The 43,365-nt window shown below is 69.1% G+C and carries 40 protein-coding genes, 1 rRNA gene and 1 riboswitch (1 of these 42 running past the window's edge); of the genes, 21 read left to right on the forward strand and 20 right to left on the reverse strand.

Features of this window, described 5'->3' with window-relative positions; translation table 11 throughout:
* A protein-coding gene (locus tag AW270_RS30515; protein WP_061299579.1) for an HAD family hydrolase crosses the window boundary here: on the reverse strand, nt 1-44 show its start. Its footprint begins 571 nt before the window's first position; 44 of the gene's 615 nt are visible here — the first part of the coding sequence; the start codon lies at nt 42-44; its stop codon lies off the left edge, out of view.
* Nucleotides 45-126: 82 nt separating this feature from the next.
* Between AW270_RS30515 and AW270_RS30520 the strand changes: the two genes are divergently transcribed.
* Nucleotides 127-804, forward strand: coding sequence for a TetR/AcrR family transcriptional regulator (locus AW270_RS30520; RefSeq protein ID WP_063819395.1), 678 nt, complete (start codon nt 127-129; stop codon nt 802-804).
* Here AW270_RS30520 and AW270_RS39175 read toward each other — a convergent pair.
* Complete coding sequence (locus AW270_RS39175) at nt 688-1,176, reverse strand: hypothetical protein (protein ID WP_157522840.1); 489 nt, start codon at nt 1,174-1,176, stop codon at nt 688-690. The two genes, AW270_RS30520 and AW270_RS39175, sit on opposite strands and share 117 nt — an antisense overlap.
* A gap of 689 nt (nt 1,177-1,865) precedes the next feature.
* On the opposite strand from AW270_RS39175, the gene AW270_RS30530 reads away from it, so the two are divergent.
* Both AW270_RS30530 and AW270_RS30535 read left to right on the forward strand, forming a co-directional pair.
* Nucleotides 1,866-4,127 carry a helicase C-terminal domain-containing protein gene (locus AW270_RS30530; RefSeq protein ID WP_061299581.1) on the forward strand — a complete coding sequence of 754 codons (2,262 nt, stop codon included), beginning with the start codon at nt 1,866-1,868 and terminating at the stop codon, nt 4,125-4,127.
* 16 nt (nt 4,128-4,143) lie between these two features.
* Nucleotides 4,144-5,784: a DNA repair helicase XPB gene (locus tag AW270_RS30535; protein WP_061299582.1), complete on the forward strand. Its 1,641-nt coding sequence runs from the start codon at nt 4,144-4,146 to the stop codon at nt 5,782-5,784.
* Between the two features lie 249 nt (nt 5,785-6,033).
* On the opposite strand, the gene AW270_RS30540 is transcribed toward AW270_RS30535, so the two are convergent.
* Nucleotides 6,034-6,345 carry a hypothetical protein gene (locus AW270_RS30540; RefSeq protein ID WP_061299583.1) on the reverse strand — a complete coding sequence of 104 codons (312 nt, stop codon included), beginning with the start codon at nt 6,343-6,345 and terminating at the stop codon, nt 6,034-6,036.
* Nucleotides 6,346-6,460: 115 nt separating this feature from the next.
* Between AW270_RS30540 and AW270_RS30545 the strand changes: the two genes are divergently transcribed.
* On the forward strand, nt 6,461-8,452 hold the full coding sequence (locus AW270_RS30545) for a HelD family protein (RefSeq protein ID WP_061299584.1): 1,992 nt from the start codon (nt 6,461-6,463) through the stop codon (nt 8,450-8,452).
* A gap of 72 nt (nt 8,453-8,524) precedes the next feature.
* Nucleotides 8,525-8,932: a GNAT family N-acetyltransferase gene (locus AW270_RS30550; protein ID WP_061299585.1), complete on the forward strand. Its 408-nt coding sequence runs from the start codon at nt 8,525-8,527 to the stop codon at nt 8,930-8,932.
* Between the two features lie 75 nt (nt 8,933-9,007).
* On the opposite strand, the gene groL is transcribed toward AW270_RS30550, so the two are convergent.
* From groL to AW270_RS30575, 5 genes are all read right to left on the reverse strand, one after another.
* Nucleotides 9,008-10,639, reverse strand: a complete 1,632-nt coding sequence (gene groL, locus AW270_RS30555; protein WP_061299586.1) for a chaperonin GroEL — start codon at nt 10,637-10,639, stop codon at nt 9,008-9,010.
* A 291-nt stretch (nt 10,640-10,930) separates the two neighbouring features.
* Nucleotides 10,931-11,131: a cold-shock protein gene (locus tag AW270_RS30560; protein ID WP_030452168.1), complete on the reverse strand. Its 201-nt coding sequence runs from the start codon at nt 11,129-11,131 to the stop codon at nt 10,931-10,933.
* A gap of 335 nt (nt 11,132-11,466) precedes the next feature.
* Nucleotides 11,467-11,742 (reverse strand): MoaD/ThiS family protein, encoded by a 276-nt coding sequence (locus AW270_RS30565; RefSeq protein WP_061299587.1) that lies wholly within the window; start codon nt 11,740-11,742, stop codon nt 11,467-11,469.
* A gap of 23 nt (nt 11,743-11,765) precedes the next feature.
* Entirely contained in the window at nt 11,766-13,010 is a 1,245-nt protein-coding gene (gene thrC / locus AW270_RS30570) for a threonine synthase (protein ID WP_245674927.1), read from the reverse strand.
* Between the two features lie 14 nt (nt 13,011-13,024).
* Nucleotides 13,025-13,163: riboswitch (SAM riboswitch) on the reverse strand.
* Between the two features lie 56 nt (nt 13,164-13,219).
* Nucleotides 13,220-13,780 carry an RNA polymerase sigma factor gene (locus AW270_RS30575; RefSeq protein WP_061299589.1) on the reverse strand — a complete coding sequence of 187 codons (561 nt, stop codon included), beginning with the start codon at nt 13,778-13,780 and terminating at the stop codon, nt 13,220-13,222.
* A gap of 96 nt (nt 13,781-13,876) precedes the next feature.
* Here AW270_RS30575 and AW270_RS30580 point away from each other — a divergent pair, with 96 nt between their 5' ends.
* The gene (locus AW270_RS30580) at nt 13,877-15,301 is read left to right on the forward strand and encodes an alpha,alpha-trehalose-phosphate synthase (UDP-forming) (protein WP_082801946.1); all 1,425 of its coding nucleotides are present in this window, start codon (nt 13,877-13,879) and stop codon (nt 15,299-15,301) included.
* A gap of 47 nt (nt 15,302-15,348) precedes the next feature.
* On the forward strand, nt 15,349-16,503 hold the full coding sequence (locus tag AW270_RS30585) for an MFS transporter (protein ID WP_061299591.1): 1,155 nt from the start codon (nt 15,349-15,351) through the stop codon (nt 16,501-16,503).
* Here the strand turns inward: AW270_RS30585 and AW270_RS30590 are convergent.
* Nucleotides 16,481-17,074: a hypothetical protein gene (locus tag AW270_RS30590; protein WP_157522843.1), complete on the reverse strand. Its 594-nt coding sequence runs from the start codon at nt 17,072-17,074 to the stop codon at nt 16,481-16,483. The two genes, AW270_RS30585 and AW270_RS30590, sit on opposite strands and share 23 nt — an antisense overlap.
* Before the next feature lie 168 nt (nt 17,075-17,242).
* On the opposite strand from AW270_RS30590, the gene AW270_RS30595 reads away from it, so the two are divergent.
* Nucleotides 17,243-18,487 (forward strand): RNA-guided endonuclease InsQ/TnpB family protein, encoded by a 1,245-nt coding sequence (locus AW270_RS30595; RefSeq protein WP_063819396.1) that lies wholly within the window; start codon nt 17,243-17,245, stop codon nt 18,485-18,487.
* On the opposite strand, the gene otsB is transcribed toward AW270_RS30595, so the two are convergent.
* Both otsB and AW270_RS30605 read right to left on the reverse strand, forming a co-directional pair.
* A complete protein-coding gene (gene otsB / locus AW270_RS30600) occupies nt 18,459-19,280 on the reverse strand; it encodes a trehalose-phosphatase (RefSeq protein ID WP_061299593.1) in 822 nt (273 codons plus the stop codon). The two genes, AW270_RS30595 and otsB, sit on opposite strands and share 29 nt — an antisense overlap.
* Nucleotides 19,281-19,351: 71 nt before the next feature.
* A complete protein-coding gene (locus AW270_RS30605) occupies nt 19,352-19,600 on the reverse strand; it encodes a DUF3263 domain-containing protein (RefSeq protein WP_439649088.1) in 249 nt (82 codons plus the stop codon).
* A gap of 46 nt (nt 19,601-19,646) precedes the next feature.
* On the opposite strand from AW270_RS30605, the gene AW270_RS30610 reads away from it, so the two are divergent.
* The 3 genes from AW270_RS30610 to AW270_RS30620 all read left to right on the forward strand — a co-directional run bounded on the left by AW270_RS30610 (nt 19,647) and on the right by AW270_RS30620 (nt 22,111).
* The gene (locus tag AW270_RS30610; RefSeq protein WP_245674928.1) at nt 19,647-20,459 is read left to right on the forward strand and encodes an SAM hydrolase/SAM-dependent halogenase family protein; all 813 of its coding nucleotides are present in this window, start codon (nt 19,647-19,649) and stop codon (nt 20,457-20,459) included.
* Between the two features lie 67 nt (nt 20,460-20,526).
* Complete coding sequence (locus AW270_RS30615; protein ID WP_157522846.1) at nt 20,527-21,648, forward strand: S8 family serine peptidase; 1,122 nt, start codon at nt 20,527-20,529, stop codon at nt 21,646-21,648.
* A 139-nt stretch (nt 21,649-21,787) separates the two neighbouring features.
* On the forward strand, nt 21,788-22,111 hold the full coding sequence (locus tag AW270_RS30620; protein WP_061299596.1) for a hypothetical protein: 324 nt from the start codon (nt 21,788-21,790) through the stop codon (nt 22,109-22,111).
* A 77-nt stretch (nt 22,112-22,188) separates the two neighbouring features.
* On the opposite strand, the gene AW270_RS30625 is transcribed toward AW270_RS30620, so the two are convergent.
* The 5 genes from AW270_RS30625 to AW270_RS30645 form a co-directional block, all read right to left on the reverse strand.
* Nucleotides 22,189-23,205, reverse strand: a complete 1,017-nt coding sequence (locus AW270_RS30625; protein ID WP_061299597.1) for an ABC transporter ATP-binding protein — start codon at nt 23,203-23,205, stop codon at nt 22,189-22,191.
* Nucleotides 23,189-24,235 (reverse strand): ABC transporter ATP-binding protein, encoded by a 1,047-nt coding sequence (locus AW270_RS30630; protein WP_061299598.1) that lies wholly within the window; start codon nt 24,233-24,235, stop codon nt 23,189-23,191. Before AW270_RS30630 ends, AW270_RS30625 begins: the two co-directional genes overlap by 17 nt.
* 12 nt (nt 24,236-24,247) lie before the next feature.
* Nucleotides 24,248-25,165, reverse strand: a complete 918-nt coding sequence (locus AW270_RS30635) for an ABC transporter permease (RefSeq protein ID WP_061299599.1) — start codon at nt 25,163-25,165, stop codon at nt 24,248-24,250.
* Entirely contained in the window at nt 25,158-26,099 is a 942-nt protein-coding gene (locus AW270_RS30640) for an ABC transporter permease (protein ID WP_061299600.1), read from the reverse strand. Before AW270_RS30640 ends, AW270_RS30635 begins: the two co-directional genes overlap by 8 nt.
* Nucleotides 26,100-26,214: 115 nt before the next feature.
* Nucleotides 26,215-27,882 carry a peptide ABC transporter substrate-binding protein gene (locus tag AW270_RS30645; protein ID WP_061299601.1) on the reverse strand — a complete coding sequence of 556 codons (1,668 nt, stop codon included), beginning with the start codon at nt 27,880-27,882 and terminating at the stop codon, nt 26,215-26,217.
* A 475-nt stretch (nt 27,883-28,357) separates the two neighbouring features.
* Between AW270_RS30645 and AW270_RS30650 the strand changes: the two genes are divergently transcribed.
* The 4 genes from AW270_RS30650 to AW270_RS30665 all read left to right on the forward strand — a co-directional run bounded on the left by AW270_RS30650 (nt 28,358) and on the right by AW270_RS30665 (nt 30,930).
* Nucleotides 28,358-29,269 carry an ABC transporter permease gene (locus AW270_RS30650; RefSeq protein WP_061299602.1) on the forward strand — a complete coding sequence of 304 codons (912 nt, stop codon included), beginning with the start codon at nt 28,358-28,360 and terminating at the stop codon, nt 29,267-29,269.
* A 16-nt stretch (nt 29,270-29,285) separates the two neighbouring features.
* Nucleotides 29,286-30,092, forward strand: coding sequence for an ABC transporter ATP-binding protein (locus AW270_RS30655; RefSeq protein ID WP_082801947.1), 807 nt, complete (start codon nt 29,286-29,288; stop codon nt 30,090-30,092).
* 56 nt (nt 30,093-30,148) lie between these two features.
* A complete protein-coding gene (locus AW270_RS30660) occupies nt 30,149-30,685 on the forward strand; it encodes a YbhB/YbcL family Raf kinase inhibitor-like protein (protein WP_061299603.1) in 537 nt (178 codons plus the stop codon).
* Between the two features lie 77 nt (nt 30,686-30,762).
* Nucleotides 30,763-30,930 carry a hypothetical protein gene (locus AW270_RS30665; protein WP_245674930.1) on the forward strand — a complete coding sequence of 56 codons (168 nt, stop codon included), beginning with the start codon at nt 30,763-30,765 and terminating at the stop codon, nt 30,928-30,930.
* A gap of 92 nt (nt 30,931-31,022) precedes the next feature.
* On the opposite strand, the gene AW270_RS30670 is transcribed toward AW270_RS30665, so the two are convergent.
* Entirely contained in the window at nt 31,023-31,457 is a 435-nt protein-coding gene (locus tag AW270_RS30670; protein ID WP_157522849.1) for a hypothetical protein, read from the reverse strand.
* Between the two features lie 268 nt (nt 31,458-31,725).
* Complete coding sequence (locus tag AW270_RS30675; protein WP_061299606.1) at nt 31,726-33,039, reverse strand: KamA family radical SAM protein; 1,314 nt, start codon at nt 33,037-33,039, stop codon at nt 31,726-31,728.
* Nucleotides 33,040-33,221: 182 nt separating this feature from the next.
* Here AW270_RS30675 and AW270_RS30680 point away from each other — a divergent pair, with 182 nt between their 5' ends.
* The 5 genes from AW270_RS30680 (at nt 33,222) to AW270_RS30705 (ending at nt 39,010) form a co-directional block, all read left to right on the forward strand.
* Entirely contained in the window at nt 33,222-33,785 is a 564-nt protein-coding gene (locus AW270_RS30680) for a DUF1707 SHOCT-like domain-containing protein (protein ID WP_245674931.1), read from the forward strand.
* A gap of 76 nt (nt 33,786-33,861) precedes the next feature.
* Entirely contained in the window at nt 33,862-34,896 is a 1,035-nt protein-coding gene (gene plsX / locus AW270_RS30685; RefSeq protein ID WP_082801942.1) for a phosphate acyltransferase PlsX, read from the forward strand.
* Between the two features lie 41 nt (nt 34,897-34,937).
* Complete coding sequence (gene argS / locus AW270_RS30690) at nt 34,938-36,662, forward strand: arginine--tRNA ligase (protein ID WP_061299607.1); 1,725 nt, start codon at nt 34,938-34,940, stop codon at nt 36,660-36,662.
* 126 nt (nt 36,663-36,788) lie between these two features.
* Nucleotides 36,789-38,099, forward strand: coding sequence for a hypothetical protein (locus AW270_RS30695; protein WP_245674932.1), 1,311 nt, complete (start codon nt 36,789-36,791; stop codon nt 38,097-38,099).
* A 710-nt stretch (nt 38,100-38,809) separates the two neighbouring features.
* On the forward strand, nt 38,810-39,010 hold the full coding sequence (locus AW270_RS30705; protein WP_061299609.1) for a hypothetical protein: 201 nt from the start codon (nt 38,810-38,812) through the stop codon (nt 39,008-39,010).
* A gap of 622 nt (nt 39,011-39,632) precedes the next feature.
* Here AW270_RS30705 and AW270_RS30710 read toward each other — a convergent pair.
* Nucleotides 39,633-40,016 carry a cell division protein SepF gene (locus tag AW270_RS30710; RefSeq protein ID WP_061299610.1) on the reverse strand — a complete coding sequence of 128 codons (384 nt, stop codon included), beginning with the start codon at nt 40,014-40,016 and terminating at the stop codon, nt 39,633-39,635.
* A gap of 537 nt (nt 40,017-40,553) precedes the next feature.
* Between AW270_RS30710 and AW270_RS30715 the strand changes: the two genes are divergently transcribed.
* A complete protein-coding gene (locus AW270_RS30715; protein ID WP_061299611.1) occupies nt 40,554-41,762 on the forward strand; it encodes a glycosyltransferase in 1,209 nt (402 codons plus the stop codon).
* Between the two features lie 1,492 nt (nt 41,763-43,254).
* Here the strand turns inward: AW270_RS30715 and rrf are convergent.
* Nucleotides 43,255-43,365, reverse strand: a 5S ribosomal RNA gene (rrf, locus tag AW270_RS30725); the annotation flags it as partial.

Genomic DNA, 43,365 nt, shown 5'->3' on the forward strand with positions numbered 1-43,365 from the left:
TCCGCGAGCGTCAGGTCGAGGTCGAAACCGACGGAAGTCCCCATGCTCTGCACGGTCCAAGAATGCCAAAATGCGCGATCCCCCGCGAACCTGGGCGGTCTACGCTGTCCCTCGCGGGAGGTTCAGATGAGCACACGGGGTCGCATCATCGAGGAGGCGCTACGGCTGTTCGCCGAGCGCGGCTACAACGCGACCTCGGTGGCCGAGATCGAGGCCGCGGCCGGGCTGTCCCCCGGCGCCGGGGGTCTCTACCGGCACTTCAAGTCCAAGTACGAGGTCCTCGCCGCCGCCGTCGCCGACCGGGCGTCCCGGAACGAGATCACGCTCGACGTCGCCCCGACCGACCCGATCGAGGTCCGGCTGGCCGCGATGTGCCACGCGGGGCTGGACAAGATGCGCGAGGAGCGGCAGCTCGCCCAGGTCTTCTTCCGGGACCTGTCGCAGTTCCCCGACCTGGTCGCGGTGGTCACGGCGGGCCTGCTGCAGCCCATGTTCGACGCGCTCACCGAGTGGTTCGCCTGCCAGCCCGAGTATCTCGACGCCCAGGTCGACTGGGCCGGGATGGGCTCGGTGCTGGGCGGCGCGATCATCCATTACCGGCTGATCGAGTACACCGCCGGCGAGACGCCCGGCCGGGTGGCCACCGACCGGTTCGTGTCGGCCTGGATCAGGCTGGCGCTCGGCCTGCTACCGCCGGGCGTGAGTGGAGACGGGTGGATCGAAGAGGCGGTAGAGCAGCCACAGCAGGCCGGCGGCGGTGCCGATGATGAACGCGACGCCGGCGACCTCGTTGAAGCGCGCTAGCAGCCCCTCGACCGAGGAACGCTCCGGCCCGGTGAGCGCGAGGATCCCGCCGCCGAAGATCCACGCCAGCGCGGGCAGCCCCAGACCGGCCAGCCGGTCGGGCATCCCCCACCCCTGACACGCGAGCGTGACCACCGCCGCGACCGCCCAGACGATGCCCGGCACCGGAAAGATGATCACCGGCGGGAAACTGATCGGCACCAGCAGGGCGGCCAGCGCCAGCAACCCCATCGCGACGGTCTCCCGGCGATGCCCGTGGAGGATGGACCAGGCGTCAGGAGTGGGCCGCCGCCGCCACCGCGGAATACGCCGCCCCGCCTGACCACCGGCCCACACCCTCCGCCGCGAACTGGACGAGATCGGCGTCGGCAACGCCGGCAGAGGCCGCGTCAGGCCGTCAACCCGCCCAGAGCCACCCGACCGGACCCCACTCCCCCGTGCCGGTCCACCCTGCTGCCCGGATCCGCCCGGCTGGCCCGATCCGCTTGGCCGCACCGATCCACCTGGCTGGCCGCTTCCGCTCGGCTGCCCTAACCCGCCGGCATGCTCTGACCCACCGGGCGGAGCTGACCCACCGGGCGGAGCTGACCCACTCGGCCGCGCCGATCCGCCAGGCTGCCCTTGACCGCCCAGCCGCCCTGATCCTCCCCACTGGCCCGATCCGCCCTGTCCGGCTTGGCCGCCGAGGCGGCGAAGTTCACTCAACCCTCTCAGGCCGCCGGGACCTGCCAGGCCGCCTCCTGGACGCGCTTGTCTTCCGGGGGGTTCCAGGGGTGGTTCCCCGCGTAAGCGGCGGACCTCTCGTTCGACCATGTCCTGGGGGGTGCCGAACCGGGTCAGGAGGCGGGCGACCGATTTGGGGTTCTCGTCGCCTTTGCGCTCCTGGTCGATGCGTTCGCGGACCCGCCTGACGTAGTCGAGGCGTTCTTCTGGGCGCATACGGCCGTGGGCGGCGTCGGCCACCCGGCTCACGAAATCCAGCACGAGCTGGTCGGCTCGCTCGATCACTCCGTCATAGTGCCCCAGCGTCGCAGTCCATGCATGCTCCTACGATGGAAAGGATGAGCGAGGGGTTCACCGAGTGGCTGCGCAGCCGGAGCGACGAGCAACTGCGCCTGCTCGCCATGTCCCGACCTGAGCTGATCACCCCCGTTCCGGCGAATGTTCCGGGTTTGGCGGCAAGAGCCGGAACCCCATCCGCCATCGGCCGCGCCCTCGACCGGCTCGACGGGTTCACCCTCGCCGTGGCCGAGACCCTGGTCGTCTTCCCGCCCGGTGAACTGAAGGCGGCCATCCGCCGGGCCACGGGCGCCGCCCCGGGCACCGACGCGGCCCTCACCAGAGCTCTGGCCGTGCTGACCGAGATGGCGCTCGTCGACGACGACCGCCATCTGGCCCCCGGCGTGAGAGAGGCGCTCGACCCGCCCGCCGGGCTCGGCCAACCGGCCGCCCACGTGTTCCGCCACGACCAGCCGGTGGCCGTGAAGCTGGCCGACCCCGGTGCGGTGCGGAAGCTGATCGGCCAGGTGGGGCCGCAGGCCAGGGCCGCGCTCGACGAGCTGGCCTGGGGGCCGCCGTCGGGGCGGGTGCCCAACGCCCGGCGGGAGGTCTCGGTCGAGACCGCCCAGTCGCCGATCGAGCAGCTGCTGGCCCGGGGCCTGATCGGCGCGATCGGCGACGACACCGTCACGCTGCCGCGCGAGGTCGGGCTCGTGCTCCGCGACGACCGTCTCCACCGCGACCTGTCGCCGGTCCCGCCGCCGCTGGAGGGTTCGGCCCGCCGCGCCGATTTGGCCGCCCGCACCGCCGCCGGGCAGGCCTTCGGTTTCGTAAGGGCCGTCGAGGAACTCTGCGAGATCTGGAGCGTCGACCCGCCGGGCGTGCTCCGCACGGGTGGCCTGGCGGTCCGCGACCTGCGCCGCGCGGCCCAGCAACTCGACGTGCCCGAATGGACGGCCGCGCTGGTCATCGAGGTCGCCCACGCCGCCGGGCTGGTCGCGACCGGCGGCCCGGCCGACGCCGAGTGGCTGCCGACCCCCGCCTACGACGCCTGGCGGGCCCGGCACACCGAAGACCGCTGGGAGACCGTCGCCAGGGCGTGGCTGACCCTCGACCGGGTCCCCGGCCTGGCGGGTGGCCGCGACGACCGCGACCGGCTGCTCAACGTGCTCCATCCCGACCTGCGCCGAGGAGCCGCCGCCGAGATCCGCCGCCGGGTGCTGTCGGTCGTCGCCGCCACCGACCTCGCACCGTCGCGGGAGTCGGTGCTGGCCCGGCTGACCTGGGAACGACCCCGCCGCAGAGGCGCCCACCTGGCCACGATGACCGAGTTCGCGCTGCGCGAGGCCGAGGTCGTCGGCCTGACCGGGCTCGGCGTCATGTCGCCCCACGGCCGGGCGCTGCTCGCGGGCCAGAAGGCGGCCGACCCGCTGGCGCCGCTGCTGCCCGAACCGGTCGACCACGTCGTCCTGCAGGCCGACCTGACCGCCGTCGCCCCCGGGCCGCTGACCGGCGAGCTCGACCGCTGGCTGGGCCTGGCCGCCGACATCGAGTCGAAGGGCGGCGCGACCGTCTACCGGTTCGCCGAGAGCTCGATCCGGCGGGTGCTCGACGCCGGGCAGAGCGCCGAGGAGATCCTCGCGATGCTGGCCCGCCACTCGACCACGCCGGTGCCGCAGCCGCTGGCCTACCTGGTGTCCGACGTGGCCCGGCGGCACGGCCGGCTGCGGGTCGGGACCGCCTCGTCCTACCTGCGCTGCGACGACCCGGCGGTGCTCGACGAGCTGCTGGCCGACCGGCGGGCCGGGGCGCTGCGGATGCGGCGGCTGGCGCCGACCGTGCTGGTGTCGAAGGCGTCGCGGGCGACCATGCTCGACTCGCTGCGCGCGATGGGCTACGCCCCGGTGGCCGAGTCGCTCGAAGGCGACGTGCTGATCACCCGGGCCGACGCGCGGCGGGCCGAGGCCCAGCCGATCAGGCAGGTCAACGGGGTGTTCGCGCCCGAGGCCGAGGTGGTCACGGCGGCGATCCGGGCGCTGCGGGCGGGCGACGCGGCGCTGCTGTCCCGTCCCGCGCCGGTGGGCGAACCGGGCGGCGCCGTCCCCCGGACTCCGGCGACCGCGACCATCTCGGCGCTCCAGGAGGCCATCCGGCAGGGCTCCCGCGTTTGGATCGGTTACCTAGACTCACAAGGTCAGGCAACCAGCCGGATTCTCGAACCGGCGAGGATAGAGGGTGGCTACCTGACCGCGTACGACGAGACGAGGGCGGCCATCCACCGCTTCGTCCTCCACCGGATCACCGGCGTCGCGGACGTCAACTGATTAGGGGGCTCCACCCGTGAACGACGGGCCGCTCATCGTCCAGTCCGACAAGACCCTGCTGCTGGAAGTCGACCACGAGCGCGCCGACGAGTGCCGTCGGGCCATCGCGCCGTTCGCCGAGCTCGAGCGCGCGCCCGAACACGTCCACACCTACCGCATCACCCCGCTCGCCCTCTGGAACGCGCGCGCCGCCGGACACGACGCCGAGCAGGTCATCGACGCCCTCATCGGGTTCAGCCGCTACCCCGTGCCCCACGCGCTGCTGGTCGACGTCGCCGAGACGATGGCCCGCTACGGGCGGCTGCGGCTGGAGAAGCACCCCGTCCACGGGCTCGTGCTGACCAGCACCGACCGGGCCGTGCTCGAAGAGGTGCTGCGCGCCAAGAAGGTGCAGCCGATGATCGGCGAGCGCCTCGACGGCGACTCGGTGGCCGTCCACCCGAGTGAGCGCGGCAACATCAAGCAGATGCTCCTGAAGCTCGGCTGGCCGGCCGAGGACATGGCCGGCTACGTCGACGGCGAGGCCCACCCGATCGCCCTCACGGAGGAGGGCTGGTCGCTGCGGCCCTACCAGAAGGAGGCCGCCGACGCGTTCTGGCACGGCGGCTCCGGCGTGGTCGTGCTGCCCTGCGGCGCCGGGAAGACGATCGTCGGCGCGGCGGCGATGGCCCACGCCCAGGCGACCACGCTGATCCTGGTCACCAACACGGTCAGCGTCCACCAGTGGAAGACCGAGCTCCTCAAGCGCACGTCGCTGACCGAGGACGAGATCGGCGAGTACACCGGGACCAAGAAGGAGATCCGCCCGGTCACCATCGCGACCTACCAGGTGATGACCGCCAAGCGCGGCGGCGTCTACCGCCACCTGGAGCTGTTCGACGCCCGCGACTGGGGTCTGGTCGTGTACGACGAGGTCCACCTCCTGCCCGCCCCCATCTTCCGGATGACGGCCGACCTCCAGGCCCGCCGCCGGGTGGGCCTGACGGCCACGCTCGTGCGCGAAGACGGCCGCGAGGGCGACGTGTTCTCCCTCATCGGCCCGAAGCGCTACGACGCGCCCTGGAAGGAGATGGAGAACCAGGGCTACATCGCCCCGGCCGACTGCGTCGAGGTCCGGGTGACGCTGCGTGACGACGAACGGCTCGCCTACGCGATGGCCGACACCGACGAGCGTTACCGCTTCGCCGCCACCACCCCGTCAAAGGTGCGCGTCACCGAGGCATTGGTGAAAAAGCACGCGGGCGAACAGGTCCTGGTCATCGGGCAGTACATCGACCAGCTCGACGAACTCGGCGAACATCTCGACGCGCCGGTCATCAAGGGCGAAACCAAAGTGAAGGAGCGCGAACGGCTGTTCCAGGCGTTCCGCGACAAAGAACTCCAGGTCCTCGTCGTGTCGAAGGTGGCGAACTTCTCCATCGACCTTCCCGAGGCCGCGGTGGCCATCCAGGTGTCCGGCACGTTCGGGTCGCGCCAGGAAGAGGCGCAGCGCCTCGGACGGGTGCTGCGGCCCAAAGCCGACGGCGGTGGCGCCCGGTTCTACTCCATCGTCAGCCGCGACACCGTCGACCAGGACTTCGCCGCCCACCGCCAGCGCTTCCTGGCCGAGCAGGGCTACGCCTACCAGATCATCGACGCCGACGACGTGCTCACCTGACACAAATAAAAGACCCGGCGGGACAACTCCCGCCGGGCCTACTTAGAAAACATACTTAAGTCCACGAAATTCCGTAGGCCCGAGACAACCTCATCACCCCCTCGCGCCTTGGCCCCCACAGCCAAAGAGTGGCATCAATGCCCAGGTTCGGGCATACCCCCATTGTCCTGGGCAATCACCTGATTTGCCGCGCTTTTCTTAGGCTTTTCCCATACCGATTGATTAAGACTTCGGAGGGTATTCGCGAGATTACTGCGCGACCAGACCTCCGACGAATAGTACGCCTTCCGCGCCCATCCATGCGGCGATTGCGTACACGAGAAGACTGGCGCGCCAAGTCAGCCACGCGCCGATCGTGAGCGCGGTCGCGACGACCGCGAAGAGTGAGGAGACGGCCGTCACGAGCGTCATGCGGCCCGCGCACTCCTCGGCCGTCACGCCGCCGGAGCAGAACGCCTCCAGACCCCAGCCCGCGTACACGGAAAGACCCCACAGCGCGGCGAGCAGCACCATGACGGCGGCGGGCAGCGCGGGCGGGATCGGGATCGGGCCACGGAACACGTCTGCCGCCCTACCCAGCCACGACGCGACTCAGACGGGCCGTAAACCTTTTGGCCTGACCGGCCCGGCCGACTAGGCTGGCCGGTTCGCCCAGCTCTTCAGGAGGCACTCCGTCATGCCCCAGCACACCCTGGCCCCCGACATACCTCCGGCCGACGACCTCGGGAGCGAACGCCGCCATCTCGACGAGTCGCGGGCGGCCCTGCGCGCGATGCGGGAGCACGCGAGCGCGCTGTCGTCCGACATGGCCGGCGACTGGGTCTCCCGGCAGGTGCTCCAGGGCCTGCTCGACCAGCGCGTCGCAGCCCTCGCCGACCATCCGGACACCCCCCTGTTCTTCGGCCGCCTCGACCGCGCCGCCGACGACGATTTGCCGCCGATCCTGTACGTCGGCCGCCGGCACGTCCACGACGGCGGCGGCCGGGCGCTCGTCATCGACTGGCGCGCGCCCGTCTCCCGGGCCTTCTACCAGGCCAGCCCGGCCAAGCCGATGGGCGTCGACCGGCGCCGCCGGTTCGGCTACCAGGGCGGCCGGCTCACCGCGTTCGAGGACGAGGACCTCGCCCACGGCGGCGACCTCGGCCCCTCGCGCATCCTGACCGACGAGATCGAGCGCCCGCGCTCCGGCCCGATGCGCGACATCGTGGCCACGATCCAGCCCGACCAGGACGAGATCGTCCGCGCCGACCTCGGCGTGACCGTCTGCGTGCAGGGCGCGCCGGGCACCGGGAAGACGGCGGTGGGACTCCACCGCGCGGCCTATCTGCTCTTCACCCATCGCGAGAAATTGTCTCGCGCCGGAGTGATGATCGTGGGCCCGAACCGCGCGTTCCTCTCCTACATCTCCTCGGTCCTGCCCGCGCTCGGCGAGGTGAAGGTCGACCAGACGACCGTGGCCGGGATCCTGGGGGACCACGCGCACCCCGAGGACCCGGCGGTATCGGCCATCAAGGGTGACGCCCGGATGGCCGCCGTGCTGAAGCGGGCGATGTGGCTTCATGTGGTGAAACCGGCCGAAGGGGTGCTGGTCACCAAGGGGGCGAACCGCTACCGGGTGGCCGACTACGAGGTGCGCGAGATCGTGGCCTCGCTGCGCGGCACGACCCGCTACAACCCCGGCCGGGCGGCGCTGGCGCAGCGGCTCGCCCACCAGGTGCTGGTGCAGATGGAGCGGCGCGGCGAGTCGCCCGACGACCGGGTGCAGGACGCCGTGGCGCGGTCGAAGTCGGTCAAGGGCGTGGTCGACCAGGTCTGGCCGAAGCTGGTGCCCGAGCAGGTGCTGTTCCGGCTGCTGTCGGACCCCGAGTTCCTGGCGCGGGCCGCCAAGACCGACCTGACCCCCGAGGAGCAGGCGGCGCTGGTGTGGGCGAAGCCGTACAAATCCCATCGGAGCGCGAAGTGGAGCGGCGCCGACGGGGCCCTGCTCGACGAGCTCGCCGACCTGATGGACCGCACCCCCTCCCACGGCCACCTCGTGGTCGACGAGGCGCAGGACCTGTCGGAGATGCAGCTGCGCGCGCTGGGCCGCCGCTGCCGCACCGGCTCGGCGACCATCCTGGGCGACCTCGCGCAGGGCACCACCCCGTGGTCGGCCCGCTCGTGGACGGACGTGCTCACGCACCTGGGCTTCGCCGAGGGTCTGGTGACGGAACTGACCCTCGGCTTCCGCGTCCCGCGTGAGGTGCTCGACTACGCCGCCCGCCTGCTCCCCGGCATCGCCCCCGAGCTGGCCGCGCCACGCTCGCTGCGCCCCGGCGCGGGATCGTTGAGGCTGGTGGAGACCTCCGATGTCCTCGGGGGTGTGCGAGACGCCGTGGACGCGGCTGGCGAGGGTTCGGTGGGCGTCATCGTCCGCGACGCCGACGCGCAGACCGTCGCGACCGCTCTCGGCGCTCCCGTGCTGGGGCCCGACGGCGACGGCTCGAAGGTCCTCGTCGTCCCGGCGGGCCTGGCCAAGGGTCTGGAGTACGACCACGTCGTGGTGGTCGAACCGGCCGACATCGCCGAGGCCGAGACCCGGGGCATGGCCCGCCTCTACGTGGTCCTCACCCGAGCCGTCACCACCCTGACCGTGGTCCATGCCCGCCCCTTGCCGGAGGGCCTGTGACCGGCCGGGAGACGCCCGCAGCCGGTGTCATGGCCTTCCCGCGCGGCCGGGCCTCATGATTAGGGTGGTCGCATGATCCGCACTGCCACCCCCTCCGACGTCGACGCACTGCTCGCCTTCTGGCTGGTCGCCGCCGAGAACACCGACCGGCACGACGACCCGGCGAAGGTGCGCGCGCTCATCGAGCGCGACCCCGAGGCCCTGCTCGTGTACGAACTCGACGGCGCCATCGCGGGCACGGTCATCGCGGGCTGGGACGGCTGGCGCGCCCACCTCTACCGGCTCGCGGTCGCGCCCGAGGCGCGCCGTCAGGGCGTCGCGCGGCAGCTCATCGCCGCGGCGGAGGACCGCTTCAGAGCGTTCGGCGCCTTCCGCGCCGACGCGATGGTCCTGAACGCCAACACCGACGCCCACCTCGCCTGGACCGCCACCGGCTACAAGGCCCAGGACGACTGCGCCCGCTGGGTGCGGCCCCTGTAGGGGCTCGTACACCCGGAAACAGAAGAAGGCGGGCCCCGGGAACGGGGACCGCCTTATCTGTGGTGCGGGATGGACTTAGAAGTCCATGTCCCCGCCGCCGGGCATGCCGCCGCCGGCGGGAGCCGGGTTCTTCTCCGGCTTCTCGGCGATGACGGCCTCGGTGGTGAGGAACAGGGCCGCGATCGACGCGGCGTTCTGCAGCGCGGAGCGCGTCACCTTCGCCGGGTCGATGATGCCCGAGTCGAACATGTTGACGTACTCGCCGGTCGCGGCGTTGAGGCCCTCACCCGGGGTCAGGTTGCGGACCTTCTCCACCACGACGCCGCCCTCGAGGCCGGCGTTGACGGCGATCTGCTTCAGGGGCTCCTCGAGCGCCTTCTTCACGATCGCGGCGCCGGTCGCCTCGTCGCCCGACAGCTCCAGCTTGTCGAACGCCTTGGCCGAGGCCTGCAGCAGAGCCACGCCACCGCCGGGGACGATGCCCTCTTCGACGGCCGCCTTCGCGTTGCGGACGGCGTCTTCGATGCGGTGCTTGCGCTCCTTGAGCTCGACCTCGGTGGCCGCGCCCGCCTTGATGACGGCGACGCCGCCGGCGAGCTTGGCGAGGCGCTCCTGGAGCTTCTCGCGGTCGTAGTCGGAGTCGGTGTTGTCGATCTCGGCGCGGATCTGGTTGACCCGGCCGGCGATCGCCTCGGCGTCACCGGCGCCGTCGACGATGGTGGTCTCGTCCTTGGTCACGACGACCTTGCGGGCGCGGCCGAGCTGGTCGAGGGTGGTCGACTCGAGCTTGAGGCCGATCTCCTCGGAGATGACCTGGCCGCCGGCCAGCGTGGCGATGTCGCCCAGCATGGCCTTGCGGCGGTCGCCGAAGCCGGGGGCCTTGACGGCCACCGAGCGGAACAGACCGCGGATCTTGTTCACGACCAGGGTCGCGAGGGCTTCGCCCTCGACGTCCTCGGCGATGATCAGGAGCGGCTTGCCGGCCTGCACGACCTTGTCGAGCAGCGGCAGCAGGTCCTTGTTCGCGGAGATCTTCGAGTTGACGACGAGGATGTAGGGGTCCTCCAGGACCGCTTCCATGCGCTCGGGGTCGGTCACGAAGTAGCCCGAGTTGTAGCCCTTGTCGAAGCGCATACCCTCGGTGAGCTCGAGCTCGAGGCCGAAGGCGTTGCTCTCCTCGACGGTGATGACGCCTTCCTTGCCGACCTTGTCCATCGCTTCCGCGATGAGCTCGCCGATCTCGGTGTCACCGGCGGAGATCGAGGCGGTGGAGGCGATCTGCTCCTTCGTCTCGACGTCCTTGGCGAGCTTGGAAAGCTCCTCGCTGACGCGCTCGACGGCGGCCTCGATGCCCTTCTTCAGGGACATCGGGTTGGCGCCGGCGGCGACGTTGCGCAGACCCTCGCGCACGAGCGCCTGGGCGAGCACGGTGGCGGTGGTGGTGCCGTCACCAGCGACGTCGTCGGTCTTCTTCGCGACTTCCTTGACGAGCTCGGCCCCGATCTTCTCCCACGGGTCCTCGAGCTCGATCTCCTTGGCGATCGAGACACCGTCGTTGGTGATGGTGGGGGCGCCCCACTTCTTCTCCAGCACGACGTTTCGGCCCTTGGGGCCGAGGGTCACCTTCACGGCGTCGGCGAGCTGGTTCATCCCGCGCTCGAGACCGCGCCGGGCTTCCTCGTCAAACGCGATCATCTTGGCTGCCATAAGGCTGGACCTCCCAGTAAGAGGGTGGCTTCTAAAAGAGGACCGAGCCGACGCCCGCGACGGCAAGGCCCTGCATACCCTTAGGCAGGCCCCATCGCCTCGATCCGTATGGTTGGCACTCCCGGCCGGGGAGTGCCAAGCAACTGTTTAGCACTCTCCCCCGGCGAGTGCAAGCCGACGGCCGGGCGACCGGCCTCCACCAGCGGGGACAGAAGAAGAGCCCGGTCCGCAGGCTGCGGACCGGGCTCCACGTCGTTGGGGGTCGTGGGGGTTGATTACTGCAGATAGGGATCAGACGGTCCGGACAGCCTCCGCCTGCGGGCCCTTCTGTCCCTGGGTGATGTCGAACTCGACACGCTGGCCCTGCTCCAGGGCCTTGTAGCCGTCCATCATGATTGCCGAGTAATGGACGAAAACGTCCTTACCACCGTCTACCGCGATGAAGCCGTAGCCCTTGTCCGCGTTAAACCATTTGACGGTGCCCTGCGCCACTTTCCGACTCCTCTTGCTGGGCCTGGCGACGGACCCGCCCATTCCACCGCTGGTCCGTGACCTTTCGAGCCGGAACACTGATGTTCTCCCCGGCTACGTCGATCGTTCTCGACCATACACATGGCAAGGCGTGGGACAACAGAGTCAATCGACCCCTGACTTGTAGTCGTTCGCCCAAAGCGAGAGGGCTTCTTTTTCGGTTAGAGATTGGTTGGTTGAGAATTGCACCATATGCCATGGCACTCATTAAGCTTCGATAACGATAGAAGTGCAGGTAAACATAGAAACACCCACGCACTGTAGGAGTACGTGGGTGCGGGAAAGGCTGCGGAAGGTCACCCTCCGGCTACGGCGGGGATCACCGAAATCTGTACTCCGTCAGGGGTGGGAGTGTCCAAACCTTCGGAGAATCGGACGTCCTCTTCTCCGACGTAGACGTTGACAAAACGCCGGACCTTGCCCGATTCGTCGAGGATCCTGGCCCCGATCCCCGGGTAGTCGGCGTCGAGTTTGGCGAAGACCTCGCGCAGCGTCGCGCCCTCGCCGACGACCTCCGAGGCACCCCCGGTGTACGTCCGCAGAATCGTCGGAATGCGCACAGATACACTCATTGTTAACCCTTCTCGACGAACAGTTAGTTGGCGAAAGCCGTGCGGAAGGCGTCCAGCGAGGGCCGGATGACCGCCGAGGGGCGGGCCTCCGCCTGCACGGCGTCGAGGGTCTTGAGCCCCTCGCCCGTGTTGAGGACCACCGTGGTGGCGTCGGGGTCGATGACCCCGGCCTCCGTGAGCTTGCGCAGCACGCCCACCGTCACGCCCCCGGCGGTCTCGGCGAACACGCCCTCGGTGCGGGCCAGCAGCCGGATCGCGGCGACGATCTCGGGGTCGGTGACGTCCTCCACGGCCCCGCCGGTCCGCCGGGCGATGTCGAGCACGTAGGGCCCGTCGGCCGGGTTGCCGATGGCCAGCGACTTGGCGATCGTGTCCGGCTTCACCGGGCGGACGACGTCGTGCCCGGCCTTGTAGGCGGCCGACACCGGGGAGCAGCCCTCGGCCTGCGCCCCGAAGATCTTGTAGGGGGTGTCCTCGACCAGGCCGAGCGCGATGAGCTCCTTGAAGCCCTTGTCGATCTTGGTGAGCTGGGAGCCCGAGGCGATCGGGATGATGATCTGCTCGGGGATCCGCCAGCCGAGCTGCTCGGCGATCTCGTAGGCCAGGGTCTTGGAGCCCTCGGCGTAGTAGGGCCGCAGGTTCACGTTGACGAAGCCCCACTTCTCGCCCAGCGGGTCGCCGATGAGCTCGGAGCAGAAGCGGTTGACCTCGTCGTAGGAGCCCTCGATGCCGACGAGCCTGCCGCCGTACACGCTGGCGACGACGATCTTGGCCTCTTCGAGGTTCGACGGGATGAACACGCACGAGTCGAGCCCGGCCCGCGCGGCGGCCGCGCCGACGGCGCCGGCCAGGTTCCCGGTCGAGGAGCAGGAAAGGGTTGTGAACCCGAAGTTACGGGCCGCCTCAACGGCGATCGACACCACGCGGTCCTTGAACGAGTGGGTCGGGTTGCCGGAGTCGTCCTTCACGTAGAGCTCGCGGAGGCCGAGCTCGGCGCCGAGGTTCCCGGCGCGGTGGAGCTTGGTCCAGCCGGGCTGGAGGTTGGGCTTGTCGGCGACGTTCGCCGGCACGGGCAGCAGGGCCCGGTAACGCCAGATGTTGGCCGGACCGGCGGCGATGTCCTCGCGGCTGACGGTCCCGAAGTCGTACGCCACCTCAAGTGGCCCGAAACAGTCCTGACAGGCGAAGATCGGACCGAGGTCGTAACGGGCGCCGCACTCCCGGCAGGAGAGGGCGACGGCGGGTCCGAAGTCGTGCTGAAGCGCCATGAAGCGAGGCCTTTCCCTCATCTTCGCCTGCGACCGCCTTGATCACAGGCCGGAATTGGCACCTGTTCCGACCGGCCTCGCCCCGTGGCGAGATGAGTCGGAATGGTTGCCGGGGCTTCGCAGGGCCGGTCCCTCCACCCCTCTGGATGAGCAATATTCAGTTGTCCACAAAACTGTACCTCGGGTGGCTCAGAGTCCGAATCGGCGTCTCATCTACCGAGATATCCGTCTCCGAGGGAGGCCTGGATGTGCTTCCTGGCCTGGTGGATGCGGCTCTTGGCGGTGCCGAGCGGGATGCCGAGCTGCGCGGCGATGTCGGAGTAGTCGAGCTGGACGATGTCGCAGAGCACCAGCGCGCGGGCCAGGTCGGGCTTCTCGGCCTCCAGCGCCTCGATCGCGTCGAGCAGGTCGAGCCGGGCGCCGGCGATCACGCTGACCCGGTGGGGGTCGGGCCGCTGCTCGGCCAGGTCGTCGCTCGACTGCTCGGCCGAGCGGCGCTTGAGGGTGCGGTAGGTGGTGCGGGCGCAGTTGGCGGTCACGATGTGGAGCCAGGTGGAGAACCGCGAGCGGCCCTCGAAGCGGCCGATGTTGCGGGCCACCGCGAGCAGGGTGTCCTGACAGGCCTCTTCGGCGTCCTGGCGGTAGGGAAGCAGGCGTTCGCAGTGGCGCAGCACGTCGGGCTCGACACGGCGCAGCAGCTCGCCGAGGGCGACGTGGTCGCCGGTCGCGGCGGTGCGGGCCAGTTCCTCGGTGGTCTCGTCAAGCGGCATTGACTGCCCCGATTCTTCGGCGGCCGGGGGTTTCCTGACATCCTATTGTCGACGACGTCTTTTCTTAGTCCTCCGGCCATCTGGGGTGTGCCCACCGTGAGTTCAACGCTGATCGCCTCCAATCGCGGCCCCGTCTCGTTCATCCTCTCGGACGACGGCGCGCTGACGATGCGGAGAGGCGGCGGCGGTCTGGTGTCCGGTTTGTCAGAAGTGGCCGGTGGTGAAGACCACCTCTGGGTGTGCGCCGCGCTCACCGACGGCGACCGCAGCGCCGTCCGGGTGGCGCCCGAGGGCCGCATCGACCGCGCGGGTTACGACACCGGGCCGGTACGCATGCTCGACATCCCCCCGGCCGTCTTCCACCGGGCCTACAACGCGGTCGCCAACTCCACCCTGTGGTTCGTCGGCCACCTGCTCTACAACACCGCGTTCGCGCCCACCTTCGACACCCGGTTCCAGCGCGAGTGGGAGTCCTACCGCGAGTACAACGGCGCGTTCGCGCTGGCCCTGGCCGAAGAGGCGGCCCACGGCGCCAAGGTGCTGATCCAGGACTACCACCTGACGCTGGCCCCGGCGATGCTCCGGGTCGACCGGCCCGACCTGCGGGTGGCCCACTTCTCCCACACCCCGTGGGCGCCGCCCGAATACTTCGCGGTGCTGCCCGACGCGATCGCGGCCGAGATCCTCCAGGGCGTGCTGGGGGCCGACCACGCCGGGTTCCTGACCGATCGGTGGGCCGCCGCGTTCATGGACTGCTGCGAGGCGGTGCTCGGCGCGCGGGTCGACCGGGCGGCCAGGACGGTGGAGTTCGAGGGCCGCGTCACCCGCATCGGCGTCCACGCGCTGGGCGTCGACGGCGACGCGCTGCTGGCCAGGGCCGCCGAGCCCGACGTCGAGTCGCACATGCAGGCGATCAAGGAGCAGGTGGGCGACCGGCGGCTGATCGTCCGCATCGACCGGACCGAGCTGTCCAAGAACATCGTGCGCGGCATGCTCGCCTACCGCGAGTTCCTGGCCGAGCATCCCGAGTGGCACGGCAAGGTCGTGCACCTCGCCTTCGCCTATCCCTCCCGCCACGACCTGCCCGAATACCGCGAATACACGGCGGCCGTGCAGCGCTGCGCCAAGGAGATCGAAGACGAGTACGCCACCGACGACTGGGATCCCCTGATCCTCAACATGCAGGACGACTATCCGCGCTCGCTGGCCGCCTACCGGATGGCCGACGTGCTGCTGGTGAACCCGATCCGCGACGGCATGAACCTGGTCGCCAAAGAGGGGCCGATCCTGTCGCCCCGGTGCGCGCTGGTGCTCTCGCGGGAGGCGGGGGCGGCGGCCGAGCTCGGCGCCGACTCGCTTCTGGTCAACCCCTACGACGTCTCCGGCACCGCCGCCGCCCTGTATGAGGGCCTGGTCATGTCCGACAAGGAGCGGGCCGAACGCTGCGTCCGGCTGCGCCGCGCGGCCACCGCGATGCCGCCCCAGCGCTGGTTCGCCGACCAGTTGGCCGCCTTGTCCTAACGATGTACGGTTTCCCCGTATATCTATCAATATCGGGGGAAATGCCGGTGTCGACGCCCGCCATCACTTTCACGCGCGACCGGCCCACCTGGTTCGTCTACCTGATGCTGGCGACCTTCGCCACCTACCTCTACGGACTGTCCTCCGCGCTGCCCACCCTGCGCGCCGAACTCGGCGTCAGCCAGGCGGTCGCCGGTCTCCACGGCACCGGCATGGCCGTCGGCAGCATCCTCACCGGCCTGTCGATGCCCTGGCTGACCAGGCGTCACGGCCGCCGGTTCGCCGTCTGGCTGGGGATCGCCGGCATGAACGCCGGCATGGTGCTGGTGGGCTTCGGCCCCACCCTTCCTTTCACACTGGCCGGCTACAGCATCGCCGGCGGCTTCGCCGCCATCGCCCTGTACGTCTCCATGGCCGCCCTCAGCGACCACCACGGCGCGGCCGGACCGGCGTCGATCAGCGAGGCCAACGCCGTCGGCGTGCTCGCGGGCATCCCGGCCACCTACGGCTTCAGCGTGCTGGCCGAGTCGGTGCTGGGATGGCGGGCCGCCATGTTCATCCCCGTCGCGCTCACCGCCGTGCTGGTGTTCGCGATGGGCCGGGTCTGGTTCCCCGAGGTCCCGGCCGGGCGGTCCGTCACCCGGGAGCGCAGGCCGTTCGGGTGGCGGTTCCACTTCGCGGGCGCGGTGCTGCTCTGCTGCGTGGCGGTGGAGTTCGTCTTCAACCTCTGGGCCGCCGAGCTGTTCTCCCAGCGGACCGGGCTCTCGCTGGCCGAGGCGGCCACCGGACTGACCGCGATGCTCGCGGGCATCGCCGCCGGGCGCTTCGCCGGCGCGGCGCTCACCCTGCGCTATCCGGTCTGGCAGGTCTTCCTCGGCACCATGGCCGTCACGCTGGCCGGCTGGGCCGTCTTCTGGTCGACGACCGCCGTGGTGGTCGGCTACGTCGGCCTGGCGGTCAGCGGCGCCGGGATCGGCATGCTGTTCCCCCTGGGCCTGAGCCGGATGATCGAGACCTCGGGCGGGCGGCCCGACCAGGCCGGGGGGATCGCGTCGGTGTGGGCGGGGGTGGGCTCGGGCACCGGGCCCTTCGTGCTCGGCGCGCTGGGTGACGCCTTCGGCACCCACGCGGCCTTCCTGCTGGCCCCCGCGCTGCTCGGCCTCGCGGCCGGCGGCCTGCTCAGTTCCAGGTCGAGTTTCTGAGGACGGTCGCCAGGCCCGGCGTCTTCCACTGGTCGACGACGAGGATCTTCGACTGCGGCAGGTACCACTCGCGCTGGGTGTAGGAGCCCGCGTAGTCGTACTTGGGCGGGCCGTACATGCAACTGCCGGTCCATTCGCGGTAGTGGGCGTTGTGGCCGGGGCCGACCGGCTTGTAGCCCTTGACGACCGGCTTGGTCCTGAACGACCGCATCCACAGCTTCTTGTCGTAGACGCAGGGGCCGACGTCGGTCGCCGGGCTGTAGGGGCGGCTCGGCTCGTAGGCGTTGAAGGTCTCGTGGCCGACCCTGATGGCGGCCGGGCCGAACACCCAGAAGCTGCGGCACCCGGAGTCGCGGAAACCGAAGTTCCTGGTGCCCGCCGTGGGGCAGGCGCCGGTGACCACGCGCACGTAATCGGGGGCGGTCCGGTAGACCTTCCAGGTCTTGGGGATCTTGATCGTGAGGCCGTTGCGCAGGTGGACCGACTTCGTGCCTTGAGCGGCGGCCGGGGTGGAGACGAGCCCGACCAGCGCGAGACCGGCGGCGGCCACAGCCAGGGTTCTGGAGATCATGGCGCAGACGCTACCGAAATGCGCCAGTGCTCCGGCCTCCCGACTAGTTCCAATATCTCGTGCCGGATCTTGGTCGCACGGACCAGTAGGCGCGTGCGGAATGAGATACGTGACTATGGTTGCGAGATTCTCCGTGTTCGGCCATGAACCCTCCGTTACGATCGGCAAGTGCAGTTGAGATACAACTACCGGATGTATCCAGACGCCCAACAGCGAGTTGCGCTGGCTCACGCGTTCGGGTGCGCCCGCGTGGTGTTCAACGACGCACTGCGCACGAGACAGGAGGCCCGAGAGCAGGGCTTGCCGTACATCTCGGACGGCGACTTGTCCAAGCAGGTCATCACGCGAGCGAAGGCGACACCGGAGCGCGCATGGCTGGGCCAGGTGTCAGCGGTGATCCTTCAGCAGGCGCTCGCTGATCTGAACATGGCCTACCGGAACTTCTTCGCTTCCATGGTCGGTATCCGCAAAGGACCGAAGGTCGCCTCGCCCAAATTCCGGTCGAAGAAGGACGCCCGGCAGGCAGTGCGGTTCACGAAGAACGCCCGGTTCACAGTCACCGAGTCGGGCCGACTGCGGTTACCGAAGATCGGGGATGTTCCGGTTCGCTGGTCGCGGTCTCTACCGTCGGAGCCGTCGTCGGTGACGGTGATCAAAGACTCGGCGGGTCGGTATTTCGCGTCGTTCGTGGTCGATGCCGCTGACCGGCCGTTGCCGGAGACGGACTCTGAGATCGGTATCGATCTCGGATTGACGCACTTTGCGGTAACCTCGGATGGCCGGAAGGTCAGTAACCCGCGCATCCTGCGGCGGGCGGCCAGGAAGCTCCGCAAGGCGAACAAGGCCTTGAGCCGCAAGCAGAACGCCTCCGCGAACCGCGCCAAGGCCAAGCTGAAGGTCGCCAAAGCCTACGCGAAGATGACTGACACACGCCGCGACTGGGCGCACAAATTGTCCACCACCTTGATCCGTGAAAACCAAACGGTCTACGTGGAGGACCTCGCCGTGTCAGGCCTGGCTCGCACCAAGCTGGCAACGAGCGTTCACGACGCCGGGTGGTCGCAATTCACGGCCATGCTGGAGTACAAGGCCGCCCGGTATGGCCGCCACTTCGCCCGGATCGACCGCTGGTTCCCCAGCTCGAAACTGTGCTCGACGTGCGGGACCATCGCCACCTCAATGCCGCTCGCCTCCCGGTCGTGGATGTGCGGATGCGGTGTCACCCACGACCGAGACATCAACGCCGCCATCAACATCCTCGCCGCCGGGCAGGCGGAGAGACGAAACGACTGTGGAGCGCGACCAGGACCGGGACATGTCCCGGCACCGCGCGAAGAAGCAGTAACCCGCCGGAAGTCGCATGTGCGGCAGGCCGGAATGGATGTCAATGCTCCCGGCTTGCGATCGACTTGAGGAGCTGTTCGAGGAACGCGACCACGCCGTCGGGCCCGTCGACCACGACGTCGGCCTGCTCGGCCAGCGCCGTCACCTCGGCCGAGCCGGAGCAGACCCGGACGCCCGGGATGTTCACCGAGGCCACCGCCTCGAACGCGGCCAGGTCGCCCAGGTCGTCGCCGATGAACATGACCGAACGCGCGCGCTCGGCGATGAGCAGTTCCTTGAGCGCCTTGCCCTTGTCGACGCCGGGACCGCGCAGCTCCAGGACCTTGCGGCCGGGCTCGACGACCAGGCCGTTGTCGGCGGCCAGCTCCACCAGCGGCACCCGCAGCGCCTCCAGCGCGGCGTCGGGGTCGGGGCAACTGCGCGTGTGGACGGCCAGCGCGCGCCCCTTGTCCTCGATCGTGACGCCCTCGTGGCCCGCCAGCAGGCCGGGCAGCGCGGCGCGGATCTTCGCCAGGCCTGCGGGCGGCGGCGGCGAGGTGATCTCCCCGCCCTCCCAGCGCTCGATGCCGTACTGACCGAGGATGACCAGGCCGGGGACCTCGACGAGGTCGGGACCCTCGGGGGTGTCGCCCAGGGCCAGCGCGGTGCCGGGCGGACGGCCGGTGACGACCGCGATGCGGCGGACCACCTCGGCCAGCCGGATCAGCGCGGCGGGGGCGTCGGGGTGGATCCAGGCGGCCGACGGGTCGGTGACGATCGGCGAGAGGGTGCCGTCGAAGTCGAGGCCGATGACCGCCCCGCCCGGGTCGTTCACGATCGCCTCGAGGCCGGCCCGGCCCCCGTCGGTCCGGACGTCCGGCATATCCCCCACGGCACTGTTCCTTTCGTCGCGCGACGGTCACTCTGTCAATCGCAGGTTAACGCGGAGTGAACTCAGCCCGGCCGTCCACGTCCGCGCCGGCGCGCGTCCCGGCGTTCGCGCAGACGGTTGACGAGGGCGGGGTTCTCGGCCAATGCCTCGGGGCGGTCGACCAGGCCGGCGAGCACCTGGTAGTAGCGGGTGGTGGACATGCCGAAGGTGTCCTTGATCGCCTGTTCCTTCGCGCCCGGGTGGCGCCACCAGCCGCCCTCGAACTCGAGGATGGCCTTGTCTTGAGGGGAGAGACCGTCCACACGGGACATGCTAACTGTCGCCATTTCTCGGGAAGGCAACGTAATGTCACCAGGTGTGACGCCTGTTATCACTCTCCTGACCGACTACGGTCTCGAAGACGGTTTCGTGGCCGCGTGTCACGGCGTTATCGCCGGCATCGCCCCCGAGGCCCGGATCATCGACGTCGGCCATCTCGTCCCGGCGGGTGACGTGCGGCGCGGGGCCGCGATTCTCGCCCAGACGATCCCCTACCTTCCCCGTGGTGTGCACATCGCGGTGGTCGACCCGTCGGTCGGGTCGAGCACCCGCAGGGCGGTCGCGATCGAGGCGGGCGGGCGGGTGTTCGTGGGGCCCGACAACGGGGTGCTCTCGTGGGCCGTGCACGCCGTCGGCGGCGCGACCGGAGCCTACGAGCTGACCAACGAGGACGTCTGGCTCAAGCCGGTGTCCCGGACCTTCCACGGGCGTGACATCTTCTGCCCGGTCGCCGCTCACGTGGTGGCGGGCCGCGAGCTCGGCGAACTCGGCACCGCGCTGCCGCTGCGCGAGCTGGTGACGCTGCCCGAGCCGACCTCCCGGCTGCGTGACGGGGCGTGCGAGGGCGAGGTGCTCTCGGTCGACCGCCACGGCAACGTCCAGCTCTCCATCACCGCCGCCGACCTGGGCTTCCTGGGTGTACGCGACGGCGACACCCTGGCCGTCTGGCTGGGCCGCCGCCAGCTGGCCGTCCCCTATCGCGACACCTTCGCCGCCGTTCCCCCCGGCGACCTGGTGGCCTTCACCGACTCCGCCGGGCTGGTGGCCGTGGCCGTCAACGCCGGCGACGCCGCCCAGCGACTGGGGTTGCCGCCGGGCGCCCACGTACGCCTCTCCCCCGCCCGGACATAACGCACTGTATTTGAATGTTCACGGAAAGGTCAGATCAGAGGGCGTGAGCGTGCCAGAATAGGCCGCCGTGACCTCTGTGGCATCCCGGTTGCTCCTGGTCTGCATGGCCGCCGGGCTGATCCTGCCTGCCCCCGCTCGCGCCGATGAGCCGGGGGCGGTGGCCCGGGAGCGGCAGTGGCCGCTGGAGGTCATGGGCGTTCCGGCCGCGTGGAAGCTGAGCCGGGGCGAGGGCGTCACGGTGGCCGTCCTCGACACCGGCGTCGACGCCCGCCACCCCGACCTGGCCGGAGCCGTCGTCGAGGGTCCCGACCTCACGGGGGCCGGGACCACCCACGCCGGACACCACGGCACCGCCATGGCCGGCCTGATCGCCGGGCGGGGCCACGGCCCCGGCGGCGAGCTCGGGGTGGTCGGGGTGGCGCCACGCGCGCGGGTGCTGTCGATCCGGGTGACCCTGGAGGCCGACGACCCGGCCCGCACCGACCCCCACGTCGCGGCGCGGGTCCGGGGCGCGGTCGCCCGGGGCATCCGGTGGGCCGTCGACCACGGCGCCGAGGTGATCAGCATGTCCCTGGGCGGCAGCGACGGCAGCTACCGGGGCAGCGCCGACGAGGCCGCCGCGGTCCGCTACGCCCTGACGAAGGGGGTGGTGCTGGTGGCCTCGTCCGGCAACGACGGCGCGGGCGCCAACCGGCGCAACTTCCCGGCCGCCTATCCGGGGGTGATCGCGGTCGGCGCGGTCGACGCCCGGCTCGACCCCGCGCCCTTCTCCAACCGGCAGAGCTACGTGTCGGTGAGCGCCCCCGGCACCGGCATCGTCAGCACCGACGCCCACGGGTCCTATGTGGTCGGCGACGGCACGAGCTCGGCCGCCGCGTTCGTGGCGGGGATCGCCGCCCTCGTCAAGGCCCGCCATCCGGGCATCGGCGTCAGCGACGTGCGGCTGGCCATCTTGCAGGGCGCCACCCGCCGGGACGATCCCGACGGGACCAGGGCGGGCGTCGGGGTGGCCCACGCGCGGCGGGCCCTACTGGTGGCCGGTGCGCCCCGACGGGTGGTGATGGCGGCGCGGCCCCGGCAGGCGATCTTCGGAGGGGTGTCGGAATCTACCCTTTCGGGGCCTTTGATCTGGGCTGCCCTGTTGTTGCTTGTCGCCGCGTTGGTGGCAACCGTGGCGCTTCGCGCCTGAGCATTGCGGCTTCCTTGCCGCTCCCTGACCGGATGAGGGGTCCTCCCCTTACGAAAGACCGGGTAGACATGTCTTCGACTACACAGAGTAGTCATCCGCGTGCTCAGCCGCCCGGACCCACCTCAGGGGAGAGATACATATGATCCGCCGAATCGTCGTCACCTCGGCCGCTGCTGGTCTCGTCGTCGTCGCCCCCGCCAGCATGGCGCACGCCGACACGCCCGTCACCAACCTGCTCAACACGCAGTGCGTGTCGTCGCCCGAGCACCTCACCGGCCTCCCCGTGCTGGCCACCCTGCTCTCGCCGGTCTGCGGCCTGGTCAAGAGCCTGCCCGGCCTCGTCGGCCAGGTCGTCGGCGGCGCCACCAACGGCCTCCCGCTGCCGTCGCTGCCGTCCGTCCCGGGCGTCAGCACCGGCACCGTCACCGGCCTGCTGCCGGTCAACGCCGTGTCGGTTCGCTAGTTCTCATGCACCACATGTGAAAGGCCCCCGCCTGGATCCAGCGGGGGCCTTTCCCTTTGTCACACTCAGTAACCGAGCTATGAAGCGTGCACCACGTCGTGGACCTCCGCGAAGTGGCAGGCGCTCTCGTGGTCCGTACCGGGACGGATCTGGAGAAGCGGCTCCTCGACGGCGCAGATCTCCTGCGCCTTCCAGCACCGGGTCCGGAACCGGCAGCCCGACGGCGGGTTCGCCGGCGACGGCGGGTCGCCCTGCAGAATGATCCGCTCCCGCGTCTCCCGGCCCTCGGGGTCGGGCACCGGCACCGCCGACAGCAGCGCCTGGGTGTACGGGTGGCTCGGCCGGTCGTAGATCTCGGTGTCCTTGCCGATCTCGACGATCTTCCCGAGATACATCACCGCCACGCGGTCGGAGATGTGCCGCACCACCGACAGGTCGTGCGCGATGAAGATGTACGCCAGCCCGAACTCGTTCTGCAGCCGCTCCAGCAGGTTGATGACCTGGGCCTGGATCGACACGTCGAGCGCGGAGACCGGCTCGTCGCAGACGATGATCTCCGGCTGGAGGGCCAGCCCGCGGGCGATGCCGATGCGCTGCCGCTGACCACCGGAGAACTGGTGGGGGTAGCGGTTGATGTGGTCGGGGTTGAGACCCACGACCTCCAGCAGCTCCTGCACCTTCCGCCGCCGGTCGCCCTTGGGGGCCACCTCGGTGTGGATCTCGTAGGGCTCCCCGATGATGTCGCCGACCGTCATGCGCGGGTTCAGCGACGTGTACGGGTCCTGCATCACCATCTGGATGTTCCGGCGGAACTTCTTCAGGTTGCTGCCCTTGTGGACGTCCACCATCTCGCCGTTGACCTTCACCGACCCGGAGGTCGGCTTCTCCAGCGCCATCAGGAGCTTGGCCAGCGTCGACTTGCCGCAGCCCGACTCGCCGACCACGCCGAGGGTCTCGCCGCGGTGCAGGTCGAAGCTGACGCCGTCGACGGCCTTGATCGCGCCCACCTGGCGCTTCAGCACGATCCCCTGCGTCAGCGGGAAGTGCTTGACCAGGTCGCGGACCTCGAGGATGGGCTCACCCTGCGGTGCCATCGAGGACCTCCCTCCAGTAGTGGCACGCGCTGCTGCGCGTGCCGCTGATCTCGTGCAGCGGCGGGACGTCGGTCACGCAGTTGTCCTGCCGGAACGGGCAGCGGGGGTGGAAGGCGCAACCCGTCGGCATGTCGAGCAGGTTGGGCGGCAGGCCCTTGATGGCGTACAGCTCCTGGCCCTTCATGTCGACCCGGGGGATCGAGTCGAGCAGGCCCTTGGTGTACGGGTGCGCGGCGTTGCGGTAGATGTCGTGCACCGGGGCGTTCTCGACGATGCGGCCGCCGTACATGACCGCGATCTTGTCCGCGACGTCGGCGACGACGCCGAGGTCGTGGGTGATCAGGATCAGGCCCATGTTGCTCTCGCGCTGGAGTTCGGCGAGCAGCTCCATGATCTGGGCCTGCACGGTGACGTCCAGCGCGGTCGTCGGCTCGTCGGCGATGAGCAGGTCGGGGTCCAGCGCGATCGACATCGCGATCATGATGCGCTGGCGCATGCCGCCGGAGAACTGGTGCGGGTAGTCGTTGACGCGCTGCTTGGCGGCCGGGATGCGGACCCGGTCCATCAGCTCGACGGCCTTGGCGTAGGACGCCTTCTTCGACATGCCCTTGTGCACGCGGAACATCTCGGCGATCTGCCAGCCCACGGTGAAGACCGGGTTGAGCGCCGAGAGCGCGTCCTGGAAGATCATCGCGATCTGCTGGCCGCGGATCTGGCTGCGCTGGCTCTCCGACAGCTGGAGGAGGTCGGTCCCCCGGAAGCGGATCTCACCCTTGGGGATGCGCGCCGGCGGCATGTCGAGGATGCCCATGATCGCCTGGGCGGTGACCGACTTGCCGGAGCCCGACTCGCCCAGCACCGCGAGGGTCTCCCCGGCGTTGAGCGCGTAGGACACGCCGTTGACCGCGCGGACGACGCCCGCGCGGGTGCCGAACTCGACGTGCAGGTTGTCGACCGCGAGCAGCGGCTCGGTGCCGATCGTGCCGCTGTCGGCCGGAAGCAGATGCGTGTCGACGGACGGGTTCTTCACTGACCACCCCTCCTATCGAAGCTTCGGGTCGAGAGCGTCGCGGACGGCGTCGCCGAGCATGACGAACGCCAGCACCGTGATGCTGAGGAACAGGGCCGGGAACAGCAGTGCCTCAGGAGCCTGCAGGAACCGGTTGCGCGCGTCGGCGATCATCAGGCCCCACGAGATGTCGGGCGACTGGATGCCGACGCCGAGGAACGACAGCGCGGCCTCGGCGGCGATGAAGACGCCCATGTTCATGGTCGCCACCACGATCACCGGAGCGAGCGCGTTGGGCAGGATGTGCCGCCCCATGATCCGGCCGGGACCCGCGCCGAGCGCCCTCGCCGCGATGACGTAGTCCTGGCTCTTGGACGACATGACCGCCGCCCGCATGATGCGCAGCACCATCGGCCAGGCCAGCACCGACAGCGCCAGCACGACGGTCCAGATGCCCGCGTTCTCGCGGCCGACGACCGCGAGGATCAGCAGCGCGCCCAGGGTCGAGGGGATCGCGAAGAAGACCTCGGCCAGGCGGGACAGGATCGTGTCGGTCCAGCGGCCGTAGAAACCGGCCAGCAGGCCGAGCAGACCGCCCAGGAGCGTGGTCACCAGGGTGGAGAACACGCCCACCATGATCGAGATCCGGGCGCCGTAGATGACCCGGGAGTAGGTGTCGCAGCCCAGGTTGTCGGTGCCGAACGGGTGGGCCGCGCTCACGCCCTGGCGGGCGATGCTCAGGTCGCACGTGCTCGAATCAAATGCGTTGACCGAAGAGAACAGACCCGGAATGATCGACATGACCACGAGGATCGCGATCAAGACGGCGGCGATGATGAAGACCTTGCTCCGCCGCAGGTCATACCACGCGTCCGACCACAGGCTCGCCGGCTTCTTCTGCTTCGGCGGCTTCTCCGATTTCGGCTTCTGCTCGGTGAGTGTGTCACTCATAGCGGATCCTGGGGTCGAGGACGGCGTACAGCAGGTCGACGATGAGGTTGGCGGCGATGAAGATCAGCACCAGTACCGTCACGATGCCGACCACCACCGAGTTCTCCGACAGGTAGACCGAGTCGAAGAGCTGCCGGCCGATGCCGTTGAGGTTGAAGATGGTCTCGGTGATCACCGCGCCGCTCATCAGGGTGCCGAGGTCGGCGCCGAGATAGGTGACCAGCGGGATCAGCGAGTTGCGCAGGGCGTGTCTGCCCAGGACTCTTCGCCGGGGCATGCCCTTGGCGATCGCCGTCCGGACGTAGTCGGCGCGCAGTGTCTCCATCAGGCTGGTGCGCGTCAGCCGCGTCAGGTACGCGATCGACGTCCCGGCCAGCACCAGGCCCGGCAGCAGGTAGCTGCGCCAGCCCTCAGACGTGCCCGCGACGGGGAAGAAGTCGATGCCCGTGGAGGTCTTGAGCTGCACGCCCAGCAGAAGCTGGAGCACGAAGCCGCTGACCAGCGTCGGGACCGACACCAGCAGGAGCGTGAAGGCCAGGATCGCGGTGTCGGCGGCCTTGCCGCGGCGCAGCGCGGCGATCAGGCCGAGGCCGATGCCGACGATCGCCTCGATGACCAGGGCCATGAGGGCCAGGTTGAGGGTGACCTGGAACTTGCCTTCGAAAATGGTGGACACCGGCAGGCCGCGGAAGGTCATTCCGAAGTCTCCGGTGAAGATGCCCTGCACGTAGTAGCCGTACTGGACGATCAGAGGGTCATCTAGGTGGAACATCTCGCGCATCGTGGCCCGGAACACCGGGTCGACCGCCCGGTCGCCGGCGAGGGCCTGGATGGGGTCGCCCGGCAGGGCGTAGACGAGCGCGAAGATGAGAAACGTGGTGCCAAGCAGCACAGGGATCGCCTGAAGCAGGCGCCTGACGACATAGCGGCCCATTCGGTCTCCCGATCATGACGAAGGGCAGCCCCACTGCAACCAATCGGGCTGCCCCAAGAGTGAGGGTCCATCCCGGGCGGCTCAAGGGGTCGGGCCGCCCGGGTTGGATGCCGTCTTAGGCCTTCTCGACGTTGACGAGCTCGATGCGCTCGAACGGGTCGATCTTGACGTTCTTGACGTGAGGCGAGATGGCTGCGTTCGTCTGGTAGAAGTACACCGGGATGTAGGGCAGTTCCTTCAGCAGGATGTCGTCGGCGGCCTGGTAGGCGGCGATGCCCTCCTCGACCGTGGGAGCCGAGTCACCCTTCTTGATCAGCTCTTCGAACTCCTTGTTGTTGAAGCCCGAGTAGTTGGAGCTGGCGCTCGCCGCGAAGATCGGCTTGAGGTAGTTCTCGGGCGACGGGTAGTCCATGATCCAGGCCATCCGGAAGAGGCCCTTCCACTTGTCGTCACCCAGGTCGTCGAGGATGGTGGCGAACTTCTCGACCGGCTTCGGCTCGACGGTGGCGCCGAGGTTGGTGCGGAGGTTGTTCGCGACGGCCTCGATCCACTCCTTGTGGCCACCGTCGGCGTTGTAGCCCAGCTCGATCGCGCCGGCGGAGGCGCCGCCGTTGGAGTCCCACAGCTCCTTGGCCTTCACCGGGTCGTAGGTGCAGGCCTCGCCGCAGGCGCCCTGACGGTAACCGGCGACGACGGGGGAGATGAAGTCGTCGGCCGGCACACGGGTGCCGGAGAAGACCTGCTCGGTGATGGTCTTGCGGTCGATGGCCATCGAGATGGCCTTGCGCAGCTCGGCCTTCTTGGCGTAGTCGGCGCCGACCTTCGTCGGGAAGCCGAGGTAGCCGATGCCCGAGGAGGGCTGCTCGATGTAGCGGTCGCCCAGCTCGGCCTTCGCGGAGGCGATGACCTCGGCGGGGAGCTGGTCCATGATGTCGAGGTTGCCGGCCTGCAGGTCGCGGTACGCGGTGTTCAGGTCGGTGTAGATCTTGAAGTCGACGGCCTCGATCTTGGCCTTGGCCTCGGCGTAGTCGTCGTTGCGCACCATCGAGATGGTGGTGTCGACGCCGCGCTTCCAGGGCTTGGCCATCTTGAAGGGGCCGTTGCCGATGGGCGACTCGCCGTAGGCGGCGGTGACCTTGCCGTCGGGGCCGAAGGCGGCCTTGGGCATCGGGTAGAAGGCGGTGTAACCCAGCATCGTCGGGAAGCCCGAGAAGGGGTTGGCCAGCTGGACCGTGAAGGTCAGCGGGTCGACGACCTTCAGACCGGAGAGAGTGGTCGCGGTGGCCGCGGGGGCCGCCTGCGGGCCGTCGCCGTCAGGGTCGGCCGGGTTCATCTCGGCGTAGCCGGCGATCGAACCCATGAAGTAGTTGGCCTCGTACGCGTTGGCGCCGTTGGCGGTGTAGTTCCAGGAGTCCACGAAGCTCTGGGCGTCGACGGGGGTGCCGTCGTGGAACTTGTAGCCGTCCTTGAGCTTGATCGTCCAGTTGGTCTGGTCTTCCGACGTGATGGACTCGGCGATCTGGTTGATCGGCTTCTTGTCCGCGTCGTAGTTCACCAGGCCGATGAACAGGGCGTTGAGCACTTCCGCGCCGCTGGTCTCCGCGGTGTTGCCGGGGACGAGCTCGTGCTGCGGCTCTGCGATCTCAACGGTGACCGGTGCCGCGGCGGCACCAGCGCCACCCGTGGCAGGGTCGGTGGCCTCGCCGCCGCCGCCACAGGCGGCCACGGCGAGCGCCAGCACGGCCGTGCCGGCGATGATCTGTGCGCCCTTGAGTACGCGCATAGTGAGTAGATCCTCCCTCAAAGGATGGGCGTTGGCGCTGAGCTGCGATATGACCAGGTCGGCACCCCCGCTGTCCCTTGTGGGGACCCCGGATTTGCAGACACGGTCAAACGAGCTGACGCCCTGCCAGTCGTCCGCGAGCATCCCTCACCACACACCGCAGTGTTGTCTCTGCTGCGTTGCAGTTCGGTCACACGTGCGTCAGTCGGGCGTCACACGCATACCAAGAAGGTCGCCGCAAACCTCTCAACCTGGTTTAAAGACCCCATAAAGGTACACATGTCTCGACGCTGGTGGTGCCACGGTACGGCCTTTGCGGGACTGAACGTGGCGTTGTCCCCATATCAGGACCTGGTGGGCTACCTTTGACCAAGCCGTGGCAGCCCGCCGCCGGCGGCCTCACCCGACCTCGCGAGGAGCCTACGCATGACCATCGCAGGCGCCTCGTTCATCTGCATCCAATAGAGTCCTTGCCATGAGCCAGCCGGATTCCGCCGTCGCGGACGCGCAGGGCGGCGCAGCGACGGAATCGCTGGCCGCGCTCGCCAAACGCCACGGTCTCCGTCGCGCGATCGCCCGCCCGAGCCTGCCCTACTACGTCGGTCAGCTCTGGGCCCGTCGGCATTTCGTGCTCAAGTACGCGACGTCACGCAACGTCTCCAAATACAGCCAGTCGATGCTGGGCCAGCTCTGGCAGCTCCTGACCCCGCTTCTGAACGCGGGCGTCTACTACCTGATGTTCGGCGTGATCCTCGATCAGAAGAAGGACATCGGCAACTACACGGCCTTCCTGATCACCGGCGTCTTCATCTTCACCTTCACCCAGCGGACGGTGAGCGGCGGCGCCAAGTCGATCTCGAACAACCTGTCGCTGATCCGGGCGCTCCACTTCCCCCGGGCCGCGCTGCCGCTGGCCTACGCGGTGCAGGAACTCCAGCAGCTCATGTGGTCGATGCTGGTCCTCATCGGGATCGTCATCCTCACCGGCGAGCCGGTCACCACCATGTGGCTGTTCATCCCGATCGCGCTGCTGCTCCAGCTCACCTTCAACATCGGGGCGAGCCTGTTCATGGCCCGCGTGGGCGCCTTCGCCCGCGACATGAACCAGTTGCTCCCGTTCATCATGCGGACCTGGCTCTACGCCTCCGGCGTCTTCTTCAGCATCCCCGACCGGGTCGCCGACCTGCCGGAGTCCCTGGCGTTCGTGCAGTACATCATGGAGCTCAACCCGGCCGCCGCGTACATCGAACTCATGCGCGACCTGCTGATCTATGACCACCCCGCACCGCAATGGGCCTGGACCACTGCCATATTCTGGGCCGTGTTCGCCCTTGTCATCGGATTCTGGTACTTCTGGCGCGCCGAGGAGAGGTACGGACGTGGCTGAGGCGAAGCCGATGGCGATGGAAAGGGTGTGGCCGTTGACCGCCGAAGAGCAGGAGGCACGCACCAAGTCGTCCGCCACCGGCACCCCGACCGTCATCGTCGACGACCTCAACATCATCTACAAGGTCTGGGGCGCCGCCTCCGAGGAGGAGAAGGGCAACGCCGCCACGGCCCTGCTGCGGCTGCTGCGGCGTCAGGGCCGCCCCCAGATGCGCGAGGTCCACGCCGTGAAGGGTGTCTCGTTCGTGGCCCGCCACGGCGACGCGATCGGCATCATCGGCCGCAACGGCTCGGGCAAGTCGACCCTGCTGCGCGCCATCGCGGGCCTGCTCCCGCCGGCCTCGGGCGCCGTCTACACCGACGGCCAGCCCTCGCTCCTGGGCGTGAACGCCGCCCTGATGAAGGAGCTCACCGGCGAGCGCAACATCACCCTCGGGTGCTACGCGATGGGCATGACCCCCGCCGAGGTCCGCGCCAAGTACGACGAGATCGTCGACTTTTCGGGCATCGGGGAGTTCGTCCAGTTCCCCATGTCCACCTACTCGTCCGGCATGGGCGCCCGGCTCCGGTTCGCCATCGCGTCGGCCAAGGTCCACGACGTGCTGCTGATCGACGAGGCGCTGGCCACCGGCGACCGCGAGTTCCGCAAGCGCTCCCAGAAGCGCATCATGCAGATGCGCGAGTCGGCCGGCACCGTCTTCCTGGTCGCCCACAACCTCGACGTCATCGAGGAGACCTGCAACCGGGTCATCTGGCTCCACAAGGGCAAGATCAAGATGGACGGCGACCCGGCCGAGGTGATCAGCGCCTACAACAAGGCGTGAGTGGTAGAGGATGGGCCGATAGGAAGATCACGACCCATCCCGAGCGGAGAGCGGCCATGCCGACGCCACCACCGATTCCCTACGACCACCTGCCGGAGGTCCCGGCGCTGACCGTCGAGACCTCCGGGCTGTCCGACGGCCAGACCATGTCGACCCGCCACGTCTTCAACGACTGGGGCTTCTCCGGCGAGAACGTCTCCCCGGCCCTGTCCTGGTCGGGCGCCCCCGAGGGCACGCTGAGCTACGCGGTCACCTGTTTCGACCCCGACGCCCCCACCGGCAGCGGCTTCTGGCACTGGCTCCTGTTCGACATCCCGGCCTCGGTCACCGAGCTCCCCGAGGGCGCCGGCAACGGCCCCGGCTTCGCCGGGCTGCCCGAGGGCGCGAGCCACGCCAGGAACGACTACGGCACCAAGGAGTACGGCGGCGCCGCCCCGCCTCCCGGCTGGCCGCACCGCTACCTGTTCGCCGTCCACGCCCTCGACGTGGACAAGCTCGGCGTCGACCCCGACGCCAACCCGGCCGTGATCGGCTTCAACATCACCGCCCACACCCTCGCGCGCGGATTCGTCGCACCCGTGTACGAAAGCTGATGCCGCTGCGCCCGGTGTTCCACTATGATTCGAACGGGGATTCGATCTAAGGAACGCCGATGCCATGGGAGGGCGGGATGAGTGAGCTGGTGACGGCCATCGATCATCTGGCCGACGAAGACCCTTCTGAGCTTTCCCCTGCCCTGCTCACCGAGCAGCTCATCGAACTGCACTGGCAGATGGCCAGATTGCAGGCACAGATCGCCCGGCGCACCTCGGTGCGTCCCTGGGCCTCCAACAACTGAAAAACGGCCGGTGCCCGATCAGGGCACCGGCCGTTTTCCGTGTCAGATGAGCGGAAACGTTGACTTGGCCACGCCAACGTGTCCGTGGGGAACTACCTGCGCGTACCGGCGACGATGTTGTTGACGGCGTTCGACAGGCCCTGGGCGGCCAGGCCGACCTGGGTGGCCGAACCGGTCAGGTTCTTGGCGGCGCCGCTGAGCTGGTCGGCGGTGCCGGTGATCTCGCCGGTCGCGCCGGTGACGGCCGACAGCGCCGGCTTGAGCTCGCCCGAGACGTCGTTGGGCGTGGCGGTCATGGGGACGACCTGCACGCGCTCGCTCCAGCTCGCGGCCGGGGCGGCCGGGGCGGCGGGCGCCGCGGGCGCGACACCGGGGACGGCGCCCGCGAGGCCGGTGAGCTGTCCGCCGATCGGCAGCGTGTCGAGCAGGTCGGAGATCGGGTCGCTCGCGGCCTGGGCGGGCGCGGCGAACATCGCTGCGACACCGAAGGTCGCGACGACGATGGCTGCCTTGATCATTCGCTTCATGTAAATGCCTCCTGAGTCCCGTCCCAGGTCAGGGAACGGGAACCGAGAACCCCCGCGTAACCGGCGCGGGTTCGCGCCGGCCGATTGGCTAGGCCGAATTTCTATCACCACGAGAAACGGCCCGGTGACCGGGAGTCACAACGCCGGCGGGCTGGAGGGTGCCCGACTTGGCGGCACATGCTGCGAATTCACATCCGGCCCGGGAGAAAGGCACGGTAAACGCGGCGCCCGGGCCGGGAGGAATTGTTTTCCGTCCCTTGGGATGGGGTCAGGCCGCGAGGGGGGCCTGCGGCTCGAAGGGGAAACGGTCGGCGAACGCCGGACGCAGATCGGTGAGCCAGACCGCCTCGGGGTCGTACCGGGCGAAGAAGGGACGCCCGACCAGGCCGGGGTCGCGGGCCTGGATGAAGTGCAGCACGAACACGCGCCGCCCGTTGATCTCGGTCACGCCGTCGACGCAGACCTTGCCGGGGGTGGCCGACATCGAGGGCCCCCTGACCGTCCGGCAGAGACCGGAGACCTGGGCATAGGCGTCCCGGAAGGTCTCGTACGCCTCGGCGAGCGGCACCGCGAAGTAGTCCTGCGGACCGGTGTCCCGCTCGACGAACATGTAATAGGGCACCATGCCCATCGAGTTCTGCCGGCGCCACATGTGGGCCCAGGTCGCGGCGTCGTCGTTGATCGTGCGGATGAGGGGCGCCTGGGTCCGGACCGTCGCGCCGGTGTCCAGGATGCGCCGCACGGCCGAGCCGACCGCCTGCGGTTCGAGCTCCCGGGGATGGGAGAAGTGCGCCATGAAGGCGAGGTTCTTGCCCGACCTCACGACCTGCTCGAACAGCTTGAGGGTGTCGTCGGCGTCCGGGTCGGTGACGAACCGGCCGGGCCAGTAGGCCAGCGACTTGGTGCCGATGCGGATCGAGTCGATCTGCGGGAGGTCGAGCAGCGGCTCGACGTAGCGGCGCAGCACCGGCTCCCCCATGATCATGGGGTCGCCGCCGGTGAACAGGACCGAGGTGACCTCGGGGTGGCGGCGGATGTAGCCGACGAGGGCGTCGACGTCGCCGGAGGCGAACTTCAGGTCGGGCTCGCCGATGAACTGGGCCCAGCGGAAGCAGTAGGTGCAGTAGGCGTGGCACGTCTGCCCCTGCTTGGGGAAGAACAGCACGGTCTCGGGGTACTTGTGCTGCATCCCCGGCACCGGCTCGTCGCCGATCTTCGGCACGTTCAGGTCGAGCTGCCCGGCTGGATGGGGGTTGAGGCCCATCCGCACCTCGTTCGCGGCGGCGGTGAGCTCCTTGAGCGGGGCCTCGGCCCTCAGGAGGTTCGCCAGACGGGACACGTCCGCTTCGGGCAGCATGTCCTCCTGAGGAAAGACGAGCCGGTAGATCGGATCGTCGGGAACCGCGGACCAGTCGATCAGCTCGTCGACGACGTAGGCGTTCGTGCGGAACGGCAGCACCGTCGCCACCGCGCGGGCGCGGAGCCGCGCCTCGTCGCCGAATCCGGCCCGGTCGCGCAGCAGGTCGTCGAGATGCTTCGTGGTGTATGCCCGAAAGCCGCGGGTGCCCTCATTAATGATCACTCGGCCTTCCCTTCTCGGTAGAAATTCCGATCTCGTGTAAACCAAGGAGGCCTGTCAGGCGTCTGGGGACCTCTATACCGGTATCGGGCCGTCCCGACAGCCGAATCCACGATTTGGTAAAGGCCGAAGTCAGAGATCTTGACCTCTCGCGACATATCTCGAATCGGGGTAGTCTGGACGTCGTGACGATAGAAGACCCAGGTCAGCGCGCATCCGACGCCGACCGCGACCGGGTCGCGGCGGTCATCGCCGAGGGCCTGGCGACCGGCCGTCTCACCACGGCAGAACACGCCAACCGCCTGGAAGCGACCTACAGTGCGGTCACCATGGGCGAACTGGTCCCGATCACCAAGGACCTCCCCTCGACGGTCACCGGCAGCGCCCCCGCCGACGTCGGCCGCCGGAACATCACCGCCGCCTTCAGCAAGGTCATCAAGAACGGCCGCTGGGTGCCCGGCCGCCACCTGCGCCTCCAGGCCCGCTTCGGCGCACTGATCATCGACCTGCACCAGGCCGTGCTCCCGGGCCGCGAGATCACCGTCGACATCAGCGCCGCGTTCAGCAAGGTGATCATCCGGGTGCCCGACAACGCCAACGTCATCGACGACGGCAGCGCCGTCTTCGCCAAACGGATCGTCTCGGGCGGCGACAGGGACGACGGCCCGGTCATCCGGATCACCGGGAACGCGGCGTTCTCCAAGGTCATCGTGTCCCGGAAGGTCTGGGACCCGAATCTGCGCGGCTAGCCGCGAGCCGACGGACGGCGCACCAACCGGGTCCCCCTACCATTCACTGAGATTCCCGGATCGATTGGATGGCGCTGTGGCCGTATCGTCGCCGGTCGCGCTCGACGCCATGGGCGGCGACCACGCGCCAGAACAGATCGTCGCGGGGGCCGTCCAGGCCGTCAGGGAGCTCGGCGTCCCGGTCGTGCTGGTCGGCCAGCCCCGCGTGCTCCACGAGATCCTGACCCGCCACGGCGCCGCGTCGGAGATCCCCATCGTCCGCGCCGAAGAGGCGATCTCGATGGACGAGGGCGCCCTCGCCAGCCTCCGCCGCCCCCGCTCCAGCATCGCCATCGCCTGCCACCTCGTCAGGAAGGGCGACGCGAGCGCGGTCGTCTCGGCGGGCTCGACGGGCGGCGTGGTCGCCACCGCCAAACTGCGCCTGAAGACCCAGCCGGGCGTGCTCCGCCCCGCCATCGCGGTCGCCCTGCCGACGGTCCCCCGCCCGACGATCCTGCTCGACGCGGGCGCCAACGCCGACGCCAAGCCCGAGATGCTGGTCCAGTTCGCCCACCTCGGCGTCGCCTACGTCGCCACCGCCCTCGGCCACGACAACCCGCGCGTCGGCCTGCTGACCATCGGCGCCGAGGCCGAGAAGGGCAACAAGGTCGTCAAACGCGCCCACGAACTGCTGGAGACCGCCCCCGGCATCAGCTTCGCCGGCAACGTCGAGGGCCACGACCTGCTGTCGGGCCGCGTCGAGGTCATCGTCGCCGACGGCTTCACCGGCAACGTGGCGCTGAAAACCATGGAAGGCAGCGTCCGCTACGCCTTCGGCCAGCTCCGGCAGGCCGTCGACGGCAGCGCCGTCGCCAGGATCGGCGGCCTGCTCCAGCGCCCCCGCCTGCGCGGGCTCTACGAACGCCTCGACCCGGAAGCCCATGGTGGAGCGGTCCTGCTCGGCCTCAACGGCTGCGTCGTGATCGCCCACGGTTCCTCGCGCGCCAAGGGCGTCGCGGCGGCGTGCGAACTGGCCGCCAGGCTGGCCGCGGAAGGGGTCGTGGGCAAGGTCGGCGAACGCATCGCGGCCATCCCCCGCTCCCACCGGTTGTGGTTCTCCGACCGGCGTTAACCCTGGCGACGGCGGGGGTTTCGCGTCGCTAGGCTTGGTGTATGACCGACCCGCAACTCGTGCTCGCCGAGCGTGTCCAGCAGGCGCTGGCCCTCGCGTTCGGCCAGGAATACGCCGCCGAGGATCCGCTGATCAGGCCCTCCCAGTTCGCCGACTACCAGGCGAACGTCGCGATGAGCCTGGCCAAGCGACTCCGACGCGCGCCACGGGATGTGGCCCAGGAGATCGCCGCCAACATCGACCTGCCCGGCACCGTCGAGGTGAGCGGCCCCGGGTTCCTCAACCTGCGCTTCCACGACTCCTGGATCGCCGCCGAGGCCGGCGCCCTGCTCACCGACGACCGGCTCGGCGTGCCCAGGGAGCTCCCGGCCAAGACGGTCGTGGTCGACTACTCCGCGCCCAACGCCGCCAAGGAGATGCACGTCGGTCACCTGCGCACCACCGTGGTGGGCGACGCGCTGGTCCGCGTACAGGAACATCTCGGCAACCGCGTCGTCAGGCAGAATCACCTGGGCGACTGGGGAACCCCGTTCGGCATGCTCATCGAGCACCTCCTCGACATCGGCGAGGAGGCCGCGGTCGCGCAGCTCGAGGCCGGCAACGGCAACGACTACTACCAGGCCGCCCGCGCCAAGTTCGACAGCGACCCCGAGTTCAACCGCAGGGCCCGCGCCCGCGTGGTCACCCTCCAGGCCGAAGACCCCGAGACGATGCGCCTGTGGCGCATCTTCATGGACGCCACGGTCCGCTACTTCAACAAGGTCTACACCCAGCTCGGCGTCACCCTGACCGACGACGACATCGCCGGCGAGAGCATGTACAACCACGCCCTCGCCCAGGTCTGCGACGAGCTGCAGGAGCGCGGCATCGCCGAGATCAGCGACGGCGCGCTGTGCGTCTTCCCGCCCGGCTTCACCGGGCGCGAGAGCCAGCCGCTCCCGTTCATGATCAGAAAATCCGACGGCGGGTACGGCTACGCGACGACCGACATGGCCACCATGCGCTACCGGGTGCAGGACCTGAAGGCCGACCGCATCCTCTATGTCATCGGCGCCACCCAGGCCCTCCACATGCAGATGCTGTTCGCCTCGGCCAAGCTCGCCGGCTGGCTGCCCGACCATGTGTCGGCCGAACACGTCCAGATCGGCAGCGTGCTCGGCAGCGACGGCAAGATGTTCAAGACCAGGGCCGGCAAGTCCATCAAGCTGCTCGAACTGCTCGACGAGGCCGAGACGCGGGCCGCCGCCGTGCTCGCCGACCGCCCCGGCCTCGACGAGGCCACCCGCGGCGAGATCGCCCACATGGTCGGCATGGGCGCGGTCAAGTACGCCGACCTGTCGGTCAGCCACGACAGCGAATACGTCTTCGACTTCGACCGCATGCTGGCCCTGACCGGCAACACGGGTCCGTACCTCCAGTACGCCACCACCCGCATCCGCTCCATCTTCCGCGGCGGCGACTACGACCCGGCCGGTTCCTACGGCCCGGTCGTCATCACCCACCCGGCCGAGCGCGCCCTGGCCCTGCAGCTGCTCGGCTTCGGCCCGATCGTCACCGAGGTCGGCGCGCGCAACGAGCCCCACCGCCTGTGCGCCTACCTGTTCGACCTGGCCAGCGCGTTCACCACCTTCTACGAGAACTGCCCGGTCCTGAAGGCCGCCTCGGAGGAGGAGCGCCAGTCTCGGCTGGCGCTGTCCGTGCTGACCCTGCGGGTGCTGCTCCAGGGCCTCGACCTCCTGGGGATAACCGCGCCCGAGCGGATGTGATGTCCACAGATCGGCGCGCCTGAAGACACGAACAGGTCACGGGCGTCTAGTGTGGGCGCGGTCAAGGGAGCGTCTGCGGAACGCAAAGCAGACGTCCGCCTGCCCTGGGGGAGTCAGCGCGTGAGCATGGATGTATCAGCCCGGCCGGGATCGTCCGGTCACGCCGACACCACAGAGCTGCACCGCTACGCCGAGGCGCTGCTGGTCCACCTGGCCGCCGACGGCACCGCACCGCCGCTGCCGCCCGGGTCCATCGAGGTCCCGGGCTACTGGCTCTCCCCGGCGGTGCGGGCGCTCGTCCGCATCCTCGCCGGCGACGACGCGATGGAGCCGCTGTCCGAGGCGGCCCAGCTCGACGGCGCGAAGACGGCGCTGTTCCTGTGCCTGTCCTTAGCCGTCTGCGGCCACGGCGACCGCATCCACGCGTCGTGGCTCGGCACCGCCTTCGGCGACCTGTCCTCGGAACACCCGGTCACCGAGGGCCAGCGCGCCCTGTGGCTCGCCGCCGCCCGGGGGGCCTACGGCCCGGCCGGGAAGATTTTCGTCCTGCGCAAGCTCGACGCGGTCGACGTGACCCACGAAGACGACGTGTGGCTGAAGGCCCTCGTGCCCGCCGAGCCGGGCTTGGTCGTCCCGCCGTCGCTCAACGACTTCCCCGACCTGGCCCAGATCCCGGCCCTGGGCGGCCCCGTGCAGGCCGCCGCCCGCCTGGCCCGGTTGCGCCACCGTTGTGAGGAGATCACCTCCGTACCGCCCCCCTCGGGCTCGCTACCGCAGGGCCGCGCGGTCTGGCCCGACACCGAGCCGATGGCGGTCCTGGCCTCGCTCACCGGCGCCCCCGAGCCCGAAGGCCCGCTGAGCTCTCTCCACGGCCACCTCCTCGACGACCTCAAGCCCGGCGCCGACCCCTACCTCGCGGCCCTCGCCCTCCACGTGGCCGCCCCGGCGATCAGCACCGCCGCCGCCCACCTGGCCGACCGCACCGACACCGAACAGCCCGAGACCCTCGTCCTGCCGATCCTCGGCCACCCGATCACCCTGCGCCCCGACGGCCCCGACCCCGAGGCGATGTCCGACGCCGAACGCCGCATCATGGCGGGCTACATCCCGAAGCGCCCCTCCCCGATGCCCGGCTACCTGGCGGCGGTGAGCGGCCTGGTGGTCTTCACCCTGGGCTTCGTGCTCTTGATGATCCTCGCTGTCGTCGGGGTGGGCCTGGGAGCTCTGGGCGCGTGGCTGCTGTGGCGGTTCCGGCAGCGCGAGAAGGCCGACCTGGCACTGGTGAACGCGCAACTGGCCGAACTCCACGAACTGGCGTCGTCGGCGGTGTGGGCGCTGCACGAGTACGCCCGCGAGGCCAAGAGCCGCCGAGACCAGGCAGTGGCCGACGTGGCCGAGATCGGCCGCCTGCTGAAGCGCGGACCACGCGCCGGCTAGCAGGTCGCGCGGTGAGGACCACCTACGTCGCTTACCTGACGTGGAGCCCTTCAGAGCGCGTGGAGCAGGCGTCGCGCCAAAGCCCGGACAGCGGTCCGGGTGTCGCGCCCAGTCACCGATCTGCTGTCCTGCCTTGTGCCACAGGTCTGAGGGTGGCGAGCGATGGCCCGCATCCGGTCCAGCGGCTGGAGCTGCACTCGAGTGCAGAGCGGGGGGACATCTGCCTGGGTCGAGCGCGAGGGCGTCGCGGCCCGGGCCGAGGCTGAGCGGGGCATGACGACATCAGGCCGAAGTCGAGCGCGAGGATGTGGCAACCCGAACCGAGACCGAGCGGGGTGTGACGACCCCGCCGAGGTTAAGCGAAGCGTGACAGCACTTGGCCGTGGTCAAGCGCGAGAGCGCTGCACCCCGGACCAAGGCCAAGCGGGGCGTGACGACCCACCACGAGGCCGAGCGGAGCGTTACGAGCCGGGCCGAGACCGAGCGGAGCGTTACGAGCCGGGCCGAGGCCGAGCGGAGCGTGTGGCCGAAGTCGAGCGCGAGGGACGCCGCACCCCGGACCGAGACCGAGCGGGGCGTGACGACCCCGCCGAGGTTATGCGAAGCGTGACGACATTTGGCCTTGGTCAAGCGCGAGGGCGTGGCGACCCGCACCGAGGCCAAGCGGAGCATGACAATCCGGACCGAGGCCGGGCAGGGTGTGACGACATTTGGCCGAAGTCGAGCGCGAGGGGCGTGGCGACGCGGTCGCGGTCGAGGTCGCGGTCGCGGTCGCGGTCGAGCGAAGCGTGACGACCCGAGCCGAAGTCGAGCGTGAGGTGCGTGGGAACGCGGCCGAGGTCGAGCGAAGCGTCACGACCCGAGCCGAGGTCGAGCCAGGCCGTGACGACATTCGCCGAGGTCGAGCGTGATGGGGTGGCCACCTGTGCGGAGGTCGACGGGGCAAATGGGTGTTGCGAAAGGGCCGCCTGCTCCACGTGGGCGTTAGTGTCCGTTCGCGCTGATCATTGAGCGACAAATCGGATTGTGGATGTTATAGCTAGTCATCAGTTAACAGGACTGATGATGTAGCGGCAACGGTCGGGTGCCCGAGCGTGGAGGCCGATTATCGATGCCTAGCCGCACGTCACATATCTGCCGACGACGCGGCGCTGAGTCCATGTGTCGGCGTTGGCCCGCTGAGGCAATATGCCGGGTAGCTGTTCCGATATCGCGACAAAGACTGCCCGTAGAAGTTCGGCTTTGGCGCGATATGGGCCATGTGCCTGGAGGAAGGCGTACAAGGAATTGCCTGCTCGGCAACATCGGTCAGGATGTGCCGACTCAAGGAGAGGGTGGTCCCGATTTATCCGGGAAATGGCGGACCCGGCCTGCGGAATCCCTTCGCGGGCCGGGTCGGTGGTCGGTTGGGGCTGGTCGGAACATCCCCTGAGTGTCGGACGGGTCGTACGTGTGCGGCCGGCGGAGGGCCGGCGCGGGGTCGGGTGGTGAGAGGCCTCGGCGTCGCCTCTCCACCCGTCGCCGCGGTGACCGTTAAGCGGTGGTCACCTCGACGTTCGACGGCGTGAGCAGGAAGACCTTGTCGGCGATCCGCTCAATGCGACCCTCACAGCCGTACGCGAGACCGGCCGCGAAGTCGACCATTCTGGTCGCCTCCAGGGTCGACATCGTCGCGACGTCCATCACGATCGTGTGGCCCTCGCGGAAGTGACGGCCCACGGTGAGCGCGTCGTCATACTTCCTCGGACGAACCATCACAATTCGCGACGGCTCACCCGCCGACTGCCAGCGTTTGGCGGCCCTTTCGGAGGCCGGCATCCAGTCATCGTCGTATTCCTCTTCCCCATAGGGCTCATCCGAATATTGCTCGGCTCCGCCCAGGCCAAGGTATGTGGCTACCTTGCGCACTGCCCCCATCGGCTTCGTCCTTTCCGGGTTTGTCCCGACACAAGGGACGCTAACCGACCATTCTCTTGCGGCGACTCGACACGCCCACACATGGGATTCTCTTTGTCGCGGTTCGTCAGTAGCCCCGTGACTTGCGCACCTGCACCGTAGATTCGTTTACCGACCAGCCATTCAAGGGTAACCCGGCGAGCATCCGCCTGCTGGAAGGTCGGATAACCGGACTGTCGTTGGACACCATTGTGGCGGAAATGCGGCATTCGCTAAACAGATTATTCCGGCGTCGAATCAATTCGCTGGACATCGGGCGGCGGCCACGGAGCGTGACCATTCACATCAGTCGGGCGAAGAGCGCAGGATCATGAGAACTACCCGTGCCCACCGGAACACCACATATGCGGGGAATGCCCGGCGGACATCCAGGGCGAAGGGGCGGGAGACCTGTCACTCCCCCCATTCTCAAGCTATAGCGGACCCCCGGGCTTGCGGCAAGACCCCGGTGACCCCCCAAAATCAGGGCTCCGAACACCACTTCAGGGGGAAACACCTATGCGCGTGCTGCTGTCCACCATCGGGTCACGCGGCGACGTCCAGCCGCTGGTGGCGCTCGCCACGGAACTGCGGGCGCTCGGCCAGGACGTCCACCTGTGCGTCCCGCCGGACTTCCGCGGCTGGATCGAGAGCCTCGGCATGCCGGTCACCCCGATCGGCCCCGAACTCCGCGCCCTCACCGCAGCCACCCCGTCGGCGACCATGACCCCGCCCACACCCGAGATGCTCCGCCGCCTGGCGGAGGCCTCCGTGACGGCCCAGTTCGAGACCGTCATGACCGCGGCCAAGGACTGCGACCTCATGGTGGCCGCCACAGCCATCCAGGTGGCCGCCCGCTCGGTCGCCGAGGTCCTCAAGATCCCGTACGCCTTCACGGCCTTCAGCCCGAACGTCCTGCCCTCCGTCCACCACTCCCCGGTCCCCGCGCCCGGCCGCCCGCCCACCACCGGAGACAACGCCACCCTCTGGGCGGACGACGCCGCCCGCTTCACCACCAACTTCGGCGCCGCCCTCAACCACCACCGCACGACGCTGGGCCTGACCCCCGTCTCCGATGTACGCGGCCACATCTTCACCGACCACCCGCTCCTGGCCGCCGACCCGACCCTCGCCCCGTGGCCCGAGCCCGGAAGCGGCGTCATCGAGACCGGAGCGTGGATCCTGCCGGACCACCGTCCGCTGCCGGAAGCCGTGCTGACCTTCCTCGACGCCGGCGAGCCCCCGGTGTACTTCGGCTTCGGCAGCATCCGCACCCCACAGGGCCTGGCCGAGGCGATGCTCGAAGCGGCCCGCGCGACCGGACGCCGAGCCATCCTCTCCCGAGGCTGGGCCGACCTCCTGCCCAGCGAGCCCGGCCCTGACGTCCTGTCGATCGACGAGATCAACCAGCAAGCGCTATTCCCCCGAGTAGCCGCAGTCGTCCACCACGGCGGCGCCGGCACGACCACGACCGCCGCCCGCGCCGGTACGCCGCAGGTGATCGTCCCGCAGGTGTACGACCAGTTCTACTGGGCCCAGCAGATCCAGCGCCTCGGCATTGGCATCGCCCACCCAACCGGCATCCCCACCTCGGAGTCGTTGACGGTCGCCCTGAGCGAGGCCCTGTGGCCCGACATCGCCAGCAACGTCGCCGACCTGGCCGGAAGGATTCGGATGGACGGCGCAAGAACCGCCGCGAACTACCTGCTGCACCTTGCCATGAGCTGATCAGCGAATCGATCAGGGTCCGCATCTCGGGATGACCAAGGGACCGTTCCCAACGTGGACGACTGACGAAGGACCGGTACACCAGAAGCCCGCCATAGGGGCTTAGAGCTGATGGCAAAACCTAGAGCTCAACGCCCACTTCACAGGTAATCCCACAACCCCACCTGAAGTCAGGCAGAGGATGCGCCAGCGTGGCCACTACGAGGCATGCGCCATCGTGGTCGTTGCTCCCAAGCACGCGCAACATGGTCAGGTGGCCGGGCCTCGCACGACCCAGCTCCAACGGTCAGTGACAAACCACCCAGAAGAGCGCCTGGACTGGCTGCCACGATCGGATCACGGCGCTTGTCTCTGGAGCAGCACAAGGGCTCGGCGGATGTCGCCGAGCATCGAAACGCTCCTGAAGATCACCGGCGGCTGCAACTGGTCATAGAAGAACCCGGAGATCTGCGGATCGTCGGCCAGCCGCAGCTGCCTCCTGACGACACGAAAGCCCAGTCGTCGAGTGCTGGAACCCGCGCAGTTTCCCAAGGTGCACAGCTGGAGCAGCAGCCGGGCGCCCGCAACCCCGCCGTAGCAGCTGGGCTTCAGAGTCCTACTCCACCCGCCGCAACATATGACCGCGCACACTGGCCTGCCTCACCACCGAAGTCGACCTACTCGGCACCCCGCCGATCTCGTCGTCTGCCTGCGGCGTGAGATGCGGCCAGAACGCAGAACGCCCGGCTGTCACGGCCGGGCGTTTCCCTAGTGAATGTCGAACCCTGTCCATCAGGGCGGCCCATTTGGGGCAGCCAGACAGATCTTTCAGGTGATACGGACCCACCCTGAAATTGTGAAATCCCGGTCGCACCGGCCAGACTTAGTAGTCTCCCGCCCACTTGCCGGAGCACACGACCCGGCACTCTGTCCAGCCTCGCCACCGAATTCGAACCGCTCGGCACCGACCATCCCGCCGATGCCGTCGCTTGTCCGCAGCATGAGAAGTGGCCAGAAACGCAGAAAGCCCGACCGCAATGGCCGGGCTCAAGAAACCAACCCCGTGAAACCTCGAACCCCCGGCCGCATTAGCCCGGCTTCAGCAGTTGTCCTCCACTCGCCAAGGCACATGGCCACACACCCTAGCCACCCAAATCGACCTGTCCAGCACCGACCACCTCCGTCGATCTCGTTCCTCAGCGCCAGGTGGGGCTAGAAACGCAGAAAGCCCGGCCGCACTGGCCGGGCTTCACCATCCAACCCCGTGAAATATTGCATGTCGGCTCAGCCGGGCTTCCAAGCCAGTGCTACGTAACGTCGCAAGCCCGGCCACACTGCCCAGGCTTCACCATCCAACCCCTGAAACGCCGAACGCCGGCAGCCAGGACCAGGCCTCCCGGTCAATGCCGGGGAACGCCGAAAGCCCGGCCGCAGCGGCCGGGCATCAAGAACTGACCCGTGAAACGTCGAAGGCCCCGACCATCATGGTCGGGGCCCTCGGTATTCAAAGATTGTCCGGCGGTGTCCTACTCTCCCACACCGTCCCCGGTGCAGTACCATCGGCGCTGGAGGGCTTAACTTCCGGGTTCGGAATGTAACCGGGTGTTTCCCCTCCGCCATAACC

Origin of the sequence: Herbidospora cretacea (assembly GCF_001570605.1) — a bacterium.
Lineage (GTDB): Bacteria > Actinomycetota > Actinomycetes > Streptosporangiales > Streptosporangiaceae > Herbidospora > Herbidospora cretacea.

What these genes read in the sequence shown, in the direction of transcription:
- AW270_RS30635 (WP_061299599.1), bottom strand. Translation starts at nt 25,165, where the DNA reads ATGAGTGACACACTCACCGAGCAGAAGCCGAAATCGGAGAAGCCGCCG.
- AW270_RS30710 (WP_061299610.1), bottom strand. Translation starts at nt 40,016, where the DNA reads ATGGGGGCAGTGCGCAAGGTAGCCACATACCTTGGCCTGGGCGGAGCC.
- AW270_RS30645 (WP_061299601.1), bottom strand. Translation starts at nt 27,882, where the DNA reads ATGCGCGTACTCAAGGGCGCACAGATCATCGCCGGCACGGCCGTGCTG.
- AW270_RS30650 (WP_061299602.1), top strand. Translation starts at nt 28,358, where the DNA reads ATGAGCCAGCCGGATTCCGCCGTCGCGGACGCGCAGGGCGGCGCAGCG.
- AW270_RS30620 (WP_061299596.1), top strand. Translation starts at nt 21,788, where the DNA reads ATGATCCGCCGAATCGTCGTCACCTCGGCCGCTGCTGGTCTCGTCGTC.
- AW270_RS30625 (WP_061299597.1), bottom strand. Translation starts at nt 23,205, where the DNA reads ATGGCACCGCAGGGTGAGCCCATCCTCGAGGTCCGCGACCTGGTCAAG.
- AW270_RS30530 (WP_061299581.1), top strand. Translation starts at nt 1,866, where the DNA reads ATGAGCGAGGGGTTCACCGAGTGGCTGCGCAGCCGGAGCGACGAGCAA.
- groL (WP_061299586.1), bottom strand. Translation starts at nt 10,639, where the DNA reads ATGGCAGCCAAGATGATCGCGTTTGACGAGGAAGCCCGGCGCGGTCTC.
- AW270_RS30715 (WP_061299611.1), top strand. Translation starts at nt 40,554, where the DNA reads ATGCGCGTGCTGCTGTCCACCATCGGGTCACGCGGCGACGTCCAGCCG.
- AW270_RS30520 (WP_063819395.1), top strand. Translation starts at nt 127, where the DNA reads ATGAGCACACGGGGTCGCATCATCGAGGAGGCGCTACGGCTGTTCGCC.
- AW270_RS30640 (WP_061299600.1), bottom strand. Translation starts at nt 26,099, where the DNA reads ATGGGCCGCTATGTCGTCAGGCGCCTGCTTCAGGCGATCCCTGTGCTG.
- otsB (WP_061299593.1), bottom strand. Translation starts at nt 19,280, where the DNA reads ATGCCGGACGTCCGGACCGACGGGGGCCGGGCCGGCCTCGAGGCGATC.
- argS (WP_061299607.1), top strand. Translation starts at nt 34,938, where the DNA reads ATGACCGACCCGCAACTCGTGCTCGCCGAGCGTGTCCAGCAGGCGCTG.
- AW270_RS30660 (WP_061299603.1), top strand. Translation starts at nt 30,149, where the DNA reads ATGCCGACGCCACCACCGATTCCCTACGACCACCTGCCGGAGGTCCCG.
- AW270_RS30590 (WP_157522843.1), bottom strand. Translation starts at nt 17,074, where the DNA reads ATGATCTCCAGAACCCTGGCTGTGGCCGCCGCCGGTCTCGCGCTGGTC.
- AW270_RS30565 (WP_061299587.1), bottom strand. Translation starts at nt 11,742, where the DNA reads ATGAGTGTATCTGTGCGCATTCCGACGATTCTGCGGACGTACACCGGG.
- AW270_RS30695 (WP_245674932.1), top strand. Translation starts at nt 36,789, where the DNA reads ATGGATGTATCAGCCCGGCCGGGATCGTCCGGTCACGCCGACACCACA.
- AW270_RS30550 (WP_061299585.1), top strand. Translation starts at nt 8,525, where the DNA reads ATGATCCGCACTGCCACCCCCTCCGACGTCGACGCACTGCTCGCCTTC.
- thrC (WP_245674927.1), bottom strand. Translation starts at nt 13,010, where the DNA reads ATGGCGCTTCAGCACGACTTCGGACCCGCCGTCGCCCTCTCCTGCCGG.
- AW270_RS30605 (WP_439649088.1), bottom strand. Translation starts at nt 19,600, where the DNA reads ATGTCCCGTGTGGACGGTCTCTCCCCTCAAGACAAGGCCATCCTCGAG.
- AW270_RS30575 (WP_061299589.1), bottom strand. Translation starts at nt 13,780, where the DNA reads ATGCCGCTTGACGAGACCACCGAGGAACTGGCCCGCACCGCCGCGACC.
- AW270_RS30665 (WP_245674930.1), top strand. Translation starts at nt 30,763, where the DNA reads ATGAGTGAGCTGGTGACGGCCATCGATCATCTGGCCGACGAAGACCCT.
- AW270_RS30655 (WP_082801947.1), top strand. Translation starts at nt 29,286, where the DNA reads ATGGAAAGGGTGTGGCCGTTGACCGCCGAAGAGCAGGAGGCACGCACC.
- AW270_RS30670 (WP_157522849.1), bottom strand. Translation starts at nt 31,457, where the DNA reads ATGAAGCGAATGATCAAGGCAGCCATCGTCGTCGCGACCTTCGGTGTC.
- AW270_RS30545 (WP_061299584.1), top strand. Translation starts at nt 6,461, where the DNA reads ATGCCCCAGCACACCCTGGCCCCCGACATACCTCCGGCCGACGACCTC.